The sequence below is a fragment of the Fulvivirga sp. genome, from assembly GCF_040218215.1.
Classification (GTDB): domain Bacteria; phylum Bacteroidota; class Bacteroidia; order Cytophagales; family Cyclobacteriaceae; genus Fulvivirga.
The window spans coordinates 1-57671 of sequence record NZ_JAVJQL010000021.1; the positions used below are offsets into that span (position 1 = coordinate 1).

At 38.4% G+C, this 57671-nt stretch carries 48 protein-coding genes (1 of these 48 running past the window's edge); 30 read left to right on the forward strand and 18 right to left on the reverse strand.

The genetic code is table 11. The features are described from left to right. Positions 1–196: 196 nt before the first annotated feature. Complete coding sequence (locus tag RIB54_RS15015) at positions 197–1081, reverse strand: energy transducer TonB (protein ID WP_350101655.1); 885 nt, start codon at positions 1079–1081, stop codon at positions 197–199. Between the two features lie 137 nt (positions 1082–1218). Here RIB54_RS15015 and RIB54_RS15020 point away from each other — a divergent pair, with 137 nt between their 5' ends. From RIB54_RS15020 to RIB54_RS15035, 4 genes are all read left to right on the forward strand, one after another. After that, a complete protein-coding gene (locus tag RIB54_RS15020; protein ID WP_350101656.1) occupies positions 1219–1794 on the forward strand; it encodes a TetR/AcrR family transcriptional regulator in 576 nt (191 codons plus the stop codon). A 123-nt stretch (positions 1795–1917) separates the two neighbouring features. Further along, on the forward strand, positions 1918–2688 hold the full coding sequence (locus RIB54_RS15025; RefSeq protein ID WP_350101657.1) for an SDR family NAD(P)-dependent oxidoreductase: 771 nt from the start codon (positions 1918–1920) through the stop codon (positions 2686–2688). Positions 2689–2843: 155 nt separating this feature from the next. Beyond that, positions 2844–3863: a helix-turn-helix domain-containing protein gene (locus tag RIB54_RS15030; RefSeq protein ID WP_350101658.1), complete on the forward strand. Its 1020-nt coding sequence runs from the start codon at positions 2844–2846 to the stop codon at positions 3861–3863. A gap of 108 nt (positions 3864–3971) precedes the next feature. Further along, the gene (locus tag RIB54_RS15035; protein WP_350101660.1) at positions 3972–5543 is read left to right on the forward strand and encodes a PQQ-dependent sugar dehydrogenase; all 1572 of its coding nucleotides are present in this window, start codon (positions 3972–3974) and stop codon (positions 5541–5543) included. Positions 5544–5968: 425 nt separating this feature from the next. Here the strand turns inward: RIB54_RS15035 and RIB54_RS15040 are convergent, their stop codons facing one another. The 8 genes from RIB54_RS15040 to RIB54_RS15075 all read right to left on the reverse strand — a co-directional run bounded on the left by RIB54_RS15040 (position 5969) and on the right by RIB54_RS15075 (position 13893). Further along, complete coding sequence (locus RIB54_RS15040) at positions 5969–7288, reverse strand: zinc metalloprotease (RefSeq protein WP_350101661.1); 1320 nt, start codon at positions 7286–7288, stop codon at positions 5969–5971. Between the two features lie 37 nt (positions 7289–7325). Next, a complete protein-coding gene (locus RIB54_RS15045; protein WP_350101662.1) occupies positions 7326–8525 on the reverse strand; it encodes a serine hydrolase domain-containing protein in 1200 nt (399 codons plus the stop codon). A gap of 6 nt (positions 8526–8531) precedes the next feature. Further along, the gene (locus RIB54_RS15050; RefSeq protein WP_350101663.1) at positions 8532–9719 is read right to left on the reverse strand and encodes a serine hydrolase domain-containing protein; all 1188 of its coding nucleotides are present in this window, start codon (positions 9717–9719) and stop codon (positions 8532–8534) included. Between the two features lies 1 nt (position 9720). After that, complete coding sequence (locus RIB54_RS15055) at positions 9721–10320, reverse strand: hypothetical protein (RefSeq protein ID WP_350101664.1); 600 nt, start codon at positions 10318–10320, stop codon at positions 9721–9723. A 106-nt stretch (positions 10321–10426) separates the two neighbouring features. Further along, a complete protein-coding gene (locus RIB54_RS15060) occupies positions 10427–11251 on the reverse strand; it encodes a LytTR family transcriptional regulator DNA-binding domain-containing protein (protein ID WP_350101665.1) in 825 nt (274 codons plus the stop codon). A gap of 157 nt (positions 11252–11408) precedes the next feature. Further along, positions 11409–11867 carry a hypothetical protein gene (locus RIB54_RS15065; RefSeq protein WP_350101666.1) on the reverse strand — a complete coding sequence of 153 codons (459 nt, stop codon included), beginning with the start codon at positions 11865–11867 and terminating at the stop codon, positions 11409–11411. 152 nt (positions 11868–12019) lie between these two features. Further along, positions 12020–12490 carry a hypothetical protein gene (locus RIB54_RS15070; protein WP_350101667.1) on the reverse strand — a complete coding sequence of 157 codons (471 nt, stop codon included), beginning with the start codon at positions 12488–12490 and terminating at the stop codon, positions 12020–12022. 53 nt (positions 12491–12543) lie between these two features. Continuing rightward, complete coding sequence (locus RIB54_RS15075) at positions 12544–13893, reverse strand: sensor histidine kinase (RefSeq protein ID WP_350101668.1); 1350 nt, start codon at positions 13891–13893, stop codon at positions 12544–12546. 210 nt (positions 13894–14103) lie between these two features. Here RIB54_RS15075 and RIB54_RS15080 point away from each other — a divergent pair, with 210 nt between their 5' ends. From RIB54_RS15080 to RIB54_RS15090, 3 genes are all read left to right on the forward strand, one after another. Continuing rightward, positions 14104–15741 (forward strand): ankyrin repeat domain-containing protein, encoded by a 1638-nt coding sequence (locus tag RIB54_RS15080; protein ID WP_350101669.1) that lies wholly within the window; start codon positions 14104–14106, stop codon positions 15739–15741. A gap of 344 nt (positions 15742–16085) precedes the next feature. Further along, the gene (locus tag RIB54_RS15085; protein ID WP_350101670.1) at positions 16086–16811 is read left to right on the forward strand and encodes a helix-turn-helix domain-containing protein; all 726 of its coding nucleotides are present in this window, start codon (positions 16086–16088) and stop codon (positions 16809–16811) included. 144 nt (positions 16812–16955) lie between these two features. After that, positions 16956–17339, forward strand: coding sequence for a DoxX family protein (locus RIB54_RS15090; protein ID WP_350101671.1), 384 nt, complete (start codon positions 16956–16958; stop codon positions 17337–17339). Between the two features lie 205 nt (positions 17340–17544). On the opposite strand, the gene RIB54_RS15095 is transcribed toward RIB54_RS15090, so the two are convergent. Further along, positions 17545–18915, reverse strand: a complete 1371-nt coding sequence (locus RIB54_RS15095; protein ID WP_350101672.1) for a sigma-54-dependent transcriptional regulator — start codon at positions 18913–18915, stop codon at positions 17545–17547. Between the two features lie 166 nt (positions 18916–19081). On the opposite strand from RIB54_RS15095, the gene RIB54_RS15100 reads away from it, so the two are divergent. The 7 genes from RIB54_RS15100 to RIB54_RS15130 all read left to right on the forward strand — a co-directional run bounded on the left by RIB54_RS15100 (position 19082) and on the right by RIB54_RS15130 (position 34855). Continuing rightward, entirely contained in the window at positions 19082–21496 is a 2415-nt protein-coding gene (locus RIB54_RS15100) for an ABC transporter permease (protein ID WP_350101673.1), read from the forward strand. A 2-nt stretch (positions 21497–21498) separates the two neighbouring features. Continuing rightward, a complete protein-coding gene (locus tag RIB54_RS15105; RefSeq protein ID WP_350101674.1) occupies positions 21499–23892 on the forward strand; it encodes an ABC transporter permease in 2394 nt (797 codons plus the stop codon). Between the two features lie 135 nt (positions 23893–24027). After that, a complete protein-coding gene (locus tag RIB54_RS15110; RefSeq protein WP_350101675.1) occupies positions 24028–26418 on the forward strand; it encodes an ABC transporter permease in 2391 nt (796 codons plus the stop codon). 139 nt (positions 26419–26557) lie between these two features. Next, on the forward strand, positions 26558–28915 hold the full coding sequence (locus RIB54_RS15115) for an ABC transporter permease (RefSeq protein WP_350101676.1): 2358 nt from the start codon (positions 26558–26560) through the stop codon (positions 28913–28915). Between the two features lie 21 nt (positions 28916–28936). Continuing rightward, positions 28937–31354: an ABC transporter permease gene (locus RIB54_RS15120; protein WP_350101677.1), complete on the forward strand. Its 2418-nt coding sequence runs from the start codon at positions 28937–28939 to the stop codon at positions 31352–31354. Between the two features lie 11 nt (positions 31355–31365). After that, positions 31366–33696, forward strand: a complete 2331-nt coding sequence (locus RIB54_RS15125) for an ABC transporter permease (RefSeq protein ID WP_350101678.1) — start codon at positions 31366–31368, stop codon at positions 33694–33696. Between the two features lie 169 nt (positions 33697–33865). After that, positions 33866–34855: a DUF4421 family protein gene (locus RIB54_RS15130; protein ID WP_350101679.1), complete on the forward strand. Its 990-nt coding sequence runs from the start codon at positions 33866–33868 to the stop codon at positions 34853–34855. A gap of 106 nt (positions 34856–34961) precedes the next feature. Here the strand turns inward: RIB54_RS15130 and RIB54_RS15135 are convergent, their stop codons facing one another. From RIB54_RS15135 to RIB54_RS15150, 4 genes are all read right to left on the reverse strand, one after another. Continuing rightward, positions 34962–35501, reverse strand: coding sequence for a hypothetical protein (locus tag RIB54_RS15135; protein WP_350101680.1), 540 nt, complete (start codon positions 35499–35501; stop codon positions 34962–34964). 258 nt (positions 35502–35759) lie between these two features. Continuing rightward, positions 35760–35972 (reverse strand): hypothetical protein, encoded by a 213-nt coding sequence (locus RIB54_RS15140; RefSeq protein ID WP_350101681.1) that lies wholly within the window; start codon positions 35970–35972, stop codon positions 35760–35762. Next, positions 35957–36325 carry a hypothetical protein gene (locus tag RIB54_RS15145; RefSeq protein ID WP_350101682.1) on the reverse strand — a complete coding sequence of 123 codons (369 nt, stop codon included), beginning with the start codon at positions 36323–36325 and terminating at the stop codon, positions 35957–35959. The genes RIB54_RS15140 and RIB54_RS15145 overlap by 16 nt, the downstream gene beginning before the upstream one ends. A 100-nt stretch (positions 36326–36425) precedes the next feature. Further along, positions 36426–37667, reverse strand: a complete 1242-nt coding sequence (locus RIB54_RS15150; RefSeq protein ID WP_350101683.1) for a serine hydrolase domain-containing protein — start codon at positions 37665–37667, stop codon at positions 36426–36428. Positions 37668–37936: 269 nt separating this feature from the next. Here RIB54_RS15150 and RIB54_RS15155 point away from each other — a divergent pair, with 269 nt between their 5' ends. From RIB54_RS15155 to RIB54_RS15185, 7 genes are all read left to right on the forward strand, one after another. Further along, the gene (locus RIB54_RS15155; protein WP_350068125.1) at positions 37937–38626 is read left to right on the forward strand and encodes an ABC transporter ATP-binding protein; all 690 of its coding nucleotides are present in this window, start codon (positions 37937–37939) and stop codon (positions 38624–38626) included. Positions 38627–38644: 18 nt separating this feature from the next. Next, the gene (locus RIB54_RS15160; protein ID WP_350101684.1) at positions 38645–40000 is read left to right on the forward strand and encodes a TolC family protein; all 1356 of its coding nucleotides are present in this window, start codon (positions 38645–38647) and stop codon (positions 39998–40000) included. Between the two features lie 26 nt (positions 40001–40026). Further along, complete coding sequence (locus RIB54_RS15165; protein ID WP_350068129.1) at positions 40027–40416, forward strand: DoxX family membrane protein; 390 nt, start codon at positions 40027–40029, stop codon at positions 40414–40416. 60 nt (positions 40417–40476) lie between these two features. Beyond that, positions 40477–40776 (forward strand): phosphoribosylpyrophosphate synthetase, encoded by a 300-nt coding sequence (locus tag RIB54_RS15170; RefSeq protein ID WP_350068131.1) that lies wholly within the window; start codon positions 40477–40479, stop codon positions 40774–40776. Between the two features lie 221 nt (positions 40777–40997). Then, positions 40998–43085 carry a 30S ribosomal protein S1 gene (rpsA, locus tag RIB54_RS15175; RefSeq protein WP_350101685.1) on the forward strand — a complete coding sequence of 696 codons (2088 nt, stop codon included), beginning with the start codon at positions 40998–41000 and terminating at the stop codon, positions 43083–43085. A gap of 131 nt (positions 43086–43216) precedes the next feature. After that, complete coding sequence (locus RIB54_RS15180; protein ID WP_350068135.1) at positions 43217–44587, forward strand: cystathionine beta-synthase; 1371 nt, start codon at positions 43217–43219, stop codon at positions 44585–44587. A 105-nt stretch (positions 44588–44692) separates the two neighbouring features. Further along, positions 44693–46213, forward strand: coding sequence for a tetratricopeptide repeat protein (locus tag RIB54_RS15185; RefSeq protein WP_350101686.1), 1521 nt, complete (start codon positions 44693–44695; stop codon positions 46211–46213). Here the strand turns inward: RIB54_RS15185 and RIB54_RS15190 are convergent. Both RIB54_RS15190 and RIB54_RS15195 read right to left on the reverse strand, forming a co-directional pair. Beyond that, entirely contained in the window at positions 46210–46791 is a 582-nt protein-coding gene (locus tag RIB54_RS15190) for a hypothetical protein (RefSeq protein ID WP_350101687.1), read from the reverse strand. The two genes, RIB54_RS15185 and RIB54_RS15190, sit on opposite strands and share 4 nt — an antisense overlap. Further along, positions 46791–47243 (reverse strand): heme-binding domain-containing protein, encoded by a 453-nt coding sequence (locus RIB54_RS15195; RefSeq protein WP_350101688.1) that lies wholly within the window; start codon positions 47241–47243, stop codon positions 46791–46793. Before RIB54_RS15195 ends, RIB54_RS15190 begins: the two co-directional genes overlap by 1 nt. A gap of 117 nt (positions 47244–47360) precedes the next feature. Here RIB54_RS15195 and RIB54_RS15200 point away from each other — a divergent pair, with 117 nt between their 5' ends. The 3 genes from RIB54_RS15200 (at position 47361) to RIB54_RS15210 (ending at position 52046) form a co-directional block, all read left to right on the forward strand. Next, complete coding sequence (locus RIB54_RS15200) at positions 47361–50807, forward strand: pyruvate carboxylase (RefSeq protein WP_350101689.1); 3447 nt, start codon at positions 47361–47363, stop codon at positions 50805–50807. A gap of 12 nt (positions 50808–50819) precedes the next feature. Continuing rightward, positions 50820–51512: a cyclase family protein gene (locus tag RIB54_RS15205; RefSeq protein WP_350101690.1), complete on the forward strand. Its 693-nt coding sequence runs from the start codon at positions 50820–50822 to the stop codon at positions 51510–51512. Between the two features lie 87 nt (positions 51513–51599). Beyond that, the gene (locus RIB54_RS15210; protein WP_350101692.1) at positions 51600–52046 is read left to right on the forward strand and encodes a GNAT family N-acetyltransferase; all 447 of its coding nucleotides are present in this window, start codon (positions 51600–51602) and stop codon (positions 52044–52046) included. Positions 52047–52065: 19 nt separating this feature from the next. On the opposite strand, the gene RIB54_RS15215 is transcribed toward RIB54_RS15210, so the two are convergent. Together RIB54_RS15215 and RIB54_RS15220 are read right to left on the reverse strand one after the other, a co-directional pair. Beyond that, positions 52066–52728, reverse strand: coding sequence for a response regulator (locus RIB54_RS15215; RefSeq protein WP_350101693.1), 663 nt, complete (start codon positions 52726–52728; stop codon positions 52066–52068). A gap of 54 nt (positions 52729–52782) precedes the next feature. After that, complete coding sequence (locus tag RIB54_RS15220) at positions 52783–54576, reverse strand: tetratricopeptide repeat-containing sensor histidine kinase (RefSeq protein WP_350101694.1); 1794 nt, start codon at positions 54574–54576, stop codon at positions 52783–52785. A gap of 182 nt (positions 54577–54758) precedes the next feature. Between RIB54_RS15220 and RIB54_RS15225 the strand changes: the two genes are divergently transcribed. From RIB54_RS15225 to RIB54_RS15250, 6 genes are all read left to right on the forward strand, one after another. After that, entirely contained in the window at positions 54759–55220 is a 462-nt protein-coding gene (locus RIB54_RS15225) for a hypothetical protein (RefSeq protein ID WP_350101695.1), read from the forward strand. A gap of 114 nt (positions 55221–55334) precedes the next feature. Then, on the forward strand, positions 55335–55853 hold the full coding sequence (locus RIB54_RS15230; protein WP_350101696.1) for a hypothetical protein: 519 nt from the start codon (positions 55335–55337) through the stop codon (positions 55851–55853). A gap of 41 nt (positions 55854–55894) precedes the next feature. Next, positions 55895–56197 carry a hypothetical protein gene (locus tag RIB54_RS15235; RefSeq protein WP_350101697.1) on the forward strand — a complete coding sequence of 101 codons (303 nt, stop codon included), beginning with the start codon at positions 55895–55897 and terminating at the stop codon, positions 56195–56197. Between the two features lie 34 nt (positions 56198–56231). Then, the gene (locus tag RIB54_RS15240) at positions 56232–56390 is read left to right on the forward strand and encodes a hypothetical protein (RefSeq protein WP_350101698.1); all 159 of its coding nucleotides are present in this window, start codon (positions 56232–56234) and stop codon (positions 56388–56390) included. A 9-nt stretch (positions 56391–56399) separates the two neighbouring features. After that, on the forward strand, positions 56400–57638 hold the full coding sequence (locus RIB54_RS15245) for a Kelch repeat-containing protein (RefSeq protein WP_350101699.1): 1239 nt from the start codon (positions 56400–56402) through the stop codon (positions 57636–57638). Between the two features lie 3 nt (positions 57639–57641). Beyond that, positions 57642–57671: the 5' end (the start) of a hypothetical protein gene (locus tag RIB54_RS15250; RefSeq protein ID WP_350068159.1), read on the forward strand. Its footprint extends 624 nt past the window's final position; the window shows 30 of its 654 coding nt (coding positions 1–30); its start codon is at positions 57642–57644; the stop codon falls past the right edge of the window.

The following is a 57671-nucleotide window of genomic DNA, read 5'->3' on the forward strand; positions in this document are numbered from 1 at the left end:
ACACAACTGGGGTTTGACAGTACAACAATTAGCCATTAAATTTGGAGAACGATTGCCGCTCGATTTGATCAGCTAGCCCTTTGGTGGGGCGCTGATCATTGAGCTAGGACATCACCAGACAGAGTTTAGATTACACTACCGGCACGAACCGATTGCTTGGTTTGTGAAGACGCAAACCAGGGCTTAGGCACTTTTTTTAAAAATTAAAAGGAACTGTTAATGATGAACGAACAGGTTGTCCATCATCAATTTGTGCAGGAATAAATTTTGGAAGTAATTTAATAACGCGAAGGGCTTCTATTTCTTGAGCTTCAGCATTTGGAATTGTTTTAACAATCTTTACACTTTCAATACCTCCGTCTTTTCCAATAATTGCATTTAGCAGCATTCTTCCTTTCTTAAACTTTTTAGGCGCTTTATAGTTGGATTTGATGTGTTCGAAAATTTTAGAATAAGTACAAGATTGGATTTCTTTTTCAGTATTAAGCTCTTCACAGCCATATGCCATGAAGTTCTTTTGATTTAACTCCTTATTTGGAACTATAAATGAATAGGGTGTTCCATTTACATTTAATCCTATTAGGCCTACTCCTTGTTTGTAATATAGGTTATAAATTGTCCCCTTTTGTTCAGAATTTTCCGTTTTTACCTCTAATAAATTTCTGAATTCGCAAAATGGTGTTGAATAATTACTTGTAAGACTGACAATCTCATAAGACCATAACCCATCACTGCTATTCCATTTAGTTCCTACTTCAATCCTAGAAGGCAGTTCCATTGATTCAATGCCTTTTTCTTTATTGTAATTATAAACGGCTCCATTTTCTTCTCGCCAATAACTTTCTTTTGTTTTTCCGCTTTGATATGTCTCTCGTTCAATTAGATAGTATTTGCTATCAAATTCAATACTATCACCGTTAATTACAGAGACTTTATTATCATTTCCTGCAGTGTGTTTTAGCTCAGATCCAATCTCAATTGGCCAATAAAGCCCTTCCGCTTTTTCAAAGCAGTTATTTTCTTGTCCGTAAGACTGTCCAATTAAGATTAATAAAATGGATAGTAAAGCTTTATATTTCATTTAGTAGTTATTAATCCACCAAAATATAAAAACTTGCTGTGTAAAACCAATGGAGATTAAGAAGTGTATTAGGAAATCTCAAATGACCACAATATTCCAAAATAAAACCTATTTTTGTTTGAAACGTTTGTTTCAGTATGCCAAAGTCTGTTTTATTCGATAGAGAAGAAACCATCAGAAAAGTAACTGATCTCTTTTGGGAGAAGGGTTATAATGGTACGTCTATGCAAGACTTGGTTGATGTTACGGGTCTTAACAGGTCCAGCATCTACAACTCTTATGGCGACAAGTTTCAGCTTTTTAAAGAAGCACTTTGCCATTATCAAAGAATGCAAAACAATATGCTCCAGACCGTACAGGAAAAAGGCAGGACGCCAAAAGGTGCTATCAAGCTTTTGTTTGATGGTGTTTGGTCAGAAATGTCGAATGGCCCTGTAAAAGGCTGCTTTTTATCTAACTGCGCTACCGAACTGAGTAATACTGAGCCTCGGATTCATGAGTTTTTAGCTGACAATCAAAAGGTGGTTGTAAAGAGTTTTGAAAAGCTGATCATGAAGGCGCAAGAGGCAGGCGAAATAGATCAATCCAAGGATGCCAATATTCTCGCACAATACCTTTTTTCTTCGCTTCAAGGTCTTCGCGTTACCGCAATGGTTGATAATAATAAAAGCCATATCAAAGGAATTGCCGAGCAAGTGCTATCCTCGCTTTAATTTTAACTTACTGATTATTAGTGTTTTGAAAATTATTTTCAGATAAATCTATTTTATTTGAAACAATCGTTTCAATATACCCGTTATCTGAACCAAACGTTTCAAATAAAAATTAATCAACACATGGGAAAATTAGAAAACCAGCCTGGCCGTCTGGCAGGCAAGGTAGCATTAATCACTGGAGGTAATAGTGGTATAGGATTAGCCACTGCAAAGTTATTTGCCGCAGAAGGTGCGAAAGTTATAATTACAGGACGAAGACTTGATGCATTGGAAGATGCTGTTAAAGAGATAGGTCATGATGCCAAATTCGTATTGGCGGATGCCGCTAAATATGATTCTGCCAAGAAATCTGTTGATGCGGCTGTTTCTTTATATGGAAACATCGATATCCTCTTCTTAAATGCTGGTATCGCATTTTTCTCTCCGGTATCTGAGATCTCTGAAGAGCATTTTGATGAGCACTTTAACATCAATGTTAAAAATCCGTTTTTCACCATCAAGGAGGCCATTCCTTACTTAAATGAGGGTGGTGTAATCATTAGTAATACTTCTATTGTTCACCAAAAGGGATTTCCAGGTTCTGGCGTGTATTCTTCTACAAAAGGTGCATTGCGTACTTTGACCAGAATCTTGGCGAATGAATTGGCTGCTAAAAATATTAGAACTGTGAGCGTGGCTCCTGGCCCGATTGAAACACCTATTTATGGTAAAATGCCTATGACAGCAGAAGAGTTAGAAGGAATGGGAACCAGTTTTGCTCAGCAAGTGCCACTTGGTCGTTTTGGAACTTCCGAAGAAGTAGCTAAAACCGTTTTATTCTTGGCTTCTGGAGATGCTTCTTTCATTAATGGAGTAGAAGTATCTGTAGATGGTGGCTTAAGCCAGGTGTAATGCAGGTAAATTAAGAGTCACATTAGTGACCATATATCATAGATGACGAAACCCCTAATGATTATATTAATCGTTAGGGGTTTTTGGTATTGTCACAGCAATTATATTCAAAGTGTGTTTCCCTATCTTTACCAGATCATTCTTAAAGCATCAAGATGCCATTACTTTTTCTTCTCTGCAGCTTAGGTGTAATTAACGGACTGTTAATTGGAGTTTTTCTAATTTTTCGTAATCCAAATAAGATAGTTAATGCATATCTAGGAGGCCTGTTGCTATCATTGAGTTTACGGATTGGCAAGTCGGTGTTTTACTATTTTGATAATAATGTAGACCTACTTATTCTTCAAATAGGACTTTCCGCCTGCGCATTCATAGGGCCGTTTTTCTATCTATATACAAAAGCCCTTTACCGTCAATATCGAAAAATTAATACAGCGGATTTTGTACTGTTAATGATTCTTCTCACATCTGTTTTAATAGTTGGTATAATCTACCCTTACCGAACGAACCCCGATGTATGGAATGGATTTATTATTTATGTCATATATGCTGTTTGGGCAATATTTACATTGTTTGGGTTGTATTATTCTATCAAGATGCTCAAGTCAGTGTTGCTCAGGCCCGCTGCTATGAGCAAATCAGAGCAACATTTGGCCATTGTCACTATTGCAGTGCTCTTTATTAATCTAACCTACCAAATGGCCTTGTACGGTTTTTTTACCTACCTGTGGGGAGCACTTATTTTTTCATTCACATTATATTTCCTTCTAGGTAGGATATTGCTATCCAGCAAATTCTTTTCATTTAAATCTGCAGATCAGCCCCTTGAAAATGCTTCAAAAATATTGGAGGAACTTAATACTTTGATGGACTCACAAAAGCCATATACTAATCAGAAACTTAAACTTGATGATCTGGCCTCACTGGCTGGCCTTAATAGGCACACTTTGTCGAGGTTGCTTAATGAAGAATATAAGTATGGATTCGCTCAATACATTAAGGAGTTTAGAGTGAAAGAAGCCAAACAACTGATACAAACCAGAAATGAATTATCACTTGAAGGTATTGGTTTTGAGGCAGGTTTTAGCTCCAAATCATCATTCTTTGAGACCTTTAAAAAGATTACCAACGCTACACCTTCAGAGTTCAAAAAAGCCAGTCAAGTGAGCGTATAAGAGCCTATTTACTCCAGAATGATAATTCTGGACTTCTTAGCTGCGGTAATTTTAATTTATTGCTAGTTCTGACCGTAACCTTGGACAAACAATAAATTAAAAACTCCAATGAAAATTAAAGTATTCGTATTTCTGATGATCATCTGTATCAGTCAGAGTTTTGCTCAAACAGATCAGGAGCAGATCACTAAGGTTCTCAACCAATTTATAATTGGCACCCAGTATAACTATCCGGATTCCATAGCGCAGACATTCTATCCGGGTACCAGAATGTTTCTTTACAATGGCACTGACTCAGCTTTCCATATGACCTCCGAACATTATGCGTCATTATATGGCCGCAAAGCACCAGGCACACTCAATAACCGGCCATCAAAAATTATAGGTATTGAAATAGTAAAGGATGTAGCTTATGCCAAGCTTGAGGTAGATATTCCTAGCTATGGTAATAGGTACCATGATCTGCTGTTGCTTAAGAAAATACTAGGTTACTGGAAAATAGTGGGCAAGGTTACTTCAGCCGAACCAATTCCCAAGAAAGCGGAAGACTTCAAAACCAATCCATCAAAGGAAGTGATTTTAGAGGGTCTCAATAAACCCTGGAGCATGGCCTTTCTTTCCGAAGATGAAGTTCTTATTGCCGAAAAGGATGGTGACATCCTTCGGGTAAATCTTAAAACAAAAGAAAGAGTGGCTATTGCAGGACTGCCTAAAGATGTAGCACGAGCTGTATTCATTGACACAACCAGATTTGACAAGGGTATTTTCCCCAAAAGTCTGCATGGTCAAACCCAAAGTTTTAATGCAGGCTGGTTTCAAATTTTGCTGGATCCGGACTTTGGACAGAATAAATACGTCTATATTTCTTATGCTGCAGAGGATAAAACCCGAGCCAGTACTACTAAAGTCATCCGTGGAAAACTTAATGGAAATCAACTTGAGGAAGTAGAGACACTATTTGTAGCAGAACCTTATGTACATGGCCTTTTTCACTATGGAGGAGGGATGATTTTTGGCAAAGATGGCAAGCTTTATATCACAATAGGCGAGCGTAACTTTTTTGAATACATGAATCCTGAAATACCTGTAGCTCAGGATTTAAAAGACAAGCGTGGTAAGGTAATCAGGCTCAACGGAGATGGTAGTGTTCCCGGAGACAATCCGGATTTTGGACCAGATGCAATAAAAGGACTTTATGCCCTTGGTATTCGTGCGGCACAAGGATTAACCGTGCACCCTGAAACAGGTGATATCTGGTTTAGTGAGCATGGTACGGTTCAAGGAGATGAGCTGAATATTATGAAGGCCAGTGCAAATTATGGATGGCCTAATGTGACGACAGGGAAATACAGAACAGATTATCAACCAAAGAGTATTTCAGGAGCAGTTTTCACTGACCCCATTTATGCTTGGGATAAGACCGTAGCACCAACAGGATTGACCTTTTATTCAGGTCCGGAATTTCCACTCTGGAATGGTAATTTGATTGTACCCGGCTTGAACAAAGGAAGTTTGTTGAGGATGGTTGTAGAGGGAGATCAAATTGTTAGCTCTGAAGAGTTATTTATAAATGACAGGGTTAGGTTAAGAAAGGCAGTGGTATCGCCCAGAGGCCAACTTTATCTGCTTACTGATGAAGAAAATGGAAAGCTAATTCGGGTGTTTAACGCACAGGACTAATAGCAAGTATTGAGGTGCATTTCAAATTGTCGCTTAAATATTTGTCCACTTTTTTGTTGCAAGTCCATCTTGCATTCAAATAAGCCTCACCCCTCAAAAAGCTGAGCTTGCGCACAGTTTGAATGCCCTCTCCAACTTGGAGAGGGAGCATTTATGGAGCCAACACGATAGCCGAAGATGGGTGAGGCTTCTGCGAAACATAGGCTTTTACTGCAAAAATCCCGGTTACCATCCCGGTTAAGACAGTTTAAACCAAACTGTCTATAGGCAAATGAGTTAGTGGTCTATTAAAGTATCCATTATGGCCACAAGGATACGATAATTTGAAATGCACCCAAGTATTGTCATATAAGACATTTTAAATAAAGGATAACCCCTAACGATTGTGATAGTCGTTAGGGGTTTTTACTTGCTATTTGTAAAACTTATTTTCTAATTAGTTTGATGTAGTCCATATTTCCCTCACTCTTTATTACTCTTAAGAAGAGTATTTTACTGTCATTTTTTGGAGGATTTAGGAGTAGCGTATTGGGGCTTGTAGACACGGGTATTTCTTCACCTAAGAACAGACCAGAAATGTCATAATACTGCACTTTTAAATTTGTAAAAACATCTGTACTTGGCCATTTTAAATATAAAACATCACTAAATGGATTGGGATAAACATTAAACCGAGCCTTTGTTAAATCAGGAATACCAACAGTTTCGTCAGGTGGGTAAAGCGCCTTAGAAGTTAAAAGTGATTTTCTTCTCGGACTATTTTCTAGAACCGTTCGCATTCTGTATATCTGATCATTGGTAAAAATGTTCATACACTCATCATTAGTATAGTCCATGTAATTTTCAATCATGGCTTTTTCTCCATCGCATGATAATTTATCAGTAGGACACCCGTGGGTAACGCTTGAAGTTTTTGGGGTGTCATCACAGTAATCATCAATACCGCAATTTCCCTCAAACCCTTGATCTCCCCATATGTGAAAAAGGCCTAAAAAATGCCCCATCTCATGAGTTCCTGTTCTACCCAGATTATAGTTTGTATTAACAGATACTTCACCAAAGTGTACAGTGTTAATTGCTATGCCATCAATATCTTTTACCGGAATACCATGTAAAGAATCGATTCCTGGTATTAAGAATTCTGCTTCTTCCTCAAGTCCTTGCAGGTCGCTAATTGGAAATTTTGCTTCCCCTAACCCTGTATCCTGAATTCCCGGGAATGCCCAAATATTCAAATATTGGTAAGGATCCCAAAAGCTGTAATAAGCACTAAGACCTACCATAGTTCCCCCAAATGGAGGTGGATCAAATTCAGTGCGGTCAACCCTTACAATTCCGGTAGTGGCTTTTCCGTCAGGTGCGGATTTAGCGAGTACAAATTCAATTCCCGCATCTCCACCATCAGGGTGAATATTAAAACCTCGGGTTCCAATCTTTCTGCGAAAGTCTTCATTGATCACCCTTAACTGTGACAGAATTTGATCATCTGGAATATTAAAACCTTCACCTATAGGCTCTCCATGATGTATTATATGTACAACCACCGGTATTTGATACACCTCGTTCTCGAGTCTACTATTTGTTGATTTGAAAGGTGGCTTTTCTAACCAGTTTTCAAATGAGTTAGAAGGTTCAGATCGAATAATGCTGCATCTGTCATCTTTAATAATTGCTTGGCCAAAAATGTTGTTGGATGAAATTATTAGAACAAAAATGATTGCTAGCCTTTTATTAAAGCTGTTCATTGTTGACAAATGTAAATTGAAGAATGTTTTTTCTCGCTTAGTTTAGTCTATTTCTCTTTGCCGCCTTCAATAGCTTCTTCATCATCTCCTGATAAAATATCTTGTGGGCTATAAAATCATTGGTTAGGGTATTTGAGAAGATTACAGCTCCAATTTTTTTCTTAGGATCAAAGGAAACAACTGTGGCCACCCCAGGATCAACACCTGTGTGAGAAGGAAGCCTTGGCATTAATAGGTAATAGATCCAATTATCAAACTCATTATAATTCCATGCCAGCGCTTGGTATTCGTCAGTTTCACAAAATTGGATTGCCAAAAACTCTTCAATGGTCGTTTCCTTTATTATTCTTTTGCCATTATAGGTGCCTTTATTAAGAATGAGGCTAATGAAGTTTGAATAATCGCTCACATTGGTTCTGAGTTGCCCATCTGGGTAGTCAGGGTAGCCATAGTGCTTTAGCGTTTTATAGCTCACTGTTTTAGACTCATTGTGAATCAGTTCATGTGGCTTAGAAATATTGCTATCGGGTATGTCTTTAAGAAACCAGTAGGATGAATTCATTTCCAAAGGCTTGAATATCTTTTCTTCTATATATTCATTGAACGGCATGCCGGATATGTGTTCAACAAGATAACCTAATAATGCATAGCCTGCATTGCAGTATGATTTTTCTGTAGATGACTTGCTATTTAAAAAATTGCCTGTTTTAATATAGTATTTCCCACCTTCAGTAAAATAATTTTTCACAAAAAATTCAAGGCTGATAGGGCTATCTCCACCGGATTCATGGGTGTATAATGAATTCATTAATTCCGTATTGTCTTTGAAGGAAGACATGTGCGCCATCAGCATTCTCGGTGTGACTACTGCTTTTGGAAAATAAGGATTTGTAATGTTAAAGGGTAGATAGGTATTAATATCCCCATCTAAATTCAAAAGGCCATCCTCATAAAGTTTTAATACTCCCAATGCTGTTATTGGTTTTGAAGATGACGCTATCATAAAAAGTGTGCTATCATTAACCAATAGTTTTGATTCATAGTCTTGATAGCCATAACTACCAACCCATTTAGTATTTCCTTCACTTACAAAAGTCATTTGCAAACCAGCCAGGTTGGCCTTCTTCATTTTCTTTTGAAAGTACCTGTCAAGCTTTTTGCTATTCTGTGCTGATACATTCACAAAATTTGTCAGACTTAAAATGATAACGAATAATGTTCTTAATATCTTTCTCATCTGTACTTATTGGTCTAATACTGCTTTATAAATCTTTTCCATTGCCTCTTTTGACTGTGTGAATTCATCCACCTTACCATAATTACCATTGACAGCCCAGCTAATGGTTACACCCTGCTGCGGGAAGTAGGCCATGCTCGCGAAATATCCAATAGCATCACCACTATGCATATAGGCGGTGCCAAAATCAGTTTCAATTCGGAAAATTCCCATTCCGTAAAATGTTTCGAAACCATCACCATAGCCACCTTTTGGAGCCATCCAGGTCATCATTTCGTTAAGAGATTCTTCTGAAAGAATATCACCCTGAAATAGGTGTGTCATAAATTTATTAAGATCATAGGCATTTGAAATGAGACCACCATCAGCGGTGTAGTAGTCCCAGCCACTGTAGTAAGTAGCATTGATCAGGTTGAGGTTGCTGTACAAATCCACATATCCTCGAACTATCCCCTCGGGGACAGGATCTGTTGCTGCAAATTGCGTAAAAGTAAGGTCGTATGGGATGAAAATCTTTTCTTCAAAAACTTCATAGAATGGTTTCCCTGTCACTTTTTCAACGATCATACCCAAGAGTACATAGCCCGTATTTGAGTAAAGCACATCGGTGCCAGGCTCAAAATAGGCATCCTTACCTCTGGCATGTTCCAATAGCTCGTGAGGGCTCCATGACTTAGTGAGGTCATTTAGCGATGCGGTTTGAAATTTAAGACTTTGTATGTAGTTGTAAATCCCGCTGGAATGCAAAAGCAATTGTTTGATCGTTGATTGGTTGGCATTTGCCAGTCCTTTTATTTGATCATCATTGAGGTACTTGGTAATAGGATCATCCAAATTCAACCTGCCTTCTTCCTGAAGTAGTAGAATAGTCACAGCCGTAAAGGTTTTTACTGTGCTGCCCACCCTGGTGATATTACATGGACTCAAATGGATCCCGGAAGCCAGATCGGCAAATCCTTGAGCACCTGACCAATACCCATTGATATTATCATGTACACTTAGCATCATGCCTGGTACACCTGAGCCAACAATATCATTAATAAGGTTATTGAATTCTTCATCATGAGGGTGGTTTTGATTGGTTCCTATGTCACTACACGTGTAATATGCCTCAGGAAAAGTTTCATCTTTCTCGCAACTGATAGTGATGGCCAAGATTAAAATAGCCAAGATTATTTTTACAATTATTTTCATCTTACTTAGCTTTTAAAGGGTAGAATTTAGTTCCCAAATGCACATTGGTGTGAGACATCAGTGGTATAAATCCAGGTGAGTATGGGTACTCTATCCATGATTGGTACAAAAAGAAAATCTCGGTCGATTGTGGGTCATTCTTGTGAAGGTCATAACCCACACCAATTGTCAATGAGGGCATAATGCGAGCATTGCCCTGATCTCCTTTGCTTTCATAACCTTTTCCATTGAATTGAAACTCTTGTTGAGTGGCAAAGGTGTGGAGGTAGCCGAGGCCTAGTTTGGTTTTGATGTTTATACCTGCACCCGTTTTATAATCAACTCCAAGTTCTGCATTAGCAAATAGCCCTTGAAACAGCTTTTTATGAAACATATAGCCAATGCTCACAGTTGGGTAGATTCTAAAATGATTCTTCATTTTCCCTTCAAACTCTGTCCCAATTTGCGCACCTGGATGCATTGGAGTATTTAGAAATGTAGTAAAAGGGATTGTTGTTGATTCGTTAAAAACCGATACAGTGACCGGTTGCTGAGCATAGATATTTGAACTCAGCAATAATAAAAATACAGCTACATAGAGCTGTAATGAGAAGTGCTTCATTGTTGTTTATTTTGATTTCTGCAAATAAACGGGTGCTGGATAGCTGAGGCTGATAAATAGAATCAATTAAAACTGAAAAGGACAAAGAGCCTGCTGAAGCGGACGACTAATTTTGATTGAGCCAGGATAGTAACTTGGTAGACTTGGTTTTAGCAACAAATTGGAGTTCCGACAATGGAGGGTTAAGGGTTATCTCTAACCTTCTTGTTTCGGTTTGTTTACACTTTATGATGCTCTTTCTTTTTGCTATTACCTGCCTGTTAAGCTGAAAGAATGCCGAAGGTGATATCTTCTCCATAATTTGTTCCAGCGAATAATCGTAGATGTGTTTTTTCCCTTCCGTTGTCATGAGAAAGGTAATCTTATCCTGAATAATGAAATAGGCCACATCTGCAATGGAGATGTTTTTAGTAACACTGCCGTATTTAACAATAAAATTCTCCAAATAATGCGTAATCTGTGTAGCTTCATCTACATTTTTTAAAGCCATTAAGTGGGCTCTATTGTATAAAAACAAATAGCAAAGGTTAATGAGTAAGGACAGTACTGCAATCATGGGCAGGTCCAAATAGAAGATAGGGCTATCTGACAGTTTAATATCAATAAGGAATAAATACACCATTTCAATACCTGTAATAACTACTACCGGAAGAATGAAGCCAAATATTAACTGATGGGTCAATCTTGGCTTTAAGTTGGTATACCAATCAAACTTTGCATCGAGTCTTGCAAAGAGAATCTTCCAATAGAACCCGGCACCATAGGTGCAAACAACTGCTAAAAGTAGGTCAGTGTAGTAGCTAGGTACAGTCAATAAATGTGAGAGGCTGTTGTCGTTGCCAACGTGGCAGACAAAAATGACAAATAGAGGATAGACGAAAATGAATATCCATCGGTCATTAATCTTAATGTCTGCTTTTTGAAGTTCCACAGCACAATAATAGGAACTTTTATAAAATGGTGGATTACAGCGGCAGGAACCCTATGGTTTTAATACCAATGACGGAGATAAACCTCTAAGGCTTGAATGGTTTATGAATTATAAATTCAGTGAAAATGATTCAGAATTACAAACGCTGAAGAACCAACTAGCCAATTTCCAAATCCAGCTGTTTGCCATTTTCCTTGGCTTCTTTGTCTTTTTGAGTTCCTATGGCTATGCCAATGCCAATTCCAATAGGTAAGCCTGCACCCATAAAAGCCATGTTTCCCAAGCTTGCGCCAAATGCGCTCCCAAATGCCACACCCAAAGCCACACCAACGGCCAGATAAGTGTTTCGGTAATGGTTTATAGTCACTAACTTTAGTTCCTTCTCTATTAATTTTAGAATTTTTGTCAGAGACTTCTTGAGCTGCATTCTCAGTTCTTTTTCTACGTCTGGTGCGGCATTAACTTCATCAATGTATTCATTAATAGCAGTTATTATTTCATCAGGAATTTCATGCTTTTTCAATTCACTTAAAAGTGTTTCAAACTGAATAAACCTGCTTTTCAATTTTGTGTTTTGATCAATACTTGGCCTTTTGTTTAATGCTTTAATCTCCATGGGTCTTGCGATGTTGGTCGTTAAAACTAGCTAATTCATTTCAAAAATACTGATTGAGGTAGTTAATGGTCTTGTGAAGGTTTAAGGTGTTTTAAATCAGGATGAATGAGACCAAAGACAGTCTTAACGGGACGCTAAGCTAGGGTAGCTGACTAAACCAACTCATATAAAGTATCTAGCGCAGCTCCAGCACCCATGTTAAATCCAAAGAATGTCAGAAAATACATGAACGCAATTCCACCAAGCGGCCACATCAAACCCTTGAGAGTATTGATCCCCGAAATCCCAAATATTGCCCATAGAATACAAAACGTTAATATGAAAATATAACTAAATATGGGGAGTTTAATTGTTAATAGTACCCTCGACCTACCATCTGCCTTGATTATGCGGCCTTTTAAAGTAGGGTTGAAGTTATTTCTGTAATTCAGCCGTTTTCTAATTTTGAAATCACCAGTTTCGCTATTTATAACTCCAGCCAATTTGCCTTTATTTTTCCTCTTTGAATTATCTGATGATTGAAAGCCTGAAATTTGATTTTTGATATTAGCAATTAATTCTTCCTTAGTGATATCGCTTTCAATTTCATATTTACCGTATGGGATGTAAAATACTTTGGCCATTTTCTAAAGTATGTAAATAAAATAGTAGAACAAATGTTAGTCATTTAACATTACTACTTAAAAACCAAATAAAAACTAGTTCCTTTACCCACTTCTGACTTTACTTTTATCTGTCCGCCATGCAAATGCATAATTTGTTTTGAAAGGCTTAATCCTATACCAGATCCGTTCTTTTTGGTAGAGAAGAACGGCACAAAGATCTCTCGCAGTTCTTTTTCTCCAATCCCTTGCCCATTGTCTTTTACTTCTATAATTGTTCTCTTTCCTTCATTATAGGCATTTAGTTCTATACTCGGCTGTTCAACACCCTCAACAGCATGCGTACTGTTTTTTATGAGGTTGATAAGCACCTGCTCTACCAATGCAGCATCCAATAGTATGGAATCAACCTCTTTAATATCAACATTAAATAGAATGCCTGCCTTGTCCATTTCACCTTTAAGCAGGCTTTGAATGGAATCAAAGAAATGATCAATGGCCACAGACTCCAACCTGGGTTTAGCCACCTTCGTCAGCTTCCTGTAATCATCGATAAAACTGAGCATGCCATCGCTTCTTCTGTGAATGGTTTTTAGCGAAAACCTCAAATCCTCAATGGTCTCATCATCCAGTTCAGCGGCCTTTTTGGTTTTACCTTCAGCACCGAGCATAGATTCCATGGTCTCTGTCAAAGAGGAAATGGGCGTTACCGAGTTCATTATTTCATGCGTCAAAATTCTGATAAGTTTGTGCCATGCTTCAATTTCCTTTTGCTCAATCTCGCCCCGGATATCCTGAAAGGTGATGAGCTTATAAGACTTATTAAGCATTTTCATGGAATTGACATCCACCGATAAGGTAAAGGGGTCATCATTGGTTTGTAGCTCTATCAGTTTCCTACCCTGGTCGCCAATCGACTCAATATCAGCGGTAAACCGCGGGCTTTTCTCTTTCAGGATGTTCCAGTTGTTGATGCCTTCAACGCCCAGGGTCTTTTCAGCAGGCCTGTTCATCAGCACAATGTTCTCATCATCTTCAATAGATATAATGCCAATATTGATATTGCTCACTACTAACCTGAGATAGTGAAATTGCGCCTCTTTCTCAATTTTAGAATTCTCAATGGTTTGAATGATGCCGTCCATGGCATCATGCAGATCTTCAAATGATCTTCCGATTTTTGACCCTTTAAAGTTGATAGAAAAGTCGTTATGCTTGATGGAAAGCAGAAACTTGGCCAGCTCCCTGTTGGTATAATTGATGAACCTCACCAACTCATAAATCTGGATGATGAGGATTATGAAAAGGATAATCTGGTTAAAGAAAAGCCTGTCATCACCAAAAATGATAGACAGTGCCAAAAGGTTGAGAATGATGAACCCAATCCTGACCAGAAGTTTGAAACTAAATTTTTTATATAACACAGTCCTTCAGTTGCGATGGTAAACAAATCTAGTGATATGAGTAGTAAATTCTAGTGCTTCGTTCAATATCCGGAAATGGTATGTAGTTATTGAGCTTAATACAGTTTATAGATTTTCTAAGGGATGAGTAAAGCGTAAATATTAATTAGTACTTACTTGTAGGGCTAATTTCTGTAGATATTGAACAGATACCGGGGCTACTTTTATAGCATGAAGAATTTATTAACCCTGGCATTTTTACTTGGTAGTATTAGTGCATTTAGTAATGATGAACTTGACAAAGCCTTCAAATCTGATAATCTTGACCAATTCCTGACACTTACAGAAAACAAGCTCACCATCGATCACCTGACACAATCAATAGGTTCAGGTGCTACCTCCATTTTTAGCTACTTGTTAGACCGCAAAGTTGATATTGATGAGTATGATCTGGAAGGAAATACTCCACTTTTAGCAGCATCAGGTGCCAATAACAACAAGTTTGTGGAGGCACTTTTGAAAGCTGGTGCCAATCCTAACCTGACAGGAAAATCTGGCCTGGAAGCTACACCTCTTATGTATGCTGCCGCATTTAATAATGTTGAAATGATAAAATTGCTGATAGCCAAAGGTGCTGCTGTCAATCAGTTGGATGTTAATAAAGACCATGCTTTAAATTGGGCAACATACTATGGTCACTTACAAGCCATGGAATTCTTGATTAAAAATGGTGCTGATTTAGAACTTAGCAGTAAGCACGGCAAGGCTGTAGATGTTGGCTTCAGGCTGTGGCATGCTGATTCGGTAGCGGCAGTATTTAGAAAACATATGGATCTTGATGAGTTGGATAAAAAATCTGAAGCTTTAATTAGAGCCATAAGAGACAACAATGCGGAAGAGGTTTCAAAACTTATCAAAAAATCTGCAAACGTAGATGCTAAGGATGAGTTGGGTACACCAGCTATCAATTTTGCTGTAGAAAATGGTAATGCTGAGATCATCTCACAATTAATAAAAGCAGGGGCAGATGTAAATGCACTAAACCGTGTAGGACAAGCACCTATTACCTGGGCCGCAAGGTTTGGTAAAGTTGATGTAGTTAAATTATTGTTGGCTAATAACGCAGATCCTAATACCACTGGAGAAAAGTATAGGTTAACACCACTCATTGGTGCGGCAGTAAATGGTGATGTGGCAATAGCCAAACTTTTGCTAGTCGAGGGAGCTGATGTAAATGTTGCCGATTCGGTGAATGGAGCTGGACCCTTCCATTGGGCACTGTTTTACAGACACTCAGATTTTGCAAAACTCATGATTGAGAACGGTGCTCAATTTGACCAACCGATGCTTGGTGGGGAATATACAGGCAAGTCCTTGGCCGAGGCGTATAACAACATACCTGTGCTAAAAGCTATAGAAAATGTGGAAAACGCAGAAAATCCATTGTTCGGAAGTTGGAAAATGCATGAAATCAAATATGTATATACCGATACTACCTACACGGCCAAAATGGAATACCCCGGCAGATTAATTGTGGCTAACAACAAATATTCAATCATGTATAACCCTTATGGAAGCAATCGTAAAAGTGCAGCTACACTTTCAAAGCTTACAGAAGAGGAGATGGTATATGCCTTTAAAACGGTGGTTTTCAATAGCGGGTCCTATGAGATATCGGATAGTGTATTTACAACCACAGCAGACATAGCGAAAGTTGCTGGTTTTGAAAGTGGTAAACAGTATTATAAGATAGAGTTTAAAGAGGATGAATTGTATTTAACAATGTTTGATGAGACCTACCCCGATGGAAAGAAACCAGAGTGGTATGGTAAGTTGAAAATTCTATTTAAATTGAAAAGAGAGTGGTAATAAATAAAAATTGAGGTTTGACTGTCTTACGTTTTGTTTTATTGGTGTACGCTTTCATTGGGCTATTTGTAGCCGGTGGAGTTTTTTTTAGAAAAAATAAAACCTCAAGCGTTACACTGACCATTTTCATTCTGCTTTTATCGTTAGAGATTATTTATTTTCTGTACTCTACCAGTTGGCTTTTCGTACAATATCAAATTTCATTAGGTGGTTATTACTTTATTTCAGGCTTTTTGTTTGGACCTGTACTTTGGTTTCATTGTCGCTCATTAGTTGAAGAAAATAGTGCGTTTACCGCAAAAGATTTGCTGCATTTGATTCCTATGGTATTAATTCTGATTTACATGTGGGATATACTGTTAATGCCACATATACAACGGCAGGTTTATATACAAGACCATTTCATTGATAGAATAATGCCCATAAATTACTTGAGGGCCTCTCATCAGCTCATTTATGGAGTTGTTTTGTTAATATTTAATTATCGAAATAGGTATTCTCTAACAAGTAATGAGAAGGTGTATTTACTTCTTATTTGCACTATATATTTTGTCAGTACAGTACTCATCTCCTGGTTAACAATGTTTGCCGATAACTGGAGACAGTTTATCTACTTCTATTTCCTTGTGGATACCCTGGTTTTTATAATCGCTTATTTGCTCTATTCTGATAGTAATTTTCTAAAAACACTTTCAAAAAAATACTTAAACTCCAGCCTGAGTAAAAACGATATGAATAGGATAATCTCTAAAATTGACATTGCCTTTTCAAAAGACGAGCTCTTCTTAAATAGAGATTTAAACCTTTCAAAGTTTGCAGAGATAATAGACGAAAAACCACATAATATTTCTCAAACGATGTCTGAAGTGGTACAAAGAAATTTTAATGATCATTTAAATTTCTTCAGGGTAAAACATGCTAAAAAATTGCTACTAGACTCAAAGTTTGATCACTACAAAATTGAGTCTATCGGTATGGAAGCAGGCTTTAACAATAAGGTCACTTTTAACAAGGCATTTCTAAAATACACTGAGGTCACGCCATCTGTATATAAAAAGTCCAATACATAGTTAACAGATGATAATGTAAATTATCCGCAATGAAGGTACGCAGGGCGGATTTTTTGTGTTGTTTGCGTTAGTTAAATAGCCGTTCGGCACATTTTTGTATCTCATAGTTTTGTCGTTCGTATGACTGTTAGGTAAACTCAAAACATGTCATATAAAGGGAAGTTACTTTTTAAGTGGGCACTGATTATTGCTATCGGGGTTCAATTCGTTGCGATGGCCTATGCTAAACTGGCGGGTGAGATGTGTGATGTCTTTCTTTCCAATGGACTGTCTTTAGAGTTTATGTTTTTCGTGGGTTTTATGGAGGTTTTGGCAACCATTGGACTATTAACTGCAAAGTTTAGAATCAAATGTGCGATAGTCCTATCCTGCATCATGATAGGCGCCATTTATGTGAACTTGCAATCTCATGACGTTATGCAAATATTGGTTGATGTGGCCAATATAGGCTTTTTGGCTATAGTGTTATGGCTTGAAAAGGAAAAGCAGATGATTGCCGAAGACATGATGCAGCCATCAAAGTATTAACCTGATTTCGATTAATAATTGGTGGAAAGTACATCTAGATCGTCATTGCGGAAATTTTCTTCATTCCTTTTTTCAAAATGAAGAAAATTGTCCGTAATCTCATATAAATATTATCGAGATACAGGATAAATAAAGGTTTTTAAAATGTAAACCTTTAATTTTCCGGCATGACGTCCGTTTTTATGAATCGAGTTCAGGTTATTAATCACACCAACCCGTATTTGTTTAACCTTCGGTAAAGAGCCGTTCTGGTCAGCCCTAGTTGCTTGGCGGTAGCCGTTGCATTCCCTTTATTGGCTTCCAGGGTTTCTATAATAAATGTTTTCTCCATGTCCTCCAGCGTTTTTGGTTCATGGATTTTGACCTTGTTAATCGGTTGATTTACGAACAATTCAGGACTATCAATGGTATTGGATTCTGACAAAATAACTGCCCTCTCTGTGGCATGCTGCAGCTCTCTGATATTGCCTGGCCAGTCATAGTTCTTGAGTGCTGAATAAATCTCTTTATCGATCTTCATATTGGCCTTTCCATATTTCTTGCTATAAATGCCAAAGAAGTGCTCAATGAGTAGAGGGATATCCTCAGGTCGCTCGTTCAATGCTGGTATTTTAATTTCCACAGTATTGATCCGATACAAAAGATCCTGTCTGAATGTGTTTTCAGCTACCATCTCTGTCAATGGCATATTGGTAGCGCAAATCAGCCTGAAGTTGACATTGATTTCTTTAGATGAACCAACGCGCTGAATTTTCTTACTCTGTAGCACAGTTAAAAGCTTGGCCTGAAGCGGAAGTGATAGGTTGCCTATTTCATCAAGGAAAATGGTGCCGCCATCGGCCAATTCGAATCTGCCTACTTTGTCTGTTTTAGCATCCGTAAATGCACCCTTCACATGACCGAAAAGCTCACTTTCAAAAAGTGATTCAGTCAGCGCACCAAGGTCAACGTTGATAAAAGTACTGTCTTTTCTGTTCGACTGGTTGTGGATAGCTCGTGCGACTAACTCTTTTCCGGTTCCATTCTCACCCAGAATCAGGATGTCGGCATCTGTAACTGCCACTTTTGAGATCAATGATTTAATCTGCTTGACTCCATCAGATTCGCCTATGAAATTACTAAACTTAGTATTGGTATCACTGTTGATGGCAGATTGCGTTGCCTTGAGCTTCGTCACTTCTTTTTTGGATTTTCTCAGCTCCAAAGCAGATAATATAGTGGCGAGCAATTTTTGATTTTTCCAGGGTTTAAGTACAAAATCACTTGCTCCTTCTTTCATAGCTTTCACAGCCAGATCAACTTCACCATACGCGGTTATCAATATAACTATGGCTTCATTATCCTTATTGATGATGTGCCTTAGCCACTTAAATCCCTCCTGACCATCATTAACTCCTTTGCTGAAGTTCATGTCCAGCAGGATGACGTCATAATTTTTCATCTCGAAGTAGCCATCAATTTTAGACGGATCTTCTTCAATGTCTACAGACGAAAACTCTTGTTTCAAAAACATCCTTGCTGTTTCCAGAACATCACGGTCATCATCAATGATCAATATGTTGGCCTCTGTTTTCATTTCTGAAGCCTAAGTTATTACATTGTATCGAAAACATTACACTATACTGTATCGAATTCGATACAGTTTGGTAATATGTAGTCGCTAAAAAGTGTGCTGAGTGCTTGTTTAGTAAGATTGGTGGCCATGGCACCTCATTTGAGTAAGAGAAATCAAACCTTGAGCTATGTTTAAGAATTATATAAAAGTTACTTTCCGAAATATCATTAAAAGTAAATGGTATTCATTGATCAATGTTATCGGACTAACTATTGGTATCACAGGGAGCTTGTTGATTTATCTTCATATAACCACAGAGCTCAGCTTTGATGATTTTCATTCTGATAATGTCTATCGTGTTACAAGGTCATCTGACACTTCTTCGGGTTTAGACTTTGAGGCTAATGTTCCTTACCCAATTATTAAATCATTAAATACTGACTTTCCTCAGATAGAGAAGGCAACACTTTACAATCTGGACCAGGAACCTGTTTTAAATATTGATGGTGAGAAATTTAAACTGGAGAATTCAATTTTTGCAGACAGTAATTTCTTCGATGTTTTTGATTTTAAGGTGATCTCAGGAAATGTAAAAAGTGCGCTTGGTCAGCCCAATAACTTGCTTTTATCTAAAAAGACGGCTGAACTATATTTTGGTGAGGGTGACCCTATTGGTAAAAAGGTCAAATACAATCAGCTGGAGTTAGAAGTTGCAGGTGTATTTGCAGACGTTCCAAGAAACTCCAGCATCCAGTTTGATGTAATTGTGTCGTATCCAACTTTTAGTTCTGACTATTTAGGAGGCTTGGATATAACTTCCTGGAACATGAGTGCCGAGGGATATGCGTTTGTTAAATTAAATGCAAACGCATCTCAGTTGGACGCAGAAGAACAGTTTCGGGTGTCTATGAAAAAATATTACTCTGAGGAGAGTTATAACAGAAGGCACTTTCACCTTCAGCCGGCAAGTGACATTCACTTTGATGCCAAGTGGAATAATAATGCAGTCAATTCCACGTCATTAATTGCCCTTGGGGTGATAGGGGCATTCCTGATTTTTATTGGCTGCGTTAATTTTATTAACTTATCCACCGCACTGGCGGTCAAAAAATCTAAGGAAATAGGCATTAGAAAAACACTGGGAGCCAGTAAAAAACAGCTGGTAGGGCAGTTTCTTGGTGAGACCTTCCTGATCACCTTTGTTTCAGCCATATTGTCCATAGGCATTACAGAAAGAGTTATCCCAATTTTTAATAACAGTTTCAGTAAAAGCCTGGAGTTCAATATTTTTCAGAATGTAAATATTTTACTTTTCGTTTTACTACTGGTGGTTGTAGTTACCCTAATTGCAGGTATCTATCCGGCTCTTATTTTGTCCGGCTACAACCCTATCAAAGCCCTTAAGACTAATATTCATTCGCAAAGTACGGGTTCTTTATTTTTGAGAAAGGGGCTTATAATATTTCAATTTCTTATCTCTCAGATATTAATCATTTGCACTATTGTTATATCCAGTCAGATGGATTTCTTTACCAACAAGTCATTGGGCTTTGATAAAGAGGCTATTCTTAATATCGCAATGCCAGACAGTGATGCTGATAAGCTGGACAGGTTTAGGGAGCAATTGATAGTGGGTACAGGTATCAAAAATGCCAGTTTCTCGCTAGGTGAGCCTATGTCTACCAATACCTTTGAAACCAATTATCGATTAACGGAAGACCAAAGCGAGTTGCATAATCGTGTGATCATAAAAGTTGGAGACCTTCACTATAAAGATACTTATGGGTTGACATTATTGTATGGTAGGTGGTTTACCGAAGCAGATGAAAAGGCCGCTGAACAATTGTTTGAAACAAGACAGGAAGAAGGACAACTAACATATATTGTTAATGAAGAAGGAGCAAGAACCTTAGGCTTTGCAAACCCTGAAGATATTGTAGGAAAGTACATTACAACAGGAGTTGGGGACATATCAGCCGAAGTGATTGGTGTGGTTAAAGATTTTCACCTTACTTCTTTACATGAAAAAATAGATCCGGCAGTACTGGTTCACTTTCCACAGTTTTATTACAACACAGGTGTCAAAATTTCAATGGAAAACAGCAGGGAAGCCATTGCCCATATTGAAGAAAGCTTCAATAATGTTTATCCTGAAAGCATGTTTGAGTACACCTTTATTGATGATAGCATTCAGGAGTTCTATACTAATGAGTCGCAAACTTTTGATCTGCTTAAACTCTTCAGTGGCCTTTCCATTTTTATCTCGTGCCTTGGCTTACTGGGTATGATCTCATTCATAGTAGCACAGCGTACCAAAGAAGTTGGTGTTAGAAAGGTGCTTGGTGCAGGTGTTATGAGTATTGTATTGCTTTTCACTAAGGACTTTATGGCTTTGGTATTGGTGGCCTTTGCAATAGCAAGCCCTATAGCATGGTATGTAATGGACAGCTGGTTGGGCAATTTCGCTTATCAGATAAGTATGCAACTATGGTTCTTTGCCTTGGCAATGTTGATTTCTGTAATTATCACATTCATAACGATTGGCTTTCAGTCTTTTCAGTCGGCAATATCAAATCCGGTTGACAGTTTAAGAGACGAATAATTATGATACTGAAAAACTTAGCACTTATAATCAGAAGGTTTCAAAAGAACTTAACCTACACCATGTTCAATGTGGTGGGTTTGGCTGTTGGTTTTTCAGTAGTTATTTACATAAGTCTTTATATAAACCATGAACTTACTTATGATCAATTTATTCCTTCTCACAACTCGGTTTTCAGATTAAGCCAAAGAAGTTATGCCTTAACGTCACCTTCTCATCTAGGCTATTTATCTGAAAATATGGATGAGATAGAGGCAGAAACTTTATTACTCAATAGCGGTAATTTTTTAATTGGCTTAAATGGAGAAAGACAGGTTGAGCCTAAAGGGTATTATGTTACAGCTGGTTTTTTTGATGTCTTTAATTACCCAATAGTTAAAGGTTCTTACGATAATTTTTCTGAGCTGCCAAATGCTATGGTCATTACTGAAACCATGGAAAAGAGGATGTTTGATGAGGAATCTGCTTTGAACAAAGAAATTATAATTTATCAAGGCGATGAAGAAAATGTCTTTAAGATTATAGCTGTATTAGAAGATATTCCTTCGAATACTCATCTGAAATTCAATATGGTAATGCACATGCCCAGCGCCATTTTAGCTAATGGCAAAGATAATTGGGGTTATACTATTTATCATGGCTATGTGAAAACTGATGAAAGCTTCACCTCAGGTCAATTTCAAACCAAAGTTGATAGAATTTTTGCAAAACGAGCTTTGGATAATGATTGGTATCCTGGTAAAACAACTGTGAAGGAAATTTTAACTCAAACAAAATTTGAAACACCATTGACGCTTCGTGTTGATGATATCCACTTAAAATCTAATATTAATTTCGATTTGCAGCCAGGAGGAGATAGTAATAACCTTTGGATTTTTGGTATGGCAGCAGTATTCATATTGCTTTTGGCTATAACCAACTTTATTAACCTGGCCACTGCCCAATCGGCTAAGAAAGCCAAAGAAGTAGGAGTTAGAAAAACACTTGGTTCATCTAGAATTAAATTAGTAGGTCAGTTCTTGACCGAATCGGTCATTCTATGCTTGGTAGCGGCCTTATTAGCTTTAGGAATGGTTGAATTATTTATTCCATTCATGAAATTGTTTTTGAATTTCGACATTTCATTTAGCATTATTTCTAACCCGCTTAACCTTATTATTTTGTTAATGCTGGCACTATTCACAGGTGCTTTGGGAGGCCTTTATCCGGCCATATATCTTACTTCCTTCAAGCCAGCTGTAGTACTAAAAGGGAAGATGAGTTCTGGAACGAAGGGTTCATGGTTGAGGAATTCTTTAGTTGTTTTCCAGTTTACCATCTCTCTCACCTTAGGAATTTTTGTTTACGGTGTTCAAGATCAGCTGAATTACGGTCTTCAGAAAGACCCAGGATTTGTGCGAGAGAATCTTATTGTTATTGATAACTCTCTTGATCAATTGGGACAAAATGCTGCAAAATTTAAAAATGATTTATCCGCTGACTCCAGATTTGTTTCCTCTGGCTACTTCAATTTTGATCTAATTGGAATGAGCAGCACTTTTATTGCACCAGAAAAAAATACAATCGATGAAAATCGATTTAGAGTCTATTACCAATGGGCTGATTCTAGTTACCTCAACACGTTAGGAGTTGATTTGATAGAAGGAAGAAATTTCAATGAAATGACTTTGAGTGATACTTCAGTTATCATATTGAATGAGACAGCTGTTAGAGCATTGGGTTTTGAGAAACCTATTGGTAAGCGGATCCAATTCGGAGGTTCACCAGGCAATTTTGAGATAGTGGGTGTTGTAAAAGATTTTCATCATCAGTCTTTCAGAAAGCAAGTTCCACCCACTGCTTTTGTATATTCAAAATACACTGAAAATGCTTTAGCAGTTAGACTTTCTGCTGGAGATGTTTCAGCAAAGTTGTTAGCGCTTGAGAGTATTTGGAAGGAGAATACTTTACAACCCTTCGATTACAGTTTTGTTGATGCTGATTTCGGCCGTTTGTTTGAAGAGGAGCAGCGATTAAGCAAAATTGTAGCTGCCTTCACGTTTCTGGCTTTTTTTGTAGCCTGTCTTGGAATTCTGGGTTTAGCCGGATATCTGGCAGAACGAAAAACCAAGGAAATAGGCATTAGAAAGGTGCTGGGAGCTACTGTTGAACAAATTGTAACGCTGTTTTCACAGCAATTTATTCGATTAGTATTTATAGCTATGCTTATAGCTGTACCTCTATCTTATTATGCGTCTTCTGCCTGGTTAAACTCATATGTTTATAAAGTAAATATTGATCCTTTAGGCTTTGTTATCATTTGTTTGTCAGGTTTAGCAATTGTTGTTGTAGCTGTGAGTTACCATGCAATAAAATCAGGATCAGCTAATCCAGTAAATGCCTTAAAGGAAGAATGATTTTAAATAATTGACGTGAAACATAAGGCACTAGAAACTATACTAAGAACTCGAGAAATGATGAACAATATACTGAATACTAAAATCTCAATACTATGTACTTCCTACTCAATACTAACTACTAATTACTAAAAAATGATAAGAAACTACCTAATAACAGCACTAAGAAGCCTCTTTAGAAATAAGGTCAATACGACAATTAACATTGTTGGTCTTTCTATGGGTATATCATGCGCCATTGTTCTGTTTTTGCTCGCCAACTATGCTGGCAGCTACAACAAATTTGAGGCTAACTATGATCACATTTATAGGTTCATTAACAGTTCCCCTGGTCAGGGAGGTGAGATGGACTATACACCTGGTGTGCCTGTGCCTTTTCGTGATGCGGTTCGTGAAGACTTTCCAGAATTTGAACATGTCATTTTAACGAGAGATCACTATGGTGAAACAATTTTTACGATCAATCCTTCCTCTGAAACGCCCATCTATAATGAGCTGCAGGACAAAAGGATAGTCTTTACTGAGAATGATTATTTCAAGATGTTCACAGTCAACTGGCTTGAAGGAAATAGGGATAAGGCACTGGATAACCAAAATGGTATTGTTTTATCAGAAAAGATTGCCAGCATTTTCTTTCCCGATGGAAATGCTCTAGGGCAAGAATTGGTGTTTAATAAAATATATAATCTGGAAGTGACTGGCATTGTTGGCAATCCGCCTAGTAATACCGATATGCCCTTCGATATTTTTATTTCATTGGGCGTGTTTAGCGATGAACTTAAGGAAGCCCGATGGAACAGTGTAAGCAGCAATGATCAGTGCTATGTAATGCTGGCCGATTCAGACAACGCTGCCAACTATAAAGGCAGGATAGCTGACTTTGTAGGTAAGCATTTTGAAAAAGAAGATGAAGAGGTCTACGAGCTTCAGCCCATGAGTGAACTTCATTTTAGTGAAAACCATGCAAATTATTCTTACAACTCGGTGAGTAAAAATCAGATTCTGGTGATGATACTAATCGGTGTATTCCTAATGCTTACTGCCTGCATCAATTTTGTTAATCTTTCTACTGCTATTGCTATCAAAAGATCGAAAGAAGTGGGAGTGCGCAAAGTAATGGGAAGTACGCGCTATCAGTTGGTTCTTCAGTTCCTTGCTGAGTCTTTCGGATTGATATTACTGTCTGTGGTGTTAGCCTTGGGCCTCGCTGAGTTATTAATCATTTATATCAATCCATTTTTAGATGTCGTGCTTGATATTCAATTGTTTGACCCAAAGTTTATAGCATTATTGCTTGGTGGTGTTCTTCTCATTACAGTTTTAGCTGGTTTTTACCCGGCATTGGTACTATCAGGTTTTCGGCCAGCTTTGGCGCTCAAGGGACAAATCACCAGCCAAAATAGTGGGGGAATGAACCTGCGAAAGGGCCTCGTGGTATTCCAGTTCTTTATTTCCCAGGTGTTCATTATTGGCACTATCGTTACACTTACGCAGCTCGACTACATGCGCCAGGCAGACCTTGGTTTTGATACTGAAGCTATTGTTAGTATTCGAATTCCTGAAAAGGATGCAACTAAGATGAAAACGCTGTCCACCGAAGTAAGCCGGTTGGCTGGTGTTGAAAATTTCTCACTTTCATTTAGTGCACCAAGTTCGGGATCGGTGTCAGTAAGTAACTTCAACCTTGAAGAAGAGGGGGAAGATTTTTACACATCCATGAAATTTATTGATAAGAACTATATCGATTTGTATGGTATGGACCTTTTGGCGGGAAGATCGATTAGTGAATCAGATACGCTGAAAGAGGTTGTGGTGAATGAGAAACTCCTAAGATACATCAATCATGAAGGCCCATATGAGAGCGCTATAGGGAAGCAAGTCCGCATTTGGGGAAGGTGGGTTCCGATAGTAGGTGTTGTTAAGGATTTTAATTCAACCTCCCTTCATGATGATATAATGACTGTGGCTATGTTCAGTGATATTTCTTCGTATCGCATGGCATCTATAAAGGTCAATTTAAGTGCATTTCAAGAAACCAATCAAGAAATCAAAAAACTATGGAAAGCTCAATATCCAGAGTACGAGTACGACTATGATTTTTATGATGACAGGTTGCAAGAATTTTACGAGGGAGAGGAGAAAATGGCAACTATTTTTAGCTTTTTCTCTTCCATTGCCATTATAGTTGGCTGTATGGGTTTGTTTGGGCTGTCATCATTTATGATCAATCAAAGGACAAAAGAGATAGGCGTAAGAAAAACGTTGGGAGCCACCGTATCAAGTATTGTAGGTATGTTTTCACTATCATTCTTCAAGTTAATAGGAATTGCCTTTGTCTTTGCAGCTCCATTGGCCTATTTCGGAATGAATGAGTGGCTTCAAGGCTTTCAATATCGCATAGACCTCAATCCAATGCTCTTTGCACTGGGACTGTTGGGAACCATCATTGTGGCTGCAGTTACGGTGAGCTATAAGTCGGTAAAAGCTGCTTCTGCTAACCCAGTTGACAGCTTAAGGGACGAATAAATGAAACACAAGACTTACAACTAACGACTAAGAACTAAGAACTAACGACTAGGGACTTATGACTAGGGACTTATGACTAAAGACTTACGACTAAAGACTTACGACTAAAGACTTACAACTAATTACTAACTAATAACACATGCTTCGAAATTTCATAACCATAGCGCTCCGACAGTTCAGAAGAAACCTGAGCTACAGTATTATCAATATTCTTGGTTTGTCTTTAGGTCTTGCTGGCAGTTTTGTGATTGGCAGTTGGGTATGGCAGGAGCTGAATTTTGACAGACACTATCAGGATAGCGATCGAATTTATAGGGTTTCTGTCTCTTTTTACAATTCAGGAGCGTTTGCTCGCGGCCCTGAAATATTTAATAACATTTTAGAAGACAGAGTGCCTGAAGTGGAAATAGCAACTCGGGTGCAAAAAGAAAGAACAACTAATCTATATATTAATGACCAGGCATTTGAGGTGGGACCATTAAAAGTGGATTCTAGTTATTTCAAGGTGTTCAATCATCAGTTTGTTTCTGGCAATGCAGACCATGGGTTGTTAGAACCAAATAGTATGATCATTTCAACCAAACTGGCTTTCGATCTTTTTGGTAGTCATGATGTACTTGGAAAACTGATTGAGGTTGGAGAAGATAAAACACCTTATAAAATATCGGGTGTAGTGCATAAAAGTGAGAATCCGACACATCTTGAAACTGATTTATGGATGCCAATTCAACTTAAAGGATCTGAAAACTGGACGTCTGCCAGTTATTTTAATTATGTGAAATTAATACCTACAGCATCAATAAATGATTTGCAAATCAGGCTCGAGAATTTGAGAAAAGAGCTGGTTTATCCAACTTTTGAGTCCGGTATGTCTTATGATAGTTGGGTGGACAGTGGCAACTATGCCTTTTATACAAAGGCCTTGTCAGATATTCATCTGGATCCATCCATGAAGTTTGATCTGCAAGCAGGTGGCAATCGTGCCAATGTCTACGTTTTTCTAATGGTCACCATCTTTCTTCTTGTCATAGCGGTGATCAATTTCGTAAACCTATCGACAGCGCAATCAGCTAAAAGAGCTAAAGAAGTTGGGGTCAGGAAGGCGATGGGTACTTCTAGAAAGATACTCATTTTCCAATACCTAACGGAATCAGTTTTGGTCAGCCTTACGGCACTCATTATTGGTATTGGAATATCTGAGATCTTTCTAATCCTCTTCCAATCCTTTACTAATGAGCAGTTGATCAATGGACTCTTTTCTAATTGGCATTATGGACTGGCCTATTTTGGATTTGGATTGGTAGTGGGTATACTGGCTGGCGTATACCCTGCTTTCTACTTGAGTAGCTTTAAACCAGTGGATATTTTAAAATCGAAATTTTCCAACTCAGGCAAAAGTGGTTTTAGAAATTTTCTTGTTGTATTTCAATTTACTGTTTCTATCGCATTAATTATTTGCTCTTTGACTGTTTATCAACAGCTTGAGCATTTAAGAGTTGCTGATTTAGGCTTTGATCGTGAGAACGTTTTGGTTATAAATAATGCGGATCTGTTGGACGGGAAAAAGGAAGCTTTTAAGCAGAAAATGCGTCAGCACAATGCAGTTAGAACGGCAAGTTTTAATAAACGAACTCCTGCAGGACCTTCTATGTGGGTTTATACCTTTCAATCCAAAGAAATGGAGCAAGGCATTGGGCTTCAAACTTTCATTGGAGACGATCAATATTTAGAGACCTTAGGTTTTAGACTCGTTGAAGGTCGTAATTTCTCTAATGAAATAGCCTCTGATTCTACTGCGGTAATTCTTACAGAATCAGCCGTAAAAGAGTTGATGTTAGGCCCAAATCCTATCGGAGCAAAACTAAATAGGGGCTCTGAAGTAATTGGTGTTGTGTCAGATTTCAGTTTTAAAGGTTTTAATGACAAGCCAGAGCCAGTTGCCATTATTTACGATCCTGATGGTTACAGATTATCTATCAGACTACAGGGTAACCAGGAGGCTGATTTTATTGAATACCTGAATTCAGAATGGCAAGCTTTATCATTGAAAGATCCAGTGAGCTATGCATTTATCGATGATAATTTTGAGCAGCTGATGGAGAAAGAAAAAACATTGGGTAAAACAGTAGCCTTTTTTACTTCCATAGCTATTTTTATCTCTTGCCTAGGACTTTTCGGTTTGGCTGCCTTTACAACAGAACAGCGCCAAAAGGAGATTGGAATAAGGAAAGTGCTAGGGGCCTCTGTTGGTACTGTCGTGCTATTACTCAACAAAGGCTTTACAAAATTGGTAGCTATATCTGTGATCATTTCAGCACCGCTGGCGTGGTACTTAATGAACCTATGGCTTCAGAATTTCCAATATAAAACAGACATCAATATTCTAATTTTCATCCTATCAGGATTCGCAGCTATGTTTATTGCCTGGATTACGGTTAGCTATCTGTCCATTGTGGCTGCAGCTGCCAACCCTGTAGATTCTTTAAGAAACGAATAGATAAACTTAAAATAACAACTCATGCTAAGAAATATCTTCAAAATATCACTCCGAATTTTCATCAAAGAAAGGTTCTATTCATTTATAAATGTATTAGGACTGGCGCTTGGTGTGGCTTCCTGTTTAATAATAGCTCAGTACACAACAAATGAGTTGACTTATGATAAGCATCATCCGGAAGTGGAGCAAACTTATAGAGTCAATCAGACTAATTTCTGGTCTCCGGAAGGAGGAATTATGGGGTCTACTGTTTTGCCATTAGCAGAGGCACTGAAAACTGAGTTTCCGCAGATTAAAGCTACCTGTAGAATTAATACGCCTTATTCTAAAGTAATAAGTGCGGGAGGTAGCAGCGAAGCATTTTTAGAAGAAAACATACTGGGAGCGGACAGCACATTTTTTGATTTTTTCGGATTTAAACTTCAGGAAGGAAACCCAGAAACAGCTTTGGATGACATAAATACAGTAGTTATCACCTCAGAAATGGCTGAAAAGTATTTTGGACAAGAGTCTGCACTTGGGCAAACCATTCTTTACGGGGATGATAAAAAAACATTAGAAGTTACTGGTGTATTAGCTCCGAATCAGCACAATGCACATTTTGACTTTGATTTTCTTATTTCAATTTATACCAATCAGGATTGCAAAAGATTTGAGTGGAGCTGGATATGGACACAGGTGGTTACTTATGTTAAAATAGAAGGTGACATTCAGCCCATACAAGGAAAACTTAATGAGATAGCTGATAAATATGCTTTGTCAGCATTTAGAAGATTGGGTATTGAATTTGATGAGTTTGAGAAGGAAAAAGGTGAACTGACTTTCTACCTACAACCTATTACTGATATTCACCTGAATAGTGGAAGTGTTGAGAACCGTATCGGTACTGATGGCAACATCGTTTACATCCAGATTTTTGGAATTGTAGGCATTGTCATCCTTTTGTTGGCATGCATCAATTTTGTTAATCTATCTACTGCCCGTGCTGGTCATCGAGCCAAGGAAATTGGCTTGAAAAAAGTGCTTGGGTCTAGTAAAAAACAGCTTGTTGGTCAACTGCTATTTGAAAGTTTACTTATTAGTGTCATAGCTACAGGTGTTGGACTAGGACTGACGGAGCTGTTTAAAATCGGGATGTTAAATGTTCTTGGAATAGAGATCATTAGCGTTTTTAGCGCCCAGACTTATTTATTAATCATAGTCCTATTCCCAATCATTGTAGGGTTTGTGGCCGGTGCCTATCCGGCATTGTACCTTACCCAATTCAAGCCGGTAGCTGTTATGAAAGGTCAGTTTACCTCTGGTAAGGGTAGCGTGCGATTTAGAAATGGGCTTGTGGTCTTCCAGTTTTCTATTGCCATTTGTTTAATGATTTGCACTGCCATTATTTATCAGCAATTGAATTACTTCCAAAATGGGAATATGGGTTTTAGAAGAGATAACATGATTGTTATTAATGAAGTAGATCAATTGGATGAGCAGACAGAAAGTTTTTTAAACCAGGTTGAGCAGCTCTCAGGTGTTAATGATGTAATAGTTTCCAGTGTGGTGCCTGGTTTTGGCAACCCTGAAGATTTAATGTTTATCAAAGGCAATCCGGACCGAAAAGTGTCATTAGGTACTATTAAGGTTAATGAATCATACATTCCGGGTCTCGGAATGGAGCTGGTTGCTGGTAGAAACTTTGATGAGACGCAGGACGAAACTCACAATATTGTGCTCAATGAAATGACTGCCGAATCTTTTGGGTGGACACCCGAGGAGGCCATTGGTAAGACGCTTGTGTACTATGAACCGGAATTTAAAGTGATAGGGGTAGTGAAAAATTTCCATACACTGCCATTGTATTATGGAATAGCACCATTAGCACTTTTTGACTTTAAAGCGCCCATTTTTAATACCTCTCAGAATGTGCTGGTTTCAGTAAATGGAACAAACACAATGAATATCATAGAAGACCTTGAAAAGTCTTGGAATGGTATTGCCAGTTCTGTTCCTTTTAATTATAATTTCTTGGATCAACAGCTGGCTGATGTGTACAAAAGTGAAGATCAGTTGAGTAAGCTGTTTGTTGTATTTACCTCATTGGCCATGATCATTGCGGGTATAGGGTTATTCGGGCTTTCTGCATTTGTGGCAACAAGGCGCAATAAAGAAATGGGGATAAGGAAAGTGCTTGGGGCTTCAGCAGGGCAGTTGGTAATGATGATCAATACAAAATTTTCAGCATTGATATTTGTTTCATGTATGGTTGCAGCTCCATTAGCATGGTGGCTGATGCAACAATGGCTGGCAAACTTCATTTATCATGTAGATATTGAAGTGTATATAATGGTCATATGTATAACCACCGTCTTGGTTTTCACATGGTTAACGGCCGGATACCATTCGCTAAAAGCAGCACTTACTAACCCTGTTGATGTATTAAAGGATGAATAATAGATTTAACCATGTTTAAAAGAAACCTGAAACTGGCTTACAGGATTTTGATAAAAAATCCGCTAAATTCATTCATCACCATTATTGGTCTTTCTGTAGGTATTGGCTGCTTTTTGGTGCTTTCCCTATTTGTTTGGGATGAACATCAGACCGACAGGTTTCATGCTAAATATGATAATATCTATTGTGTGAACATGAACTACTTGGTAGATGGTAAGCCAATGTTTAGCATTCCACCTCCGGCAGGATTTCAAAATGTTTGGGATCAAGTAGTTGGCGTTGAAATAGCCACTCGTGCATTTGCATCGGAACCAGTGGCTGTGGAGGTTGGAGATAAAAAGTTTAATGAAGGTGGGAGCATTTATATTGATCCCGAATGGCAGCAGATATTTGATTTCGATTATGCCAATAACAATTTCGGGTTTGTTACAGACCCTTCCAAAATTGCCATTTCTGAGCAGATGGCTGAAAAGTATTTTAAAGGCACCGATCCAATTGGCAAGACGCTAATACTTCAGGGTGAGCCTTTTACAGTTGAAAATATAGTATTAGCACCACCTTCCAATTCAAGTATTGATATCAATTTTCTTATCTCTTTTAAGAAGCGTACTCAGGAAGGGGTGGACATCAACTCTTTTAAAGAAGGTCACACGCCTTATTTCATAGTTTCAAATGCTGATGCAACTGTGCTTAAAGAAAGAATTCAGGGCCTGTTTGATGAAAAGTTAGAGCCCGGTGTTGTTGAGGCGGAGCTCATACCTTTAAATGAATTTTATTTTGGTGACTATTCAAGATTCAGACTTCAAAAAAGCACAATTAGAGGCAAACAGTTATTTATAAAAGTATTCAGTGTTATCGGTTTACTGATTTTAGTTATCGCTGTTATCAACTACATAAATTTGATCACCGCAAGGGCTACAGAACGCGCTAAGGAAGTTGGTGTTAAAAAAACCATTGGTGCATTGCGAAGTAACCTGATCAGTCAGTTTTTGATGGAATCAGTTTTGATAACCAGCATTGCAGCTTTACTGGCTTTTGGTTTCTGTGAGTTAATGGTTAACTACTTTAATGCCTTGATAGTTAAGCCTATGGATAGTTCGGTTTTGCTATCAGGAACTTTCATTTCCGGCTATGTTATAACAGTACTTGTACTGGCTATTGTGGCTGGCATTTATCCAGCCTTTGTATTGTCGAAGTTCAGACCAATAAAAGCGATTAGCAATAGCACGAGTACTGGAAAGGGCGGCAGCAGCTGGTTGAGAAATACGCTGATCACTCTACAGTTCTGTATAACAACGGTTTTGATATTCGGATGTGTAGTGATAATAGGCCAAACTGGATATCTGGTTGATTTTGATCTTGGATTTGATAGCGATAAAATCATTTCTATCAAGTCGAGTGAATACAGCAAATCACATATCGATTTAATTAAATCAGAGCTTAAAGGTGTAAGTGGGGTAGAACAGGTTTCGGTTGGCAACCTTCCCGGAATAGGGTGGATGTTCAGTCAGAAATTTGGTGAAGAAAGTGTAAACGTGGCTTTAAACTATGTTGATGAAGATTTTAGCGAGATGGCAGGTTTGAATGTAATAGAGGGTAGAGATTTCACTCAGGAAGACAAAGGCAAACAAAACGTGATCATTAATAAAACTTTACGAGACCTATATTTTGGAGATGGGCCAACAGTGTTTGGGCAGCTGCCTGATAAAGATAATTTTCTTATAGGCGTTGTGGATGACTTTTACTTCAGTTCGGCAAAAAGCAAGATTATGCCATTAGAACTTATGATGCATAAAAATGAGTTTGCCAACATTCTGATAAGGGTTAACGAGTCGTCCAATGCCAGGGAAGTAGTTCGTGCTATTCAGAAGACTATCACTGATGCAGACCCAGATAATGTTTTTGAATACCACTTTCTTGATGAGCAGTTTGATAATCAATTCAAATCTGAGATGACATTCTTGAGTCTGGTCAAGTTCTTTACAGCCATCAGTGTTTTTATCGGGGTCATTGGCCTGTTTGGGTTAGCGCAGTTCTCATTCTTGAAAAAGGTGAGTGAGTTCGGAATAAGAAAGGTATTAGGGGCTTCCTCTTCAAACATCATCCAAATTCTGCTGAGAGGATTTCTAAAGCCAATTATTGTGGCTTCAGTCTTCGGCCTTCCCATAGGCTATTACATTATGAACGACTGGCTGCAGGCCTATTCCAACCAAATTGACCTAAGCTGGTCGATATATGGTGTCACATTATTGTGTATAGTCAGCGTGGCTTTAGTCACCGTATTGTACCAAATGGTGCAGGCCATAAGGCTTAAGCCTGTGGATACTTTGAAGGGGGAGTAGTACCATAATTCATCTAATGACTATGTGCGTGATGAAAGACAGTCATCCGATGGATAAAAAGTTTTCGAGAGATTTTATCGTGTGTTTCTTATCGCTCTGTTGTTCTTAACACTCACGTTGCAAACAATCACAAGTCGGCCTATCTTCACCGAAGACTTTAATTTATGCTGTGCATCTGAGATCTCTTTATTGTTTTTGGTTATTGTTGGTTTCCTTTACAGTTTCAAAAGTCGAGGCTCAGAGCATTGTTAGTCAGCTTAGTCCAAAGGTAGATACTGCCTATGTCGACCTATCATACGACAGCTGGTCTGTTCGGGTAATCGGTATTTATAAATATCAAAATCCTGTGATAAGGAATGGTGCAGGAAACAAGGTGCGGTTTGTTCCTAAGAACCCAACTTCCATTGGTCTAGGCTTAGCGTACAAATTTTTAGCGATTGATATTGGTGTGCGGTTACTTTTGATCCGGGAAGATGTTACTTCCCGTTTTGATTTACAAGGAGAGGCCTCATTCGGAAATCACTTGGTAGATTTGACAGTGCAGCGGTACAAAGGTTTCGATCAGGAAGGTGCTATGCGTTCAATATTCAGAAATGACATCCGTTCCACTGTAGTAGGAGCAAACTATCTCTATAATTTCAATTCTAAAAAACTGTCAATACGCTCAGTATTTACAGGAAATAGACGCCAAAAGAAAAGTGCCGGCTCGTTTACAGTAGGAGGCTTCATTTCTGTTCAGGATATTGCTGCGGACTCCAGTATAGTAGCAGGGGAAGAGGGGTTTGATGAGAGGGCTCAGTTGCAAAACTCAAGGTTTAATATAATCGGTATTCAAGGCGGTTATAATTACATGCTGGTTTTGCCTTACAGGTTTTATGTTTTTGGTGGCTTAACTCCAGGTATGGGCCTGCTTAATGGAGAAGTGACGGCCACAGATCATTATGATATCAATTCCCGCTTGGTGACCAAACTTAATATTCGTGCGGCAGTCGGGCACAATGGTCAGCGTTTTTATTCAGGCATTGTTTATGGTTCAGATATTTTTTTCATGAATATTTCTGCCGATAATAAATTCAATTATAATATCGGAAAGCTCAAATTGGTGATTGGTTATAAGTTTAACAGAAAATTAAAATTTTTAGATGAGGTGTTGGAGTAGCGGTGAAATAATGCTCCTTAAAACGTGCGAGCATGCCGCACCGAAGCATTTAAAGACTTAGCACTGTGAAGTCCAAATGCGCACTTACGCCATGCTATCACTCTTTTTAAACTTTGCTATTTGATTCAAAAGAATTAACATCAATCTCAAAATCCTTTGGAGCTACTTCTTGAAGTTGCTCCATAATTTGATAGAATTTTGTTTTGTTAATCCTAATGCGCTTAATACTCAAGTTAGGATAAATGAATTCAACTCTGTAAGGTCTAAAGGCAATAAACTTAGTAATGAATGTGATTCGTTTTAGTTTTTCAAATCTGATAACTTCTCGTTTACCTTCAGATTCAATAGCCGCAAAATTTTTATATATTTTAAGAATACCTCTTTTATTCCTTCTGATGTCAAAGAAGAAGAAACTGAGTAAACCTAATAGCATCCCAATTCCAAAAAGCTTAAAAAGCCATCTCGGTAAAAAGTCTAAATAGTAGGGGATTGAGAATTCAAAAGGCATATATCGAGCAGGAATGTCCACAATGTACCAAATTCCAAAAATCACAAATGCCCCAAAGAACAAGACCATAGAAACCTTACGACTTAGTTTGCTAGTCCAGTTCAAAGTGACGTTATGTTCCCAGAGAGGTTCTTCCATGAAATGAATGCTAACACCCCTGTAAGGCGTGTGATTTTACTTTAATTCAGGGCATAAAACTAGCACGATTTGGGTTTAGAACCTAGTCGAGATACAAGCAGCTTAAGACACCCCTTCATTACAAATAGTCCACCAGTTAAGAGATGAAAGTGGATGTGAAATGCGAACCCAAAACGTGCGGGCAAGCCACACCAAAGCATTTAAGGACTTCGCATGTTGAAGTTCAAATGCGCTCTTACTCTATGTTACGAGCTTTTTTTAATCAGTTATTTGTTTTCTGTTAACGTTGTAGTTGTCAAAATCAGGATGATGCCAGAATTTCTCAAGTCCCCATTCGTTGACGAGTTTCATCTCAGTCGAATAGATTGGATAGAGTCCTGCAATGTTGATCTTATAGTCTAATCCAATGTCAATGTTTAGGTAGAACTCTTTGTCAAGGATTGAAGGTGCAAAAACTAGAAAGGCGTCCATCTCTGATTCATCGGAAATAGGTTTACCAAAATTGATAGTGTTGCTGTAAGAAAAAGGGCAATCTCCACGAAGTTGTTCGCAATAAATCCAGCTGCCTGTGCCCATGACTTGTCAGTTGACTCAACTGAAATAAGAAGTTCAGGTCGTCCCATTTTCCAGTCCGGATGTTCAACTAGCGAAAGTCCATAGGTTAAGCCCGTTATCATTCCAGATTCAGGCAGTTCGGAGTATACAATACTGGTTACACCAGATTGTTCGTTTTTCTTGTCACCTCCGAAGAATTCTGGTTCAGTTTGGAAAATGTTATCCAAATGCGACAGGTATTTTTCAATAGGTGTTGTTGGCTTGTTCATGGTTTAGTAGATCGAAAAGGGATTGCTGGTAACAACCGAATATCAACAATAATTGATATTTGCATTGTATCTTTTTCACTAATTGAACAAGTTCTTACTATTACTGAACAACCTCGGGTCCTTTCCAGTTCATTATCCTGTCCTGGTACTTATTGTAAAGCTTAAAGAAGGCGATGGTCATTTTTGGGCTGAAATTACCAGGGGCGTTGGTCAGTACACAAATAGCAATATCCTTTGATTGGTTAAGTGCTATATCGCTTTTATAACCATTGGCATACCCACCATGGTATATCAGTGTGTCGGTAGGGTAGTTGACCACACGCCAGCCAAGTCCGTAATAGCCGAGTCTGGGGCGGGCAAAGCTGCTGAAATAGCTACTGCGCACATGGGTCGGTATTATAGGGCTAAAGACACTGTCCAGCACTATTTGAGGAATCACACTCTCCATATGCCCGGTAATGGCTTGCATCCACTTGGTCATATCAGTTATGCTGGCGTTAATGCCACCAGCAGAGGCTACATTATAGTAGGCACTTGATATAGGTATCGTGCGAAAAGATTTCCCTCTGGGGAGATGCGGCAGCGCCTTATTATCATCCATTAGCATAGTCCCCAGGCTAATAGATGCTCGCTGCATTTCAAGTGGTTCAAAAATCCTGTTTTGCATTAAATCCTTAAAGCTCGATTGCGTTATGCGCTCCAAAACTGGTTCAACCATCGAAAAGGCCACATTCTGATAGCTGTGTATATCTCCGGGGTCTCGCGATAGACTCACATTATTCAGTTCCTTAATCAGCGAGTCTCTATGGAAACCTTCTTCCACCAGGTTGCTATATGCCTGATAAGGGTAGCCGCTGGTATGGGATAATATGTGGACAATGCTTATTGAATCAGTCCATTCAGAAGGGGTAGTTTTAAAATTGGTCAGGTAGTTACTAATGGGGTCGAACCAGCTCAGGCATTGCTCTTCTTTGATAATGCCCATCAGTATGGATGAAAATCCTTTAGATACTGAAGCCAACCTGAAGGTAGTCTCCAGATTGATGCTGTCATTGGTATCAATGGCCTTTACCCCTAAAGGCTTGATATATTCTACTTGCCCATTGATGACAATGCCAACTGCGGCACCGGGTATATTAGATTTTTCAAATTCATGTTGCAGTTCATCATTATATTCAATCAGCAGGCTATCAATGTAAGGATTGGTTATCTTTTTATTGAGCACGGGTGCCTGTGCTATTGTCATTTCAGGTGATGGAGAAAGGTAATATTGTGATGCAAAACCGAGTATCAGAAAAATACCTAGTCCACTTAAAATGATATTAAATTTTTTGCCCTTCAACTTTCCTTTTTTTACGAAGTTAGCAATTCTCGATATTGTCTTCCAAGGATTTAATTCAGGTAAAAAGCAATTCAATTTACGCTCATATTTAATATTGAAATAGATCATTTCAATATTGATCAAAAACCGTCCGATAACAGACACTTGATTCCAAAAACGGACAAAAAGCAAGTAATTATTGTTTAGATTTATGGTTAATTAAGGTTGTATGCCACATTCATAAGGTTGGCATATTTATTGGCAAGCAGTTAAACTATAAAAGAAAACGCATGATCAAACTCGTTAATGTTGACAAGTACGTTGATTCCAGATTTCAAAGAACATTCATTCTGAAAGGAATTGATCTGGAAGTAAAGCAAGGAGAATTTGTAACTATCATGGGACCCAGTGGTGCAGGAAAATCTTCCATCATGAATATCATAGGTATGTTAGATGAGCCTTCCAAAGGTGAATATTATTTCTTCGATGAACCTGTGCATAAAATGAAGGAGCGTAAGAAATCCGAAATGCACAAGCATCATATAGGCTTTATTTTTCAGGCCTATCACCTTATAGACGAACTTACAGTTTATGAAAACATCGAAACGCCATTGTTATATAAAGGTGTAAAGGGTGCACAACGTAAAAGTATGGTAGCCGAAATATTGGACAGGTTCCAGATGGTGGCCAAAAAGGATCTTTTTCCAGAGCAGTTGTCTGGTGGTCAGCAGCAGTTGGTAGGTGTTGCCAGGGCTATTATAGGACAACCAAAATTATTATTGGCGGATGAACCTACTGGCAATTTGCATTCAGAGCAAGGTGAGGAGATCATGGAGATTTTCAAGAAGCTCAATCAGGAGGGTATGACCATAATTCAGGTTACACATTCAGAAAAGAATGCAGAATATGGCAGCAGAACCATACGGTTGGTAGATGGTGCTGTTGAATCTGATACCAAGAAGGAATCAATAAAAAATTAAAAATTTTAACTCAAAATAATGCTTAGAGTAACCTCTATTTTCTCACTTATTTGTTTGTCTTTTTCTGTTTTTGCTCAGGAAGCAGAAAGGACACTTACTTTTTCTGAAGCAGTCAAGATTGCTTTAGAAAATAACATCAATTTGAAGCAAACTCAAAATAATTTGGAAGCTGATCAATCATCCAAAGTTTCAAGTATAGCTAATATGGCTCCTAATGTAAGTATTAGTGGGAATTTAGGTAGAAGAGATGGTAATTCATTTAATCAGAATGAAGGTCGTGTTATTAACGGACAGTTGGACTTTGTCAGCGGCACGTTAAACGCCAACATGACACTTTATAATGGTTTAAATCAGTTTAATTCTGTTAAGCAAACTGATGCTCAAGTAGATGCAAGAATGCATCAAATTAAAAGGTCTAAGCAAGATGTAATTAGAAATGTGGCAAGCCAGTATTTGTTATGTTTACTGGATGTTGAATTTGTAAAAATTAGCGAGCAAAATCTTGAGGTTCAAAGGAGGCAGTATGATCAAATTACTTCTCAAGTGGAGGAAGGAGCACTTGCAAAGGTTGATCAGGTAAATCAGGACTACCTTGTTAAAAATGCAGAGCTGGCCAAGTTGAGAGCGGAAATTACTCTTAGAAATGACAAAACGGCTTTAGCAACTATTTTGCAGATTGATCCTTCGTCAAACTTTTCAATTCAGGATCCTGATTTTGAGGTGAATGGTTTAGAGTTGGCAAGCTATGAATTAGATGAATTATATTCATTAGCAGCTGAAAACAGAAGTGACTTGTTACAAACTGAGAAACTGGAAATGGTATCTAAATATCAGTTTAAATCAAATCAAGGTAATTATCAACCAACGTTATCAGCATTTTTTCAGTATGGATCCGCTTATAATCAGATTGTTGGAGTTAGAAGAGATAGTTTGTATAGATCTTTTGACCAGCAGTTTAGAAGTGATAACATCCAGAAAACTTATGGACTTTCATTAAGTATTCCGATTTTGAATGGCTTCAATTCAAGAAATCAAACAGTTAGATCCCGCATAGCTTATGAGAATGCTAAACTTGATACTGAAAGTACACGCTTAGTTGTTAAATCTAATGTCATTAATGCGCATAACAGTTACCGTGATGCCTCATTGAATTATGAGGCTAGTAAGGCACAGTTGGAGGCAGCTCAGTTGTCTTTCGAATTGGAGTCCGAAAGGTTTGGGTTGGGTGCCTCTGATTTGGTCACCTATACACAAGCTTCAAGAAATTTTATAAATGCCCAAGCCACTTTTGCCCAGGCTAAATTTACGTTGCTGTTCCAAGATATACTTCTTCAGTATGCTATAGGAACTTTGAAGTTTGAGGATATTCAGTAACTTGTGAGAGGTTTTACCTCTACATCATGACATCGACACAAAAAGTAATATCAATGGCCGCGAGAGTTATCGCGGCCATTATTCTTTTGCAGACGCTCTATTTTAAATTTACAGGCGCAGAAGAAAGTATTTATATTTTTACCACAGTAGGTATGGAGCCCTGGGGCAGAATAGGCTCAGGTATTGCTGAACTAATAGCTTCCATATTAATTCTGGTGCCGCGCACTGCATGGCTGGGTGCTTTAATGTCGCTTGGTGTTATTTCCGGAGCCATTTTCTTTCATCTCACCATTCTTGGTATAGAAGTGCAAGGTGATGGAGGCTATCTTTTCATACTGGCTCTGATTGTTTTTGTTTGTTCAGCTATTGCGTTATGGGTTCATAGGAAAGATATTCCCTACTTGAATTTAAAGTAGAGCAAACACAACAAATCTTATTATTTTGACTTTCTGGGCTACATTTCTTATTTTATAGGTATGTCAAAACACGATTTACATACCGTTGTAGAAGTACTGGATAAACTAAAGAAAGAAGGTTTTAAAGATGATTTTGAATTTAGCAATCATTCTTTAAAGCGTGTAGGGCACAGTAAGCCTTACAAAGTTAGCGAGGTGGAAGTTGTTGACGAGTTTCGTTTTGAAGGAGAAACTAACCCATCAGACTCCTCTATTTTGTATGCTCTAAAAACAGAAGATGGTAACAAAGGCACGCTTATAGACAGCTATGGGCCACAAGCCAATATGGAATTGCAAAATTTTATTAGGGCAGCTTCATAACCTTAAAACTGAATTGATTCATCCGAGGATTTTAAAATATAAGGTTTTCAATTCTTCATATTTAACGCTTTAGTTTATTTTTTTAATAAAAAACACTAAATTTGCGCTCCCGTTTAGGTGAATGGGTCTTTTTGGGTGAAATTCCAGATTGAAAAACAAAAACAAATTTGCTTCTCCATCGCTCTAGGGAAGCATGTAATAGAAGAGCGACATTTTATATCATGGCGAAAGAAAAAGCTAAAGCAGAAGAAGTAAAAGACGAAACTGCTAAAACAACAAAGCCTGCTGCAAAAAAAACAACAGCTAAAAAGACTACAACAAAAAAAGCTGATGCAGTAGAGAAAGAAGAAAAATCAAAAGCTACTAAAACTGCAAAAGAAGAAGCTCCTGTAGCTGAAGCTGAAGTAGAAACTCCAAAAGTAGAAGAAACCAAAGAAGCTCCTGTAGCTGAAGTTCCTAAAGTTGAGAAGAAAGCTCCAATAGAAAAGCCAGCATTTGTTGAGCCAGAAGCTTTTGACTGGGAAGCATTCGAAACCAAAGGTTTTGGTGAAGGATACTCTAAAAAACAGCGCGAAGAAATGGCTACTGTTTATGAGGATACTTTGACTACAATAGAGGAGAAGCAAGTAGTGAAAGCCACAGTTGTTGGTATTAACGCAAGAGACGTAATCTTGAACATCGGTTTCAAATCTGATGGTTTGGTATCTGCTACTGAGTTTAGAGATACTCCAGATCTTAAAGTTGGAGATCAGGTAGAAATATTTATTGAAGAGCAAGAGAATGCTAACGGTCAGTTAGTTCTTTCCAGAAGAAAGGCTAAAATCGTTCAGGCTTGGGATAACATCCAAGGCGCTCTTGACAATGATTCAGTTATTGAAGGTTTTGTTAAAAGAAGAACTAAAGGTGGTCTTATCGTGGATATCTACGGTGTGGAGGCTTTCTTACCTGGTTCTCAAATTGACGTGAAGCCGATCAGGGACTTTGATGTATTCGTTGGTAAGGCAATGGAAGTTAAAGTTGTTAAGATCAACTATACTAACGATAACGTGGTTGTTTCTCACAAAGTATTGATCGAGAAAGACCTTGAAAAACAAAAAGCTGAAATTCTTAACAACCTTGAAAAAGGTCAGGTACTTGAAGGTACTATTAAGAACATGACTAACTTCGGTGTGTTCATCGACCTTGGTGGTGTTGATGGTCTTCTTCACATTACTGATATCTCTTGGGGCAGAATCAATCACCCTGAAGAAGTTCTTAATCTTGACGAAACAGTTAAGATTGTTGTTCTTGATTTTGATGAGGATAAGAAGAGAATTTCATTGGGTATGAAGCAGTTGACTGAGCACCCTTGGGATTCACTGGCTAAGGATCTAGATGTTGGATCTAAAGTAAAGGGTAAAATTGTTAACGTGGCTGACTACGGTGCATTCTTAGAATTGCAACCAGGTGTTGAAGGTCTTATCCACGTTTCTGAAATGTCATGGTCTCAGCACTTGAGAAACCCTCAGGACTTCATCAATATTGGTGATGAGCTGGAAGCGGTTGTATTGACATTAGATAGAGAAGAAAGAAAAATGTCTCTTGGAATCAAGCAGTTAACTGAAGATCCATGGACTAAGCAAAACGTATTGACTAAGTATGCAGTTGGTACAACTCATAAAGGAATTGTAAGAAACCTTACTAACTTCGGTCTGTTCATCGAGCTTGAAGAAGGTATTGATGGTTTAGTACACGTTTCTGACCTTTCTTGGACTAAGAAAATCAAGCATCCTTCAGAGTTTGTTAAAGTTGGAGAAGAGCTTGAAGTAATGGTTCTTGAACTTGATGTTGACAACAGAAGATTGGCATTAAGTCACAAGCATTTAGAAGAAAATCCTTGGGATACTTTCGAAACAGTATTTACTCCAGGATCTGTTCATAAATGTTCTGTACTTGGCATGACTGATAAAGGAGCTACTTTGGAGCTTCCTTACGGAATCGAAGGATTCTGCTCTGCGAGAAACTTAGAGAAAGAAGATGGAACTAAGGCTGCTGCTGGTGAGACATTGGAATTCAAAGTGTTGGAATTCTCTAAAGATGATAAGAGAATTGCATTATCGCATAAAGCAATGTACTCTTCTGAAGAGCAACCTGCACCAGCACCTGCCAAGAAGAAAGCTAAAGCTGCTGCCCCTAAAGCAAAAGAAGCTGAAAAATCTACTTTAGGTGATCTTGAAGCACTTAGCGCATTGAAAGACAAAATGGAAGGTGATGCTAAGAAGCCAGCTAAAAAAGCGGCTGCTAAAAAAGCAGATAAATCAGAGGAATAATAAATATTATCTGATTGTAAAAATGAAGGGATAGCGACAGCTATCCCTTTTTTTATGACATTATTAATCTTACTCCTGTTATAAGCAGGGCATTATCCTTAATTTTGCAAAAAAAACACCTACCAAAAGTTATGTACTACAATTCAATAATCGAAGCCATAGGTAATACACCTTTAGTTAAGCTTAATAGCGTAGCCAAAGGGATCAAAGGCACTGTGCTCGCCAAAGTTGAATATTTCAACCCTGGTAATTCTATGAAAGATAGAATGGCACTTAAAATGATTGAAAATGCTGAAAGGGATGGCCTTCTAAAGCCAGGCGGAACCATTATTGAAGGTACATCTGGTAACACAGGTATGGGGCTTGCTCTCGTAGCTATTGCCAAAGGTTACAAATGTATTTTTACATTATCAGACAAGCAGTCGCAGGAGAAAATGGATATCCTTAGAGCAATGGGTGCTGAGGTTTATGTATGTCCTACCAATGTAACTCCTGATGATCCCAGGTCATACTATTCAGTAGCTAAGAAATTGAATAAAGAGATTCCTAACTCTTTTTATCCAAACCAGTATGATAACACAGGTAATGCCGAAGCTCATTATGAGTCAACGGGTCCTGAAATCTGGGATCAGACGGAAGGTAAAATAACCATATTGGCCGCGGGTGTTGGTACAGGAGGTTCTATGTGTGGAACGGCTAAATACCTTAAAGAACAAAACGCTGGTATCAAATCAGTGGGTATTGATACTTATGGCTCGGTATTTCAGAAATATAAGGAAACGGGTGAGTTTGATGAGAATGAAATTTACCCTTATATGACTGAGGGTATTGGCGAAGATATTCTTCCTAAAAATGTTGATTTCAGCCTCATCGATACTTTTGTGAAGGTGACAGATAAGGATGGTGCAGTGATGACAAGAAGGCTCGCACGTGAAGAGGGAATGTTCGTTGGCTGGTCATGTGGTTCTGCTGTTTTTGGAGCACTTGAGTGGGCTAAAGAAAATATGACGGAAGATGACACAATGGTGATTATCCTACCTGACCATGGAACCAGGTATCTCGCCAAGCTTTACAATGATAACTGGATGAAAGATCATGGTTTTATTGAGGCAAGAGAGTTTGAAACCGCTCAGGATATTGTTAACAGAAGAAATGGATCAGATAAACTTTTTGTCGTAGATCATGCTACTAAAGTAGGAGAAGCAATCAAGATGCTAACCAAAGAAGGTATTGATCAGATTCCTGTGGTTAAAGAGAATAATTTTGTTGGTAGCGTAAGTACTTCAAGACTTCTTGAGCAATTAATGGATGATCCGGATTTGAAGTCTAAGAATGTTGAAGAGATAATGGATTCTCCAATGCCATTTGTTGCCATGGACAATACTTTGGATGTGTTATCTTCTTTAATCAATAAGAATAATCGAGCCCTGTTAGTTAGGGATGCTGCCCATCAGGTGCACATTATTACACATCATGACATACTACAGGCAATGAGTAATTAAAAATAATAGAAGGGGCTTTCAGCTCCTTTTTATTTTTGTAAATTATTCTTTTTCAAAAACTTATATGCTAATATAAGAGTGAATCAATTTAGTATCTTTGTTGCTATGTCAAGGTTGAAATTGGTATTTGTATTGACTGTCGCTCTCTTTTCATCAGCAAAAGCACAGCGCGTTCAGTTAGACAGTTTGATTCTAACGCTTAATTCAACAGATAACGATTCTTTACGTGTTATGCTGTTGAACGAAATTGCTTTCAATAATATAAATATAAATCCTATAGCAGCTAAAGATGATGTGCTTATTGCCTACAATGCGGCAAAGGAGATAAATTTCTTAAAAGGGACTGCCCGCTCACTTGCAGTTATGGGAGGTGTTTATTGGGGGTTTGGCAATTATGAACAGGCCCTCTCTCATTATTTAGACGCACTTAAAGAATACCAAAAACTGGATGACTTGAAGGGTAGGTCGGATTGCCTTAACAATATTGGCGAAGTCTATAAAAAACTGGGCGAATATCAGAATTCCTTAGACTATCTTAAGCATGCGCTATCATTAAAAGAGAAATTGTATGGAGTAGGTGGGTCACCTTTATCAAATAGCAATTTGGGAGAATTATATACCTTGATGGGACAGTATGAAAGTGCGGAGGAAAATTACAAAATTGCCATTGAAGGTGCCAAAAAGCTCAACGATCAGCGCGTTCTTGCTTATGCATATGATGGATTAGGCCTGATACACTTCAAGCAGAATAATTATTCAAGAGCAATTACTTATTTTGAATTAGCCGTTGATGCCAGACTGAAAAGTGAAGATGTGCGAGGGTTGTCTTATGTATATACGAACCTTGGCCGTACATATATGGCTTTAAATCAACTTGATTCATCGAAGTTGTATTTCAAAAGAGGTCTTAAAAGTGCAGAAAGTGCAAGTGCAAGTGATGTGAAGATTAATGTTTTGAAATACCTATCCGAGGTAGATTCTCTAAATGGGGACTATGCCAAGGCATATTTCCACTATAAGAAACATGCTCAGCTTAAAGACAGTGTTTTTAATTTGGATAAATCTGCGCAGCTGGCAAGAATCCAGACTGAGTACGAAACTGAAATTTTACAAAAGGACAATGAAGCAAAACAGGCTGATGTGAAGCAAAAGAACACAATGATTATTGCCGTAATCATGCTTTTGATATTAACCATAGCACTGGCCAATGCGTTCTATAATCAGCGGACAGTTCAAAAGCAGGCCAACAAGTCATTGCAATCGAAGAGTGAGCAGATTGCCAGACAGGCAGATGAACTTCAAAAGCAATCTGTTAAACTTCAACAGATGAATGATAATCTCGAAAGCTCTAATCAGAATCTTGAAGAGAAAATCAGGCAGCGAACAGAGCAACTAAGAGAGCAAAACAAGATATTATCTGATTATGCTTTTTTTCATGCCCATGAACTAAGAGCGCCAGTAGCCAATATTTTAGGGCTTATTGAACTTCTAAAGCATTCAGAGCTCCCAAAGAAGGATTTGGATATTGTTACACATCTTTACACTTCAACAACAGAACTGGACAAGGTTATCAAGAACATTACTACCCAGGTTAGTGGCAACGGGGATATCAAAGCATTAGATTAAATCAACACTACTCTTCTAACGGGTGTTGGATTTTCAAGTCCTGGTGGTGGACCAAAATGCTTTTTAGAGAAACCATCAAGCTCATCCAGAGTTTCATTTGATAAAAGGGAAGATATTTCTTCTAAAGCTGTCCCACTGACCATATATGGCATTTGTGAGGTGTCAAGGTGACTACCTTTGCAATGCGCATAAATTTGATACTCATTTATTGTATTCTTTTGTGTTCCTTTTAATAAACATTCATCCATCCAGGCAATAGGGTTGTCAATATTATCCTGAATAAGCTTCATACGTCTTCCAAAGTCAAGGTTTTGAGAGAAGTAAAGTTCAATACTTTTCATTGATTCTACTGACATTGATTTGCGCATTCTCTCAGCACAACCAAGGCAAATGGCATATTCAAAAATCACATCATGAGCGCTAAAACCCTCATATTGTTTAATCGCTTTTTCAATAAAATATTCCTGTTCACCTTCCAGCAGATTTTTGTCGCATTCAATGCACCTTTCAAAAGGCGTACCTGTCGAAAATGAATAAAATTCCTTTGGTATGTTTATTTTTCCTTCTTCACTATCCATTATAATCCCTCCATAGTTGCCTTTGTCCAGCTTATCAGTGCCTCAATTTGTTCCTTTGAAAGGTTGGCTTCACTATGCGCCCAGGTGTAGCTATTCAATGGCATTTCACCTTCCTCAACTTCATGAATCAACTCTTCCAGTTTGTGTTTTTTCTTTTTAAGATCATAATTTCCCCACTCAGAAAAATTTAAATGTCTACGTCCGTCCTGAATATGTTCATCTATCCACCATGAGAATGGAGCGATGTTAGTATACCATGGATATTTGGTTTCATATGAATGGCAATCATAACAAGCCTGCTTTAAAATATCTTTGACCTCAGCAGGGGCAGTTACTTGCGCCAGCATGTCATTGTCGAGGTTATAAGTAGGACTGTTCTTATCAATTTGGAATAACTGCGCTGCTAACAAAACAGGGAGCAAACCGAGCAATATTTTAGTACTTAACTTCATTTTCTTCAATTTATCGGCTTAAATATAAAGAATAATGACAATCGGTGATAATCCTTTTTTGGTAAACCAAAGTTATGACTTAACTTTTCACCAATCTTCTAACATTTTACTTTTTCGATGTCAATAAAATTAAAAGAAATCAAAAAGCTATTGGTTGCCAACAGAGGCGAGATAGCCATCAGAATTCTCCGTGCAGGATCAGAATTAAAAATTCGCACAGTGGCCATTTATACTTATGAAGACCGCTACTCTCTGCATAGGTACAAAGCTGATGAGGCCTATCAAATCGGTGCCGATGATGACCCTTTAAAACCATACTTAGATATTGAGGAAATCATTGCCGTAGCAAAACGAAATGATGTGGATGCCATTCATCCCGGCTATGGCTTTTTGTCCGAGAATGTAAAGTTTGCCAGAAGGTGCAAGGAAGAAGGGATAATATTTGTTGGTCCGGAGCCGGAGGTGATGGAAAAATTGGGCGACAAAGTAGCCGCAAAATTGGTGGCAATAGAAGCGAAGGTGCCCATCATTCAGGATAGTGAAGAAGAGCTGACTGATGATAAAATAGCGCTTAAGGAAGCTAAAAGAATAGGTTACCCAGTGATGCTAAAGGCTGCTGCCGGTGGTGGTGGTAGAGGAATGCGGGTAATAAGAGATGATGAGGAATTAGTTAAGGGTTTTGAAGAAGCAAGGAAGGAAGCAGGTAACGCTTTTGGTGATGATACAGTCTTTATTGAGAAGTACATAGACAACCCAAAGCACATAGAAGTGCAGATCATGGGTGATAATTATGGCAATCTGGTACACTTGTTTGAGAGGGACTGCTCTGTGCAGAGGAGGTTCCAGAAGGTAGTTGAGATCGCCCCTTGTGTAACTATATCGCAAGAGACCAAGGATAAACTTTATAAATACGCTTTGGCAATAACCAGGTCTGTGAACTACAACAATGTGGGTACTGTGGAGTTTTTGGTGGACAAAGAGGAGAATATATACTTCATTGAGGTAAACCCTCGAGTGCAGGTGGAGCATACTATTACAGAGGAGATTACAGGAATAGATATTGTTCGGTCACAAATATTAATAGCCAAAGGACATGACCTGCCCGATCCAAGGATATTTATAAAGAGCCAGGAAGATGTAAAGTGTAATGGCTATGCGATCCAATGCCGGGTTACAACAGAAAACCCAGTTGATAACTTCAAACCGGACTATGGAACCATCATCGCATATAGAAGTGCCAGTGGGTTTGGTATAAGGTTAGATGCCGGCAACTGTTATGCAGGTGTTACCATTTCCCCATTTTTTGACTCGCTCTTGGTAAAAGTTTCGTCATGGGGACGTACGCTCAAAGGCGCATCTGAAAGATTATCAAGAGCGTTGAGTGAGTTTAGGATCAGAGGTGTGGAAACGAATATCGCCTTTCTTGAAAATGTAATTACTACACCAACTTTTTATAAAGGTGAGGCCACGGTTAACTTTATTGCTGATCATCCTGAGCTTTTCAAAATGCCTCGCAGGTTTAACAGAGGCACCAAGCTGCTGAATTACGTTGCCGAGATTGCTGTTAATGGTAATCCAATGGTGAAAAGAGTGGATGAAAGCCAGGTGCTTCGTCCTGCTAAAGTCCCGATTTATGATAAGCTGTCTAAACACCCTAAAGGCACAAAAGACCGGCTCAATGAAATGGGGAGGGATAATTTTGTGCAATGGCTGAAACAGGAGAAGGCCATTCAATATACAGATACAACATTTAGGGATGCCCACCAGTCATTATTGGCTACGCGTGTAAGAACTATAGACATGCTTAAAGTGGCAGAAGGTTTTTCAAAGCAGCACCCTAACATTTTTAGTATGGAAGTTTGGGGTGGAGCCACATTTGATGTGTGCATGCGTTTCTTGCATGAAAATCCCTGGGACAGGTTAAGAATGTTCAGGTCGGCAATGCCAAATGTACTGTTGCAAATGCTACTTCGTGGATCTAACGGTGTCGGTTACAAGGCCTATCCAGATAATTTGATTGAGAAATTTATTGTCAAATCATGGGAGACAGGTATTGATATCTTTAGGATATTCGATTCACTCAATTGGGTGGAAGCCATGAAGGTAAGTATCAAAACAGTGAGGGAAAGAACCGAAGCACTTGCCGAGGCTTGTATCTGCTATACTGGTGATATCAAGCGAAAGGATGCCAAATATAATCTTCAATATTACCTTGATCTGGCAAGACAGCTTGAGGATGAAGGGGCACATATTTTGGCCATCAAAGATATGGCCGGGTTGCTAAAACCATCAAGTGCCAAGCTGTTGATCACTGAACTTAAACAGGCCATTGATATTCCAATTCATTTGCATACTCATGATACTGCGGGTATCCAAAGCTTAACCTACATGGAGGCGGTAAATGCTGGAGTAGATGTTGTAGATGTAGCATTGAGTTCTATGTCAGGCTTAACATCACAGCCTAATTTCAATTCCTTCGTTGCCAACCTTCAAGGCCATGAAAGGGAGAATGAAATTGATCTTAAATCACTGAACAAATATTCCAATTACTGGGAAACCGTTCGTGAGTGGTACTATCCATTTGAGTCAGGTCTTAAAGCTGGTACTGCAGAAGTTTATGATCACGAAATTCCTGGCGGACAGTATTCTAATTTAAGACCTCAGGCCAGAGGCCTTGGCCTGGAAGATAAGTTTGAGAAGATTAAGGAGAACTATGCAGCTGTTAATAAACTTTTTGGAGACATAGTCAAAGTAACACCTTCATCTAAAGTGGTAGGTGACATGGCCTTGTTTATGACTTCAAACAACCTGACTACTCAGGATATAATGGAGCGTGGTGAGTCACTTTCATTTCCTGAATCAGTGGTGAGTTTGTTTAAAGGTGAACTTGGTCAACCTTATGGAGGGTTCCCTGCAGATGTAGCTAAAATAATCCTTAAAGGTGAAAAGCCATTTACTGATCGGCCTAATGCTCACCTGGAGCCAATAAACTTCACAAAGGAATATGCAGCTTTCCATAAGCAGTTTGACGAGTACTGCGATGAACTGGATTTCTTATCTTATAAGCTTTATCCTAAGGTATTTACAGAGTTTTATCAGTATTGGCAGGAGTACGGAGAGGTATGGCGACTACCAACAACAGCCTTCCTCTATGGCTTGAAAAACAATGAAGAGATATTTGTTGAGATTGGGAAAGGTAAAGCCATTATTATCAAAAAGCTTTACAAATCTGCACCGGATGAAAGCGGAATGTGCAATGTCTATTTTGAAATGAATGGACAAGCGAGGGTGATCCAGGTTAAAGATAAGTCTGCTAAAACATCGGTTTCTGCAAATGTAAAAGTGAGCGGGCCAAACCATGTAGGGGCACCACTGCAGGGTAGAATTGCTGAGGTTATGGTGAAAATAGGAGATAAGGTAAAAGAAAATCAGCCATTGTTCTCTATAGAAGCTATGAAAATGGAATCAACCATCACTTCGTCAAGATCTGGCAAGGTAACACAAATACACCTGAAGGCAGGTGATATGGTGAGCCAGGATGATTTGGTATTAGAGATTGAATAGAGCTTATTTTGAATGCCTGAGATTATAGATTTAAGTCAGGAGATATACACCGGCATGCCGGTGTATAAAGGTTTGCCTGAAGTAAATATCACTATACATGCTTCGCATGAACAGTGGAGCGGTATAGAAAATCCTGAAACGCTTACGCCAAGTGTGAACAAACTTGAAATGGGTGAGCATACGGGTAGCCATGTAGACGCTATCAACCACATGGGTGCTGAGCATAAGGACAAGTCAATAGACACCATGCCACTAAGTATGTTCTATACAGAGGGCATTTGTCTCGATCTTTCTGAAAAGCAACCTCAAGAACTCATAGAAATTAATGACCTGGTTAATGCCCGTGATAAGCATCAACTGGAAATCAAGAAAGGTGATACAGTATTGATTTATACTGATCATTACAGAAGGCATTTCAATACAGAACATTGGATTAAAGGCCCTGGTTTAAGTGCAGAAGCTACCATATGGTTAGGGGAGCAGGGAATCCCGGCCTTTGGTGTAGAGACAATGGCTCCGGGTGTTTCAGGTGTGTCCAATAAAGATGTTCATAGAATTTGTGGCGAGATGGGTTTTACCCATTATGAAAACCTGATTAACCTTCATGAGTTAATTGGTAGGGGAAGATTCAGGTTTATTGGGTTGCCCTTGAAGATAAGGGGAGGTACAGGCTCACCTGTAAGGGCCGTGGCCGTTTTTGACTAAAACGAATATCGTCATTCCGGAAAATTTTACCTTATCTTTTAAAAAGGTCAAATTTGTCCGGAATCTCTTTTGAAAATTTTATAGATCATGAAATTAATAAGAACTGACTCAAAAAATACTGACTTCATCAATTTGGTCAGCCATTTGGACGCAGACCTGGCCGAGAAGGATGGTGATGATCATGCCTTTTACCATCAGTTTAACAGTATTGATACCATTAAATATGCTGTGGTAGCTTACAGGAATGACCAGCCTGTGGGGTGCGGTGCTATTAAGGAGTTTTCAAAGGAAGCCGTTGAAGTGAAGAGGATGTTTGTTTTTCCAGAACACCGTGGTAGTGGTATTGCCTCTAAAATATTGGCTGAGCTGGAGGAGTGGGCCCGTATGCTGGGTTATACTTCCTGTGTGTTAGAAACCGGACTAAAGCAGGTAGAGGCACTGGCTTTATATGAAAGAAGAGGCTATAAGAAAATTCCCAACTATGGTCAATATGTTGGTGTAGAAAATAGTGTATGTTTTGAGAAGAGGGTTTGAGATGACTTTCAAGTAACACTTATGTAAGTCCATGTGCATGAGCGTAGTTTACCAAACCGACAACACTCGAACAGTCTGTTTTTCTCAGGATATTTTTACGGTGAGTTTCTACTGTTTTTTCGCTAATGAATAGGACTTCTGCTATTTGCTTTGTGGAAAAATCTCTGGCTATAAGTTTAATGATCTCTGTTTCTCTGGGTGATAGGTCGCTTTTCTCCGAAGGAGAGTTGATTTGTCTTACCAGTATCTCAGAAATATCATCACTAAAGAATTTTTTGCCTGAAGTCACTTTATCCAGTGCCTGCAATAAGGAAGAGTGTGCATCATTCTTTAAAACAAAGCCATCAATATTTTCTTTAAGCAGCTCTTTCACTACTGATGGATCATCATGCATGCTAAGCACGATCACCTTAATATCAGGATTTACAGAACGTGCTACTCTCATAATTTCGAGACCTGTAAAATCTGGAAGCTCATAATCAGTTACCAGGATGTCATAATCTTGAGATTTGAGAAGTGAAATAGCCTCTTTTCCGCTACTCGCAGTTCCTGACACCATATATAATTCCAGCCCACCAAGAAGTCGTTGTGCGCCCTCCAATAATATTTTATGATCATCTATTAATAGTATCCGATATTTATCCATAGTCCTTTTTCCAACAATACTGTTAAATAAACGCATACTATCTTTTTATACAAAGTAAGGAGCGTATTCTGTCTGCTTCAATACCTACAGCTAGGTATTAAGTGCGACCGGCACGGGTTTATAGGCCTGAATTTTATCAATAGTAAGTGTTAGTGTCGTGTTTTTTCGCCCTTTTTGCGAATCAATATCCATAGTACCATGAATCAGATTTAAACGGGTATTGATATTTCGCCAACCATTGCCCTTGCCATGCTCAAATGATTGTAATTCAAAACCCTCGCCATTATCTTCAACAGTAATGATCACTTCGTTATCGTGTTCGGTAAACTGGATCAAAATCTCAGTAGCGGCAGCATATTTTAATACATTTGAAATCCATTCCTGTAATATTCGATAAAGCGATATTTCAAAGACCTCATTAAATCGCTCTTTCAAACCAAAGGATTGAACATCTGCTTTTACCCGATTGGACTTATTTATACGTGCCGACAGCTCTTGCAGTGCTGGTATTAATCCTTCATTAGACAAGACCAGAGGCATCAAATTGAAGGCTATATTTCGTATTTCATGTTGTATATCATTGAGTAAGGTTGTAGAGTTATCTACAATCTCACTGCGTACCATTTTGTCGTTGCTTGCATCTTTCAGTCCTTGTATATTCATGGTAAGTGCACTTACCAATTGCCCCATGCTATCATGAAGGTCTGAGGCGAAGCGTTTGCGTTCCTTTTCCTCACTATTTATTACCGCATGAATCTGAGCTTCGCGCAATCTCATTTTTTGTTCATTCAACACTTCCTGTTGCCGTATGCTTATGCGCACTCTCCAGAGATAAAAAACCAGTATCAGTAATAATACTCCTATAAACAGGGTTGTAATAATACTCCTATTTCGCTGGTTGGTGGCTTGCTGTAGTTTGTTTTCCTGATCCAATAAAGTAATCTGTTGGTCTTTCTTTTCGGTTTCATACTTGGTTTGAAGCTCTTCTATAGCAGTTGTCTTATTGATATTAAATAAGCTATCATTAAATTCTCTATATTTTAATTCATTGAAATATGCAGCTTCATAATTTTTCAGTTTTGCATAACAAAGCTGTAACCAGTCATAGTTTTGACGAATCAACCAAGGATAACCTGCCCTGTTAGCAAGCTCATTAGATTTTAAAAAATGGTCAATGGCAGTAGAATATTGCTGGAGTGAGAAAAAGTTTTTTCCAATTAAATGTTCGTTTTCTGCCACCCCTTGAATATCATCCAATTTCACCCTTATATCTGTAGATTGTTTAATATACAGGTCTGACATTTCAAGATTACCTTTAGCAAAATGGTAATTGGCAAAATCCAATAAAACATAGCCTAAGCCCACAGAGTCGCTGAGCTCAACCCGGATGTCCATCACTTTTTGAAAATAAACCTGCGCGGAATCAATGTCTCCCTTTTTGGAAAGTATATTGCCACGCATGCCATAATTCGTGCCTAATTGTTCAAGATTGTTAGCAGCTAGAGCGGCCGCTTCCGCCTTATCCAGGGCAGCATAGGCTCGTTGCATGTGGCCCTGATGACGGTATATCACTGATATTTCATTATATAACCTGGCTATGCCATTAAAATCGCTGATCTTTTGAAATATTTCTGAAGCAGAAAAATAGGATTTCAGTGCCTTTTCGTAGTTGCCTCTTAAACTATGTGCAATGCCAAAATACATTAATGCATTTGCTTCTTTCTCTTGCCATCCATTTTTGAGGCTAAGTTGTTGTGCAACTTCCATAAGTCGAATGGCATTATCAAAATTGGCACTGTATAAGGCATAGAAATTGGTCAGAATACTATCAACCAAATGAACCTCCCGATTTGCACCAGCTTGCTCAGTTTGGACAACTGCCATTTTGCCCCTTCTACTGCTTTGTGCTGCAAGGAAGGTAAGACAAATTAAAAGAGGTGCGAGAATTTTAAAAACCATCAGTTGAAATAAAACATACCTGCCACTAGGTATACCAAAATACCTAATCAACCCTATTGAAACAAGGTTTTACAACAGAGTTATTTGTGCCTAAAATTATCAGAATTATGAAGCAATCTTTGATAATGCTCGCACTATTGACATATTCACTTGCGAATGGTCAAATTGTAACTGAGAAAAATCTGCGAGATGCCAGTTATGGTGAAAAAAAGCTGTCGGAAGCCCCTAAAAAGATATATTTAAATCAGTTTGCTATTAACTATCGGGAGTTAGCCTCAAGTACTGAAGCCAGTGCTTGTGGCAAGACCAAAGCTGAGATGGCTTTTAGTTCAAAGGGTAAAATCGAAATTCCGAGTGTAGTGGAAGAAGGGAAATTTAAAGAGTTTATTATACGTGACAGAAGCTCGGCAACTTCTTATTCAGGTATTGTTTACACCATTAAAAGGGAACTAGGGGTTTCGCATCAGGTAAAAGCTGATCTCGAAGCATTCCAATCAAAAACACAACAAGTCTTAAATGAATACTTAAGTCACCTGTTCGATCAATTTATAGTAAATCTCAACGGATAATTCTGAACAGCCAGGGAAGCTTTCTCGGCCTTTATATTTAATAATCGCATGCTAAAAGTGCTGTCAATATTAGCCTTATACATGTTTATCAATTTTACCAAACACTTTTAACTCATGAAAAACACTTTCATCTTATCCATTCTAATAATTGCGACTTTTTCAATTTTCACCAGCTGTGGCAAAGACGAAGATCCAGCGGCACAAATTGAATGTAATACCTTTGATCAGGGCAAAAATGCCATACTTGATGCTGAAGAAAGGGACCTGAAGTGTGTTTACGCTGTAGGTACTTATACCTCAAATAAAACACCTTCAGGTGAAGATCTTGAATCTCTCGACTTCAAATTAAATCAGGATTTCTATGTCACCTTCTATAACTATGAAGTGAGCTATGAGAATAACATAAGCGTATTTGACGTTAACGGTATTTTTGAAGTTGGTGGCACCTACGAGGCTGACGCCAGAACAGGCAATGCCACATTTTTCTCACCAGCCACACTTGAAATAACCAGTATCGATAAGGAAAATGAGTTAATCTCTGGAAAAATTACCAGTCAGTCACCTATTCGTTGGGTAGATGCTACCCCAGTGATGGGGTATGCAATTTTCACCTTTGTTGACCTTAAAATCTAACAGGTTGTTAATCCAACCCACTGAAAATCACATAAAAACTCATGACCAAGTCTATATTACTTAGCCTCATTTTTGGCCTGCTAATTTTAAATTCCTGTGAAAAGGATGAATCCCTTGAAGTTGATCCTTGTGCTGATGGTGAATGGGGCCAGGTAGAAAGAGATGGTGAGGAAATCTGTTTCCCAGATGCGACAGCCTTCTATTATGAGGCCAATACCCCTAAAGCCAACTTTGTATTACAATTGGGAACTTTCGGAACACCTGGAGCAATATCGCTGTCAGCTAAGTTCGATGTGCCAGTGTCTGGTTTGGAGTTAAATAAGGTATATACCCTCAAGCGGTGATTTTTATGGAATAGAAGATTTAGTAAGTGGTGAAATGATTATTCTTTCTTACGAACCCATCAAAGATGGTAACTATTGTGCTTCTGGTACTTTTAGTATGATCACCGAAAATCCCAACTCAGGCGGACAGACCGTACTCACCAATGGTAAATTTCTATCGCAGCGTGGTTTCGAAAACTGTAATCCCTTTTAATTATCAAAAATGAAAATAGCTTACCTTCTATCTACCCTCATTCTTACTGGTTTATTTGCACTACAATCCTGTTCACTTGGAGGTGATGAAGAGGATGACTGTGAATTGACCGCATTGCCTATTACCAATGAATCGTTGAGCACACAATATGATGGCAATGGCAATTTCCAGTTTGTACCGGTGGCACTATATAAAGCACCAAAATCAGTAGAGCTCTATTATTCATTAGGCTCATGCGGACCAAATGATATTGGTACCCATTGGGAATATACAGGAGATTATGAAGTTGTTGAACAAAACGATAATGGCAGATTCATTGCGAAATACTATACCAGTGGCACACTTTGCGGTCAATTTACTGGCAACGGTAAAACAACCAATAATGCCTGCAAGCAAATCAAAGTTTTAAGTAAGAATATCTGGGCTCAAGGTCCTGATTTTCCTGCCGAGGCCAGTGTCAACACCATTACCCTCAATATCAACAATGTTATTTATAGTGGCTTTGGCAATACCAATTCATGGTATAAATTAGATACGCTGGATTTTACCTGGATGGAACGGGCCAATGTTTCTAGTTTGGCATTTACGGCCTTTGCTGGCTTTTCACTTAATGGCAAGGGCTATATCATTGGTTCGAATTCCTTGGTGTATGAATATGATCCAACGGCCAATACCTGGACTTCCATTGGTGAGTTTCCTGTTAATGTAACCGAGTATCTTATATTAAATAGTGTGGGTGCAGATAGATACTTTTACAGCATATTGGGAACAGCCGTTGGCGGCAAAGGATACTTCGGATTAGGCGATCAAAATCGAATATGGGAGTTTGACCCCACTACAAAAGCATGGACTGAAAAGGCCAGTTATCCGGAAACACACGAGGATTCAAACTATATCTTCCCATATAACAACCGCATTTATGTAGGTGAGTATTACTATGACATTGCCACAGACCAATGGATAAAGAACAATTATGATTTTAAAGTGGGTAATGGTTTTGGTGTCAATCCGGTAGAGATGAATGGAATTGTTTATGGCAGCTATAACACCAAAACGATGACTTATGATGGCAATACCGTTGAGGTATATGAACCAAGGCCACATGAACCTTTTGAGCCCTTTGCCCCAAGCACAAGTATAGGTAATGGTGCCGCCATAGGCAATCTCATTATTTATCCGAGAGTGAGCTATCACTTGGGGGCCTTTACCAATAGTGCATCATCTGACGTAACCATTTACCGAAAATAAGCTATGAAAAGATTAATAATTTTCCTTTTTGCA

Coding starts and splice junctions, on each gene's coding strand:
- RIB54_RS15165 (WP_350068129.1), top strand. CDS start 40,027: ATGACATCGACACAAAAAGTAATATCAATGGCCGCGAGAGTTATCGCG.
- RIB54_RS15215 (WP_350101693.1), bottom strand. CDS start 52,728: ATGCGTTTATTTAACAGTATTGTTGGAAAAAGGACTATGGATAAATAT.
- RIB54_RS15115 (WP_350101676.1), top strand. CDS start 26,558: ATGCTTCGAAATTTCATAACCATAGCGCTCCGACAGTTCAGAAGAAAC.
- RIB54_RS15110 (WP_350101675.1), top strand. CDS start 24,028: ATGATAAGAAACTACCTAATAACAGCACTAAGAAGCCTCTTTAGAAAT.
- rpsA (WP_350101685.1), top strand. CDS start 40,998: ATGGCGAAAGAAAAAGCTAAAGCAGAAGAAGTAAAAGACGAAACTGCT.
- RIB54_RS15120 (WP_350101677.1), top strand. CDS start 28,937: ATGCTAAGAAATATCTTCAAAATATCACTCCGAATTTTCATCAAAGAA.
- RIB54_RS15200 (WP_350101689.1), top strand. CDS start 47,361: ATGTCAATAAAATTAAAAGAAATCAAAAAGCTATTGGTTGCCAACAGA.
- RIB54_RS15230 (WP_350101696.1), top strand. CDS start 55,335: ATGAAAAACACTTTCATCTTATCCATTCTAATAATTGCGACTTTTTCA.
- RIB54_RS15210 (WP_350101692.1), top strand. CDS start 51,600: ATGAAATTAATAAGAACTGACTCAAAAAATACTGACTTCATCAATTTG.
- RIB54_RS15160 (WP_350101684.1), top strand. CDS start 38,645: ATGCTTAGAGTAACCTCTATTTTCTCACTTATTTGTTTGTCTTTTTCT.
- RIB54_RS15170 (WP_350068131.1), top strand. CDS start 40,477: ATGTCAAAACACGATTTACATACCGTTGTAGAAGTACTGGATAAACTA.
- RIB54_RS15050 (WP_350101663.1), bottom strand. CDS start 9,719: ATGAAAATAATTGTAAAAATAATCTTGGCTATTTTAATCTTGGCCATC.
- RIB54_RS15220 (WP_350101694.1), bottom strand. CDS start 54,576: ATGGCAGTTGTCCAAACTGAGCAAGCTGGTGCAAATCGGGAGGTTCAT.
- RIB54_RS15145 (WP_350101682.1), bottom strand. CDS start 36,325: ATGAACAAGCCAACAACACCTATTGAAAAATACCTGTCGCATTTGGAT.
- RIB54_RS15180 (WP_350068135.1), top strand. CDS start 43,217: ATGTACTACAATTCAATAATCGAAGCCATAGGTAATACACCTTTAGTT.
- RIB54_RS15090 (WP_350101671.1), top strand. CDS start 16,956: ATGTCATATAAAGGGAAGTTACTTTTTAAGTGGGCACTGATTATTGCT.
- RIB54_RS15190 (WP_350101687.1), bottom strand. CDS start 46,791: ATGGATAGTGAAGAAGGAAAAATAAACATACCAAAGGAATTTTATTCA.
- RIB54_RS15045 (WP_350101662.1), bottom strand. CDS start 8,525: ATGAGAAAGATATTAAGAACATTATTCGTTATCATTTTAAGTCTGACA.
- RIB54_RS15020 (WP_350101656.1), top strand. CDS start 1,219: ATGCCAAAGTCTGTTTTATTCGATAGAGAAGAAACCATCAGAAAAGTA.
- RIB54_RS15030 (WP_350101658.1), top strand. CDS start 2,844: ATGCCATTACTTTTTCTTCTCTGCAGCTTAGGTGTAATTAACGGACTG.
- RIB54_RS15040 (WP_350101661.1), bottom strand. CDS start 7,288: ATGAACAGCTTTAATAAAAGGCTAGCAATCATTTTTGTTCTAATAATT.
- RIB54_RS15225 (WP_350101695.1), top strand. CDS start 54,759: ATGAAGCAATCTTTGATAATGCTCGCACTATTGACATATTCACTTGCG.
- RIB54_RS15240 (WP_350101698.1), top strand. CDS start 56,232: ATGATTATTCTTTCTTACGAACCCATCAAAGATGGTAACTATTGTGCT.
- RIB54_RS15065 (WP_350101666.1), bottom strand. CDS start 11,867: ATGGAGATTAAAGCATTAAACAAAAGGCCAAGTATTGATCAAAACACA.
- RIB54_RS15080 (WP_350101669.1), top strand. CDS start 14,104: ATGAAGAATTTATTAACCCTGGCATTTTTACTTGGTAGTATTAGTGCA.
- RIB54_RS15025 (WP_350101657.1), top strand. CDS start 1,918: ATGGGAAAATTAGAAAACCAGCCTGGCCGTCTGGCAGGCAAGGTAGCA.
- RIB54_RS15205 (WP_350101690.1), top strand. CDS start 50,820: ATGCCTGAGATTATAGATTTAAGTCAGGAGATATACACCGGCATGCCG.
- RIB54_RS15195 (WP_350101688.1), bottom strand. CDS start 47,243: ATGAAGTTAAGTACTAAAATATTGCTCGGTTTGCTCCCTGTTTTGTTA.
- RIB54_RS15135 (WP_350101680.1), bottom strand. CDS start 35,501: ATGGAAGAACCTCTCTGGGAACATAACGTCACTTTGAACTGGACTAGC.
- RIB54_RS15185 (WP_350101686.1), top strand. CDS start 44,693: ATGTCAAGGTTGAAATTGGTATTTGTATTGACTGTCGCTCTCTTTTCA.
- RIB54_RS15245 (WP_350101699.1), top strand. CDS start 56,400: ATGAAAATAGCTTACCTTCTATCTACCCTCATTCTTACTGGTTTATTT.
- RIB54_RS15235 (WP_350101697.1), top strand. CDS start 55,895: ATGACCAAGTCTATATTACTTAGCCTCATTTTTGGCCTGCTAATTTTA.
- RIB54_RS15085 (WP_350101670.1), top strand. CDS start 16,086: ATGTGGGATATACTGTTAATGCCACATATACAACGGCAGGTTTATATA.
- RIB54_RS15155 (WP_350068125.1), top strand. CDS start 37,937: ATGATCAAACTCGTTAATGTTGACAAGTACGTTGATTCCAGATTTCAA.
- RIB54_RS15105 (WP_350101674.1), top strand. CDS start 21,499: ATGATACTGAAAAACTTAGCACTTATAATCAGAAGGTTTCAAAAGAAC.
- RIB54_RS15095 (WP_350101672.1), bottom strand. CDS start 18,915: ATGAAAACAGAGGCCAACATATTGATCATTGATGATGACCGTGATGTT.
- RIB54_RS15070 (WP_350101667.1), bottom strand. CDS start 12,490: ATGGCCAAAGTATTTTACATCCCATACGGTAAATATGAAATTGAAAGC.
- RIB54_RS15100 (WP_350101673.1), top strand. CDS start 19,082: ATGTTTAAGAATTATATAAAAGTTACTTTCCGAAATATCATTAAAAGT.
- RIB54_RS15035 (WP_350101660.1), top strand. CDS start 3,972: ATGAAAATTAAAGTATTCGTATTTCTGATGATCATCTGTATCAGTCAG.
- RIB54_RS15125 (WP_350101678.1), top strand. CDS start 31,366: ATGTTTAAAAGAAACCTGAAACTGGCTTACAGGATTTTGATAAAAAAT.
- RIB54_RS15140 (WP_350101681.1), bottom strand. CDS start 35,972: ATGGACGCCTTTCTAGTTTTTGCACCTTCAATCCTTGACAAAGAGTTC.
- RIB54_RS15055 (WP_350101664.1), bottom strand. CDS start 10,320: ATGAAGCACTTCTCATTACAGCTCTATGTAGCTGTATTTTTATTATTG.
- RIB54_RS15015 (WP_350101655.1), bottom strand. CDS start 1,081: ATGAAATATAAAGCTTTACTATCCATTTTATTAATCTTAATTGGACAG.